This window comes from Cupriavidus sp. MPR-AND1C, from assembly GCF_058809705.1.
On record NZ_JBXASU010000038.1, the window covers coordinates 1 to 56,967 of the forward strand.

Annotated in this window: 51 protein-coding genes; 18 read left to right on the forward strand and 33 right to left on the reverse strand. The window is 66.1% G+C overall.

The annotated features are described in order from the left end of the window. The first annotated feature begins 220 nt into the window (after window positions 1–220). Together AC1RWI_RS20350 and AC1RWI_RS20355 are read left to right on the forward strand one after the other, a co-directional pair. Window positions 221–928 (forward strand): response regulator, encoded by a 708-nt coding sequence (locus AC1RWI_RS20350; RefSeq protein ID WP_492868310.1) that lies wholly within the window; start codon window positions 221–223, stop codon window positions 926–928. An 11-nt stretch (window positions 929–939) separates the two neighbouring features. Next, the gene (locus tag AC1RWI_RS20355) at window positions 940–2,841 is read left to right on the forward strand and encodes a sensor histidine kinase (RefSeq protein WP_492868312.1); all 1,902 of its coding nucleotides are present in this window, start codon (window positions 940–942) and stop codon (window positions 2,839–2,841) included. 22 nt (window positions 2,842–2,863) lie between these two features. Here the strand turns inward: AC1RWI_RS20355 and AC1RWI_RS20360 are convergent, their stop codons facing one another. The 4 genes from AC1RWI_RS20360 to AC1RWI_RS20375 all read right to left on the reverse strand — a co-directional run bounded on the left by AC1RWI_RS20360 (window position 2,864) and on the right by AC1RWI_RS20375 (window position 7,306). Beyond that, entirely contained in the window at window positions 2,864–3,160 is a 297-nt protein-coding gene (locus tag AC1RWI_RS20360; RefSeq protein ID WP_043356716.1) for a helix-turn-helix transcriptional regulator, read from the reverse strand. 205 nt (window positions 3,161–3,365) lie between these two features. Then, window positions 3,366–4,868, reverse strand: a complete 1,503-nt coding sequence (locus tag AC1RWI_RS20365; RefSeq protein ID WP_043356719.1) for a tripartite tricarboxylate transporter permease — start codon at window positions 4,866–4,868, stop codon at window positions 3,366–3,368. 12 nt (window positions 4,869–4,880) lie between these two features. Continuing rightward, window positions 4,881–5,342 (reverse strand): tripartite tricarboxylate transporter TctB family protein, encoded by a 462-nt coding sequence (locus AC1RWI_RS20370; protein WP_043356722.1) that lies wholly within the window; start codon window positions 5,340–5,342, stop codon window positions 4,881–4,883. A 443-nt stretch (window positions 5,343–5,785) separates the two neighbouring features. Then, a complete protein-coding gene (locus AC1RWI_RS20375; protein ID WP_492868315.1) occupies window positions 5,786–7,306 on the reverse strand; it encodes an MATE family efflux transporter in 1,521 nt (506 codons plus the stop codon). A gap of 320 nt (window positions 7,307–7,626) precedes the next feature. Between AC1RWI_RS20375 and AC1RWI_RS20380 the strand changes: the two genes are divergently transcribed. The 4 genes from AC1RWI_RS20380 (at window position 7,627) to AC1RWI_RS20395 (ending at window position 12,442) form a co-directional block, all read left to right on the forward strand. Further along, window positions 7,627–7,977, forward strand: coding sequence for a hypothetical protein (locus AC1RWI_RS20380; RefSeq protein WP_492868317.1), 351 nt, complete (start codon window positions 7,627–7,629; stop codon window positions 7,975–7,977). A gap of 237 nt (window positions 7,978–8,214) precedes the next feature. Then, a complete protein-coding gene (locus AC1RWI_RS20385; RefSeq protein ID WP_492868319.1) occupies window positions 8,215–10,548 on the forward strand; it encodes a coiled-coil domain-containing protein in 2,334 nt (777 codons plus the stop codon). Beyond that, on the forward strand, window positions 10,545–11,780 hold the full coding sequence (locus tag AC1RWI_RS20390; protein WP_201777377.1) for a hypothetical protein: 1,236 nt from the start codon (window positions 10,545–10,547) through the stop codon (window positions 11,778–11,780). Before AC1RWI_RS20385 ends, AC1RWI_RS20390 begins: the two co-directional genes overlap by 4 nt. Beyond that, window positions 11,777–12,442, forward strand: a complete 666-nt coding sequence (locus AC1RWI_RS20395; protein ID WP_492868321.1) for a DUF1266 domain-containing protein — start codon at window positions 11,777–11,779, stop codon at window positions 12,440–12,442. Before AC1RWI_RS20390 ends, AC1RWI_RS20395 begins: the two co-directional genes overlap by 4 nt. Window position 12,443: 1 nt before the next feature. Here AC1RWI_RS20395 and AC1RWI_RS20400 read toward each other — a convergent pair whose 3' ends face one another. From AC1RWI_RS20400 to AC1RWI_RS20410, 3 genes are read right to left on the reverse strand one after another with little or no spacing between them, the layout of a single operon-like run. Continuing rightward, complete coding sequence (locus tag AC1RWI_RS20400) at window positions 12,444–13,193, reverse strand: enoyl-CoA hydratase/isomerase family protein (RefSeq protein WP_492868323.1); 750 nt, start codon at window positions 13,191–13,193, stop codon at window positions 12,444–12,446. Between the two features lie 2 nt (window positions 13,194–13,195). Beyond that, window positions 13,196–13,828 (reverse strand): cysteine dioxygenase family protein, encoded by a 633-nt coding sequence (locus AC1RWI_RS20405; protein ID WP_492868325.1) that lies wholly within the window; start codon window positions 13,826–13,828, stop codon window positions 13,196–13,198. 26 nt (window positions 13,829–13,854) lie between these two features. After that, window positions 13,855–15,042 (reverse strand): CaiB/BaiF CoA transferase family protein, encoded by a 1,188-nt coding sequence (locus AC1RWI_RS20410; RefSeq protein WP_043356733.1) that lies wholly within the window; start codon window positions 15,040–15,042, stop codon window positions 13,855–13,857. A gap of 177 nt (window positions 15,043–15,219) precedes the next feature. Between AC1RWI_RS20410 and AC1RWI_RS20415 the strand changes: the two genes are divergently transcribed. Next, window positions 15,220–16,026 (forward strand): IclR family transcriptional regulator, encoded by an 807-nt coding sequence (locus tag AC1RWI_RS20415; RefSeq protein WP_492868327.1) that lies wholly within the window; start codon window positions 15,220–15,222, stop codon window positions 16,024–16,026. Window positions 16,027–16,247: 221 nt separating this feature from the next. Next, a complete protein-coding gene (locus tag AC1RWI_RS20420; RefSeq protein WP_174424238.1) occupies window positions 16,248–17,675 on the forward strand; it encodes an NAD-dependent succinate-semialdehyde dehydrogenase in 1,428 nt (475 codons plus the stop codon). Between the two features lie 87 nt (window positions 17,676–17,762). Here AC1RWI_RS20420 and AC1RWI_RS20425 read toward each other — a convergent pair whose 3' ends face one another. The 17 genes from AC1RWI_RS20425 to AC1RWI_RS20505 all read right to left on the reverse strand — a co-directional run bounded on the left by AC1RWI_RS20425 (window position 17,763) and on the right by AC1RWI_RS20505 (window position 36,312). Next, a complete protein-coding gene (locus AC1RWI_RS20425; RefSeq protein ID WP_492868329.1) occupies window positions 17,763–18,968 on the reverse strand; it encodes a DUF2252 family protein in 1,206 nt (401 codons plus the stop codon). 70 nt (window positions 18,969–19,038) lie between these two features. Continuing rightward, entirely contained in the window at window positions 19,039–19,440 is a 402-nt protein-coding gene (locus AC1RWI_RS20430) for a cytochrome C oxidase subunit IV family protein (protein WP_082055217.1), read from the reverse strand. Between the two features lie 8 nt (window positions 19,441–19,448). Further along, complete coding sequence (locus tag AC1RWI_RS20435; protein WP_043356740.1) at window positions 19,449–20,132, reverse strand: heme-copper oxidase subunit III family protein; 684 nt, start codon at window positions 20,130–20,132, stop codon at window positions 19,449–19,451. Window positions 20,133–20,165: 33 nt separating this feature from the next. Next, window positions 20,166–20,804, reverse strand: a complete 639-nt coding sequence (locus tag AC1RWI_RS20440) for a cytochrome c oxidase subunit 3 family protein (protein ID WP_492868332.1) — start codon at window positions 20,802–20,804, stop codon at window positions 20,166–20,168. Further along, window positions 20,801–22,558, reverse strand: a complete 1,758-nt coding sequence (gene ctaD, locus AC1RWI_RS20445) for a cytochrome c oxidase subunit I (RefSeq protein ID WP_492868334.1) — start codon at window positions 22,556–22,558, stop codon at window positions 20,801–20,803. The genes AC1RWI_RS20440 and ctaD overlap by 4 nt, the downstream gene beginning before the upstream one ends. Before the next feature lie 41 nt (window positions 22,559–22,599). Next, a complete protein-coding gene (locus tag AC1RWI_RS20450) occupies window positions 22,600–23,778 on the reverse strand; it encodes a c-type cytochrome (protein WP_492868336.1) in 1,179 nt (392 codons plus the stop codon). 360 nt (window positions 23,779–24,138) lie between these two features. Further along, a complete protein-coding gene (locus AC1RWI_RS20455) occupies window positions 24,139–24,642 on the reverse strand; it encodes a membrane protein (protein WP_043356744.1) in 504 nt (167 codons plus the stop codon). Between the two features lie 246 nt (window positions 24,643–24,888). Continuing rightward, a complete protein-coding gene (locus AC1RWI_RS20460; protein ID WP_492868338.1) occupies window positions 24,889–26,424 on the reverse strand; it encodes a mannitol dehydrogenase family protein in 1,536 nt (511 codons plus the stop codon). 91 nt (window positions 26,425–26,515) lie between these two features. Further along, the gene (gene manD, locus AC1RWI_RS20465; protein WP_492868340.1) at window positions 26,516–27,727 is read right to left on the reverse strand and encodes a D-mannonate dehydratase ManD; all 1,212 of its coding nucleotides are present in this window, start codon (window positions 27,725–27,727) and stop codon (window positions 26,516–26,518) included. A 49-nt stretch (window positions 27,728–27,776) separates the two neighbouring features. Next, window positions 27,777–29,324 carry a UxaA family hydrolase gene (locus AC1RWI_RS20470; protein ID WP_492868342.1) on the reverse strand — a complete coding sequence of 516 codons (1,548 nt, stop codon included), beginning with the start codon at window positions 29,322–29,324 and terminating at the stop codon, window positions 27,777–27,779. Window positions 29,325–29,372: 48 nt separating this feature from the next. Beyond that, window positions 29,373–30,128 (reverse strand): SDR family oxidoreductase, encoded by a 756-nt coding sequence (locus AC1RWI_RS20475; RefSeq protein ID WP_492868344.1) that lies wholly within the window; start codon window positions 30,126–30,128, stop codon window positions 29,373–29,375. Window positions 30,129–30,180: 52 nt separating this feature from the next. After that, complete coding sequence (locus tag AC1RWI_RS20480) at window positions 30,181–31,287, reverse strand: mandelate racemase/muconate lactonizing enzyme family protein (RefSeq protein ID WP_492868346.1); 1,107 nt, start codon at window positions 31,285–31,287, stop codon at window positions 30,181–30,183. Beyond that, window positions 31,284–32,687, reverse strand: coding sequence for a TRAP transporter large permease (locus AC1RWI_RS20485; RefSeq protein WP_043356757.1), 1,404 nt, complete (start codon window positions 32,685–32,687; stop codon window positions 31,284–31,286). The genes AC1RWI_RS20480 and AC1RWI_RS20485 overlap by 4 nt, the downstream gene beginning before the upstream one ends. A 55-nt stretch (window positions 32,688–32,742) precedes the next feature. Further along, the gene (locus AC1RWI_RS20490) at window positions 32,743–33,375 is read right to left on the reverse strand and encodes a TRAP transporter small permease (protein WP_144410042.1); all 633 of its coding nucleotides are present in this window, start codon (window positions 33,373–33,375) and stop codon (window positions 32,743–32,745) included. 74 nt (window positions 33,376–33,449) lie between these two features. Continuing rightward, window positions 33,450–34,451 carry a sialic acid TRAP transporter substrate-binding protein SiaP gene (locus AC1RWI_RS20495; protein ID WP_052495183.1) on the reverse strand — a complete coding sequence of 334 codons (1,002 nt, stop codon included), beginning with the start codon at window positions 34,449–34,451 and terminating at the stop codon, window positions 33,450–33,452. An 83-nt stretch (window positions 34,452–34,534) separates the two neighbouring features. Then, on the reverse strand, window positions 34,535–35,563 hold the full coding sequence (locus tag AC1RWI_RS20500; protein WP_492868378.1) for an L-idonate 5-dehydrogenase: 1,029 nt from the start codon (window positions 35,561–35,563) through the stop codon (window positions 34,535–34,537). Further along, complete coding sequence (locus tag AC1RWI_RS20505) at window positions 35,563–36,312, reverse strand: FadR/GntR family transcriptional regulator (protein WP_492868349.1); 750 nt, start codon at window positions 36,310–36,312, stop codon at window positions 35,563–35,565. Before AC1RWI_RS20505 ends, AC1RWI_RS20500 begins: the two co-directional genes overlap by 1 nt. Window positions 36,313–36,626: 314 nt before the next feature. Here AC1RWI_RS20505 and AC1RWI_RS20510 point away from each other — a divergent pair, with 314 nt between their 5' ends. Beyond that, window positions 36,627–36,809: a hypothetical protein gene (locus AC1RWI_RS20510; protein ID WP_043356764.1), complete on the forward strand. Its 183-nt coding sequence runs from the start codon at window positions 36,627–36,629 to the stop codon at window positions 36,807–36,809. A 44-nt stretch (window positions 36,810–36,853) separates the two neighbouring features. Further along, window positions 36,854–37,012 carry a hypothetical protein gene (locus tag AC1RWI_RS20515; RefSeq protein WP_173430743.1) on the forward strand — a complete coding sequence of 53 codons (159 nt, stop codon included), beginning with the start codon at window positions 36,854–36,856 and terminating at the stop codon, window positions 37,010–37,012. Between the two features lie 85 nt (window positions 37,013–37,097). Here the strand turns inward: AC1RWI_RS20515 and AC1RWI_RS20520 are convergent, their stop codons facing one another. Further along, window positions 37,098–37,283, reverse strand: a complete 186-nt coding sequence (locus tag AC1RWI_RS20520) for a rubredoxin (RefSeq protein WP_043356767.1) — start codon at window positions 37,281–37,283, stop codon at window positions 37,098–37,100. 134 nt (window positions 37,284–37,417) lie between these two features. Further along, window positions 37,418–41,410 carry a DUF748 domain-containing protein gene (locus tag AC1RWI_RS20525; protein ID WP_492868352.1) on the reverse strand — a complete coding sequence of 1,331 codons (3,993 nt, stop codon included), beginning with the start codon at window positions 41,408–41,410 and terminating at the stop codon, window positions 37,418–37,420. A 409-nt stretch (window positions 41,411–41,819) separates the two neighbouring features. Between AC1RWI_RS20525 and AC1RWI_RS20530 the strand changes: the two genes are divergently transcribed. Further along, window positions 41,820–43,130, forward strand: coding sequence for an MFS transporter (locus AC1RWI_RS20530; protein WP_043356776.1), 1,311 nt, complete (start codon window positions 41,820–41,822; stop codon window positions 43,128–43,130). Window positions 43,131–43,236: 106 nt separating this feature from the next. Here AC1RWI_RS20530 and AC1RWI_RS20535 read toward each other — a convergent pair whose 3' ends face one another. Further along, window positions 43,237–44,400: an extracellular catalytic domain type 1 short-chain-length polyhydroxyalkanoate depolymerase gene (locus AC1RWI_RS20535; protein WP_043356780.1), complete on the reverse strand. Its 1,164-nt coding sequence runs from the start codon at window positions 44,398–44,400 to the stop codon at window positions 43,237–43,239. Between the two features lie 269 nt (window positions 44,401–44,669). On the opposite strand from AC1RWI_RS20535, the gene AC1RWI_RS20540 reads away from it, so the two are divergent. Beyond that, window positions 44,670–45,497: a Crp/Fnr family transcriptional regulator gene (locus AC1RWI_RS20540; protein WP_492868354.1), complete on the forward strand. Its 828-nt coding sequence runs from the start codon at window positions 44,670–44,672 to the stop codon at window positions 45,495–45,497. 145 nt (window positions 45,498–45,642) lie between these two features. After that, the gene (locus AC1RWI_RS20545) at window positions 45,643–46,173 is read left to right on the forward strand and encodes a hypothetical protein (protein WP_043356787.1); all 531 of its coding nucleotides are present in this window, start codon (window positions 45,643–45,645) and stop codon (window positions 46,171–46,173) included. A 3-nt stretch (window positions 46,174–46,176) separates the two neighbouring features. On the opposite strand, the gene AC1RWI_RS20550 is transcribed toward AC1RWI_RS20545, so the two are convergent. Continuing rightward, window positions 46,177–46,545: a hypothetical protein gene (locus AC1RWI_RS20550; protein WP_043356790.1), complete on the reverse strand. Its 369-nt coding sequence runs from the start codon at window positions 46,543–46,545 to the stop codon at window positions 46,177–46,179. 168 nt (window positions 46,546–46,713) lie between these two features. Beyond that, complete coding sequence (locus AC1RWI_RS20555; protein WP_043356792.1) at window positions 46,714–47,004, reverse strand: transposase; 291 nt, start codon at window positions 47,002–47,004, stop codon at window positions 46,714–46,716. Window positions 47,005–47,183: 179 nt separating this feature from the next. Between AC1RWI_RS20555 and AC1RWI_RS20560 the strand changes: the two genes are divergently transcribed. From AC1RWI_RS20560 to AC1RWI_RS20575, 4 genes are all read left to right on the forward strand, one after another. Further along, complete coding sequence (locus tag AC1RWI_RS20560) at window positions 47,184–47,435, forward strand: hypothetical protein (protein ID WP_144410043.1); 252 nt, start codon at window positions 47,184–47,186, stop codon at window positions 47,433–47,435. Between the two features lie 523 nt (window positions 47,436–47,958). After that, on the forward strand, window positions 47,959–48,912 hold the full coding sequence (locus AC1RWI_RS20565) for a LysR substrate-binding domain-containing protein (protein WP_492868357.1): 954 nt from the start codon (window positions 47,959–47,961) through the stop codon (window positions 48,910–48,912). Between the two features lie 403 nt (window positions 48,913–49,315). Next, a complete protein-coding gene (locus AC1RWI_RS20570; protein WP_492868359.1) occupies window positions 49,316–50,017 on the forward strand; it encodes a response regulator in 702 nt (233 codons plus the stop codon). A 70-nt stretch (window positions 50,018–50,087) separates the two neighbouring features. Then, complete coding sequence (locus AC1RWI_RS20575) at window positions 50,088–51,446, forward strand: cobyrinic acid a,c-diamide synthase CobB (protein ID WP_492868361.1); 1,359 nt, start codon at window positions 50,088–50,090, stop codon at window positions 51,444–51,446. A gap of 9 nt (window positions 51,447–51,455) precedes the next feature. Here the strand turns inward: AC1RWI_RS20575 and AC1RWI_RS20580 are convergent, their stop codons facing one another. After that, window positions 51,456–52,250 (reverse strand): AraC family transcriptional regulator, encoded by a 795-nt coding sequence (locus tag AC1RWI_RS20580; RefSeq protein WP_043356802.1) that lies wholly within the window; start codon window positions 52,248–52,250, stop codon window positions 51,456–51,458. A gap of 148 nt (window positions 52,251–52,398) precedes the next feature. Between AC1RWI_RS20580 and AC1RWI_RS20585 the strand changes: the two genes are divergently transcribed. Continuing rightward, the gene (locus AC1RWI_RS20585; protein ID WP_043356804.1) at window positions 52,399–53,292 is read left to right on the forward strand and encodes a DMT family transporter; all 894 of its coding nucleotides are present in this window, start codon (window positions 52,399–52,401) and stop codon (window positions 53,290–53,292) included. A 53-nt stretch (window positions 53,293–53,345) separates the two neighbouring features. On the opposite strand, the gene AC1RWI_RS20590 is transcribed toward AC1RWI_RS20585, so the two are convergent. The 3 genes from AC1RWI_RS20590 to AC1RWI_RS20600 form a co-directional block, all read right to left on the reverse strand. Beyond that, window positions 53,346–53,810: a MarR family winged helix-turn-helix transcriptional regulator gene (locus tag AC1RWI_RS20590; RefSeq protein WP_043356807.1), complete on the reverse strand. Its 465-nt coding sequence runs from the start codon at window positions 53,808–53,810 to the stop codon at window positions 53,346–53,348. Window positions 53,811–53,866: 56 nt separating this feature from the next. Continuing rightward, complete coding sequence (locus AC1RWI_RS20595) at window positions 53,867–55,480, reverse strand: MFS transporter (protein WP_043356808.1); 1,614 nt, start codon at window positions 55,478–55,480, stop codon at window positions 53,867–53,869. A gap of 291 nt (window positions 55,481–55,771) precedes the next feature. Further along, a complete protein-coding gene (locus tag AC1RWI_RS20600; RefSeq protein ID WP_492868364.1) occupies window positions 55,772–56,947 on the reverse strand; it encodes a YncE family protein in 1,176 nt (391 codons plus the stop codon). Window positions 56,948–56,967 lie beyond the last annotated feature (20 nt).

Sequence of the window (56,967 nt, forward strand, 5' to 3'; positions counted from 1 at the left end):
CCCGCCCCCTGGGGTTAACCACGGCCGAACCGAGGTGGCGGCGGCGATGCCAAGAGCACCGGCACCTCCCTCGCCGCATTTCGTCCGCGCGCTTGCCCCGCTGCCGGTTTGACCGTATCCGGTGCCGGCGCTACGATTAGCCGCCGGACGCCATCCCATGAATATGGAGTACCGTCCCCCGCCAATGCGCGCCATAGTCGAGACTAGCTCAGGCCAAACCATGCGCTCACAGAACCTGTCTGCGGCCCCGGAAGCCGATATCCGTGTCCTGCTGGTCGAGGATGACCCCGCCACCAGCGCGCGCCTGCAAAGCGCGCTGGCCAGCTTGCCGGGCATCCAGGTGATGGCGGCCTGCGCGCAGCGCGCCAGCGCCTGCGAGTGGCTGGGCGCGCACGAGCCCGACGTGCTGCTGTGCGACCTCGGGCTGCCGGACGGCTCCGGCATCGATGTCATCCGCCATGCGCGCCGGCTGTACCCGCGTTGCGACTGCATGGTGATCACCATGTTCGGCGACGAGGCCAATGTGCTGGCCAGCATCGCCGCGGGCGCCACCGGCTACCTGCTCAAGGACGAATCGGACGATAACCTGCGCGCCTCCGTGCTGGCGCTGCGCGCCGGTGGCTCGCCGATGAGCCCGGTGATTGCGCGCAAGGTCATCACGCGGCTACGCAGTGCCAGCGTGTCTGGCATCCCGGCGCCGGACGCGCCGGGCGCCACTGGCATGGACGTGACGCTATCCGCCCGCGAGACCGAGGTGCTCGACCTGATCTCGCGCGGGTACACCTATGCGGAAACCGCCGGGCACCTGGCGATCAGCGTGCACACCGTGCAGGCGCACATCAAGAACATCTACGGCAAGCTAGCGGTCAACTCCCGCACCGAGGCCGTATTCGAAGCCCACAAGCTTGGCCTGTTGAAGACCTTGTGAGGCCAAAGCCGATGGCCCTGCTGCCCATCCTGCGGCTGGTGTGCCTGAGTGCCTTGTGGCTCGCCATCGGCTGTGGGGTCACCGCCTGCGGCGCAGAGCGCCAGGATTCGTCGGGGCCATCCGCGCCGGACCCGGCAAACCAGGTGCAGGTGCTGCAGCAAGCGCTGGCCGTCGTCCGCCCCGACGGCGCCGGGCAAGGCCAGGCGCCGCAGCCGGCCGAGATCGCACTGCCCCACGACTGGGACCGCATCTACCCCGGCCGCGACGGCACGGCGACCTACCGCCTGGATTTTCCCTACCACGGCGGCGGGCAGGACATCCCCGCGCTGTACCTGGCGCGCGCGGCCAACAGCTTCGAGATGCGTCTCAACGGCAAGCTGCTGGCCGCCTCCGGCGCCATGGATGCGCCTGCCCTCTATGGCGGCCAGCGCCCCTTGTACATCCCCGTGCCCGAGGCCATGCTGCAGCCGGAGAACGCGCTGACGATCACGATCGCTGCACGCGCCAATGCCAAAGCCGGCCTGTCGCGCGTCGAGTTCGGGCCGGGCCAGCTGGTGCATTCGCACTACCTGGGCGCGCTTTGGTTCCGCGTGATCGGGCCGTTGGTGATCACCGCGCTGAGCCTGTTGCTGACTGCGATCTCGCTGCTGATCTGGTGGCGCCAGCGCGATCCGTTGTTCGGCCTCTATGCGCTGGCCGAGATCGCATGGTCGGTCAGCGTGGTCGAGCGCCTGCTGGACAGCGCCCCGTTGCCGCTGCACGCGTGGCTGGTGCTGGTGCTGGCCAGCCGGACCCTGTTTATCGTGGCCACCGCCCGGTTCGCGCTGATCATCATCGATGTTCGCTCGCCGTGGCCGGCATGGCTGGTCACCGCGTTCCTGTGGATCAAGCTGCCGCTGATCGTGGTGATGACATTCCTGTTCAACACCCCCAGCCTCAAGCTGTTCGACTGGGCCATCAACATGCTGCTGGCGTGCGGCATCGCCACAGCGCTGGCGTGGGCGGCGCTGCGGCGCCCCAGCCGCGAGCGCCTGGTGCTGGCTGCCACGGTAGCGCTGGCCAGCGCGCTGAGCACCGCCGACGTGATCCGCATCCAGTTCAGCAATGATTATTACTGGGACACCTCGCTGACCAAGTACGTCTCGCAGCTGTTCAGCCTCAGCATGGCCTGGTTGCTGGTGGACCGCTATACGCGCACCACCAGCACGCTGGCTGAGCTCAACCGCAACCTGGACCGCAAGGTTGCGCAAAAAGAAGAAGAGTTGCATCTGCTCTATGCGCACTCACGCGAGATCGAGCGCGAGCAGGCCGCCTTGCGAGAGCGCGGGCGCATCATGCGCGACATGCACGATGGCCTGGGCAGCACGCTGGTCGGAGCACTCAGCCTGCTGCGCTCGGGCCATGGCTCGCCCATGGTGCTGCAGCAACATCTGCAGCAAGCGCTGGATGCCTTGAAGCTCTCGGTCGATGCCATGCAAGACACCGGCGGCGACCTCGCCGTGGTGCTGGGCAACCTGCGCTACCGGCTGCGGGCGCGGCTGGAAGCGGCCAGGTTGCGGGTGGACTGGCAAGTGGAGCGGCTGCCGCCCGTGGCCGGCCTGACGCCGCAGATCGTGCGCGAGCTACAGTACCTGCTGCTGGAAGCCTTCTCCAACGTCATGCAGCATGCCGGCGGCGCCACGGTGCAAGTGGTGGCGCGCAGCGTCGCGGGCGCCGAGGCCATCCTGATCGAGATCCGCGACGACGGGCGCGGCTTCGATGCGCAGTCCGGCGCGCAGGGCCACGGCCTGGCCAATATGCGCAGCCGCGCGGCCGCCATTGGCGGCGAATTGTCGATTGCGTCTTCGGATCGGGGTACAACCGTCAGCCTGCTGCTCTACCCGGCGCGGTGGGCCGAGGGCGAGGCTGCCTGAGCGATGGCCAGTTACGGCAGTCCTAGCGCGTCTGCTCGATGTCGCTTTGCAGGACGTCGAGGTGCGACAGGTATTTGTGCAGTTCTTCGCGTCCGCTATCGGTGATGCAATAGACGCGGCCGCTGCCTTCCACCAGCTCCGCCGTGATCGCGCGCGCGATCATCAAGCTGCGCAGGATGGGCCTGAGCGAACGGATGTTCTTCTCCACCCCATGCTCGCGCAGGCGGTCGACCAGCGTCATGACCGTGGACGGGCTCGACTGGACAAGCTTGAGGATATACAGCTTCGAAACGAAGCCGTCTAGCGTTGGCGCTCTCATGCGGCTCCTGTGACACACCAGCCAGCGGTGCGATAGAGCAGATCTACATAGGCAGCCCTGGCGCTGCGAGCGCACCCGGGCGTGCTACCAGCAAGCGGCCCGGTCGGCACCAGGCGCGCCAATTAAAAAAAAAGGGGTGCACGAGGCACCCCATTTCTTGCATTGCGCGCGCCAGCACAAGGCCGGCGCGGATGGGGCTTGACGACTACTCTTCCTGGAACGCCTCTTCGCGCTTTGCCTTGATGGAAGGCAGGGCAACGATGGCAACCAGCGAAGCCGCTGCGATCAGCAGGCCCAGCGACAGCGGACGGGTCACGAACACCGTGAACTCGCCACGCGACAGCAGCAGGGAGCGGCGGAAGTTCTCTTCCATCATCGGCCCCAGCACGAAGCCCAGCAGCAACGGCGCCGGCTCGCACTTGAGCTTCAGGAACAGGTAGCCGATGATGCCGAAGCCAGCCGCCATGAACACGTCGAAGGTCTGGTTGTTGACCGAGTACACGCCGATACCGCAGAACACCAGAATGGCCGGGTACAGGTAGCGGTAAGGCACGGTCAGCAGCTTCACCCACACGCCAATCATCGGCAGGTTCAGGATGATGAGCATCAGGTTGCCGATCCACATCGAGGCGATCAGGCCCCAGAACAGCGCGGGGTTGCTGGTCATGACCTGCGGGCCCGGCTGGATGTTGTGGATGGTCATCGCGCCCACCATCAGCGCCATCACGGCGTTGGGCGGAATGCCCAGCGTCAGCAGCGGGATGAAAGAGGTCTGCGCCGCGGCGTTGTTGGCCGATTCCGGACCCGCCACGCCTTCGATGGCGCCCTTGCCAAACTCATGTGCGTACTTGGAGGTCTTCTTTTCCAGCGAGTAGGCTGCAAACGAAGCCAGCGCCGCACCGCCGCCCGGCAGGATGCCCAGCGCGGAGCCCAGGAACGTGCCGCGAAGCACTGCCGGGATCATGCGACGGAAGTCTTCCCTGGTCGGCCAGAGGTTGGTGACGCTGTCGGTGAAGGTCTCGCGGGCTTCCTTCTGCTCCAGGTTCGCGATGATTTCCGCGAAGCCGAACATACCCATGGCCAGCGCGACGAAGTCGATGCCATCGGTCAGCTCGGGGATATCGAAGGAGAAGCGTGCGGCGCCCGAGTTCACGTCGGTACCGATCAGGCCCAGCAGCAGGCCCAGCACGATCATCGCCACGGCCTTGGGCAGCGAGCCCGATGCCAGCACCACGGCGCCGATCAGGCCCAGGCACATCAGCGAGAAGTACTCGGCAGGACCGAACTTGAACGCCAGTTCCGACAGCGGCGTAGCAAACGCGGCCAGGATCAGGGTAGCGACGCAGCCGGCAAAGAAGGAACCCAGGCCGGCGGTGGCCAGTGCCACGCCCGCTCGTCCCCGCCGTGCCATCTGGTAGCCGTCGATGGTGGTCACCACCGATGACGATTCACCCGGCAGGTTGACCAGGATGGCGGTGGTGGAGCCACCGTACTGTGCGCCGTAGTAAATACCGGCCAGCATGATCAGCGCGGCCACCGGGGGCAGCGTGTAAGTCACCGGCAGCAGCATGGCGATGGTGGCCAGAGGCCCCAGGCCCGGCAGCACGCCGATCAGCGTACCCAGCACACAGCCCAGGAAGGCGTATGCCAGGTTCTGCAACGAAAGCGCCGTGGAAAAGCCCAAGGCAAGATGGTCAATCAATTCCATATGGCCGACTCCTTAACCAGTAATGAAAGCAGGCCACACCGGCATCTGCAGGTTGATGCCGTACACGAAGGCGCCCATGCTGATCAGCACCAGGACGATCGCGTTCAAGACCGCGCCCTTCCAGCTGAACTCATGGCTGGCCATCGACGACACCAGCACCAGCACGAACACCGACAACACCATGCCGAGCGGCTTGAGCAGCAGGCCGAACAGCACCACCGAACCCAGAATCCACAACAGGGTCTTCAAGTCCCAGCGGGCGAGCTGGTCGGCTTCACCCTTTTTCGATACCGCGCCGATCAGCACGAATGCACCGAGCACGGCGAGTACCAGGCCGAGTAGAAACGGAAAGTATCCGGGGCCCATCTTGGCGGCTGTTCCCATGGAATAGCCGCGGGCGACCCAGGAAAAGCACAATCCGACCAGAATGAACATCAGGCCGGAGGCAAAGTCCTTTTGGCTGCGTATGCGCAAAACGATTCTCCTCAAAGTACGTGAAAGCAGTGCCCCTCCGCTCGCAGGCTCTTTGCATGCGGAGGTGGTCCGTTCGGCAGGAAGAAAACAGTGTCCCTGCAGGATGGAACGAACATTAGAGAGGCGATCTTTCAGCTTGCTTTCATTTGTCTTGGTTTAGGGGTATTCACCGATGCGCCGGTAAATCCCGCCAAAATACATACATCACGCTGTGATGTAATACCGAAAGACGAATGAAAGGAAGCCGAAGGGAAATTGAAGGGAGCCGAAAGGAAAACGTAAGGAAAACACGAGGATCAGCCTGGTGCGGACACGTGCCGGCAGACGCGAAGGCCGCTTACATCACCTTTCCGGCACGCCGGATATGCGCTGTCGCGCCCCCCCCTCACCCTGAGGGGGCAAGGGAGAGACAGCCGTCGTCATGGCGCGCGGTTTTGGCCTGTTCAGTGGGCTTCTGCTGGCGCCGGTGACTTGCCCGCCAGCGCCTGCTCGCCGGCGGCGCCGGCCGTGCTCAGGGCTTCCTCGCACGCTGTGCCCATGCTGGTATCGGGTGCCTGGGGCGCGAACTCCGGCTCCGGGGCCGGCCCGGGCGCGACCGGCAGGATATGGGCCGCGCGCCAGTTGCCAAAGCGGTAATACGCCACGGCCAGCGTGACCGAGACCACCGAGCCCAGCGGAAAGCTCCACCAGATCGCATCGGCGCCGACGGTGCGCTCGAGCACCCAGGCAAATGGCAGGCGCACCACCCACATCGACAGGAACAGGATCACCAGCGGGGCCATCACCGCGCCGGTGGCGCGCACGGTGCCGAACAGCACGATGGTGAAGCCGAACAGGATGAAGGACCACAGCACGATGGCATTGATATGCTGCGCAATACCGATGGCCGTGCCGTCATCGGGCAGGAACAAGCCTAGCGAGTGACGGTTGAACAGGTAGATCAGGGCAACCAGCGCACCGGTCATCAGCAGGTTGAACAGCAGCCCTACGCGTGTGATGCGCGTCACGCGATCCCACAGCCCGGCGCCCACGTTCTGCGCCACCATCGACGACACGCTGGCGCCAACCGCCAGCGCGGGCATCTGCACGTACGTCCACAACTGCGAGGCCACGCCATAGGCGGCGGTGGTCTGCGAGCCGTAGCGATTGACCAGCGACATCATCACGATCGCCGACGACGAGATCACCACCATCTGCAGCCCCATCGGCAAGCCCTTGGCCACCAGCGCGCGCAGGATCGCGGTATCGGGCCTCAGGTAGGCGAGTTGGTGGCGCCGCAGCGCCAGGAAGTGGTGGCGGCGGTAGAGTACGATCAGCATCGCGGCCAGGCTCGCCAACTGCGCGATCAGCGTGGACAGCGCCGAGCCCGCGATGCCGAGCTCCGGGAACGGGCCGATGCCAAAGATCAGCAGCGGATTGAGCACCACGTCCAGCCCCACCGACAACAGCATGAAATAGAACGGCGTGCGTGAGTCTCCCGCGCCGCGCAGCGTCATCATCACGAAGTTGTAGAAATACATGAAGGGCAGCGCCAGGAAAATGATGCGCAGGTAGCTGATGGCAAGCGCCCTGGCATCGGCCGGCGTGCCCATCGCGGCAAGGATGTCGGGCGTGAAGGCGTAGCCCAGCGCCGCCGCCAGCACCGACAGCAGGATGAAGAATGTGGTGCTGGTGCCGACCACGCGGCGCGCCTCGACCAGGTCGCGCGCGCCCACGGCCTGCCCGATCATGATGGTGTTGGCCATGCTGATGCCGAACACCACGCCAAGCAGGAAGAACAGGATGATGTTGGCATTTGAGGTGGCCGTCAGCGCCGCCTCGCCGAGGAAATGCCCCACCCACACGGAATTGATCGAGGCGTTGAGTGACTGCAGGATATTGCTGCCCAGTACCGGCAGCGAAAACAGCAGCAGCGTGCGGCCGATCGGGCCCGTGGTCAGCTGGGCTTTGGATTTTGTTGGCATGTTCGAGGGAGGTCTCGTGTTCTTATCGTGTTCTTGTTGCGCCTGGGATCGCCGGGAAACACGGGGCAATGCCATGTACGGCACCCACGTTCGCCACTATGTCACACCTTGCTGACAACCCTTGTCGGTAGTTGTCTGTCAGACAGAAAGCCAATTGTAAGGAGTTGTTTGGATCAGGGCACGGCCTCTGCGCGCGAGCAGTCAAACATTGGCGAAACGCAATGCACAAGTGGCCCTTGGTGTCTCGCAGAGCGGCCATGGGGGTATCCCCCGCCATGGCGTCCAAGCGCCGTTTCCATCCATGAACCGTGAGGTCCAATATGACGAAGAACACGCCGATTCGCTTTTTGCAAGCTGCCACCGCCATGGCTGCCGGCCTGCTATGTGCGGCTGCCTTTGCCCAGACGCCCGCCGTTCCTGCCGATAGCGGCAATGCCGCGGTGCCGGCTGGCATGACACAGATCGAGCCACCTAAGGATCCGCTCGTCCAGCGCCGCGATGCCAACAAGCAGGCCTCGGACGAATACAAGGCCAAGAAAAAGGCCGCCAAGACGGAGTACAAGCAGGATGTGAAGTCCGCCAAGCAGCAAAAGAGCGCCGAGAAGAAGGCCAACAACGACACCATGAAGCAGGGCATGTCGGCCGCGCCCGTCGACGCGCAGAAGAACTAAGCGCGTACGACCGCGTTCTTGCCGCCTACCCCTTACCCCTTACGGGCAACCACGAAAAACGCCCCGCCTCCCTCAAGGAGGCGGGGCGTTTTATCGTGATGATCGCTTGAACCGCGGCGCCGTTGGGTGAACCATCGGACGCCATTTCCGGGTCTGTTGCATCTGCGGGTAGAATCGCGCGGTAGGTGCAAATTAGATCACATTATGGGAAGAACCGTGGATAGCAATGGCAACGCATTGACAGGTGCTCAGCTGGAACAGTTACTGGATCGCCTCGAAGCCGATCTCGAGGAAGGCAACGCAAGCGAAGCCGCCGATTTGCTGGCCAGATTGCGCGCCAGGCCGCTGCGGGCCGATTCCCTTGAGTCCATCGACCGGCTGCATACGCTATGGATGCGCGCGGGGGATCCGCAGGCTGCGCTGGCGGTGGTCGACGCAGACGGCGCCGGCACGCTGGAAGCCACGCCGCGCGAAGCGCAGGCCGAGCTGCGCATGCACCTGGCGCTCTATCGGCTCCAGATAGCCAACCACGTCAACGAGGAAGAGCGCATCCAGCGTGCCCTCGCTGAGATGCGCGCCATCGTGGCGGGGACGGCGGAGCTGAATGCGGACCGATATCGGCAGCTTCGCGTGTTCGATAGCCTGGAGCTGCGCAAGCTGGACATTGCGCTGGAGACGATTGACCTGCGCCATGCCTTGAACGGGGCCATCGCGGGACGCGCGCCGTTCCGTGCATGGGACCTCGCCGACCATCAGCGGCGGCGCGCCTGGGCGCTGTCGCGCCATGACCGCAACGACGAGGCCCGCGCAGCGGCTGGCGCTGCCACCCTGGCGCTGCAGACGGCCGGCGCGGAACAGGACATCGACGAGAACGACTGGCTGCGCCTGGGCAGCGCCCTGATCGGCATCGCGCCCGAGCGCCTTGCCGACTTCCAGCAGGCCGCGAGGGCCCTGACAGCGCAATGGTCCTTGCCGCAGCGCCGTGAGCTGGAAGTCCGGCTGTCCCGGCTCGCGGCGCGCGCCTTGCACGCGCAAGGCGATTTGCCCGGCGCGCTGGACGCCTGCTCCGCCGCGCGCCATAGCCTGTCGTCGAACGGCAGCGATGACTTCATCGAATACGAGCTGCCGTGGCTGATGGAAGCCCGGCGCGTTGACGAGGCCGGCCGCCGGGCGTTCCTGCACATCTATCAGGTCGAGGACGAGATGTGGGACGGCGCCGCGCAGCTGGTTCACGCGCGGCTGGCCGATGCGGCCGACGACTCGGCCTGGTGGCCATTGTGCGCCATGCGGGCCTGCAACACGGCAGAGACGCTGGCGGCCTTCCTGTCAAAAGCGCAAGAGGGAGAGCAGGATCCGCGGACCCTCTCCCCGACCCACGAAGCGCTCTTTGGCGCCGTGGGTGAGCAAGTGGATGCGCAGGCCTTGCAGGCGGTGTTCGACGCGGCACGCGCACTGGCCGAGCAGCGTTCGCCGGGCCATCCATGGATCGCCAGACTGGCGGCAGTCAACGACGGCGCGGCGGGCCGCATCGATGCCACTACGCAAGCGGCGCGACTGTATGCGGCGGCGCAGGAAGGCGGCATGCAGGACAACCGCACGGCCTATGCCCTGTTCGAGGCACGGGTGCAATCGCTGGGGGTGATCCAGACGCTGAAGCTGCCGGCCTGCTCGCTGCCAAGCGGGCTGTGGGCGTACAACTTCGGCGTCGCGCTTGGCGATTTGCTCGAGGAACACCTTGACCGCGTCCCCGCCGAGTCGCGCAACGAAACCTACAGCGATTTCATCAAGCTGCAGATTGCCGCCTACGAACAAGGGCAAGCATGCCTGGAGCGCTATTTCGAGAGCGGCGCCGGCCATCCGTACGATGCCTGCGCGCACCTCTACTCCATGCTGTGCAACAACCTGGCCATCATCTACCGGTACGACGAGCGGCGCTACGAGGATGCCGTCGAGCTGCACAGGCGCGGCATCGCCGCCAGCCCGTTTGCCGAACACTACGCAGGCCTGCTGAGCGTGCGGATCGCGATGCAGGATGCCGAGGGGATCATCGGCGCCGCCGAGCAGCTCTGGCACTACGCCGCCGAGTTTGGCTACAGCCGGCATGACCCCAACGAATACCTGAGCGAGGTGTCGCAGGCCCTGTACAAGCTCGATCGCGACCGCGAGATTCCCATCTGGCTGGAGCGCCTGGTGAAATGGGAGCGGGAAGAAGGCCGGGACGGTAGCAACGGTAGCAACCTGTCGAGCAGGGACTTGGGCGTGCGCCTGCAAATGGCCTTCAACCTGGCGCATCACTGCCCGGAAGAAGCCACGGCCCTGTGGAGCCGCATTGCACGTCAGGTCGATGACTGCCCGGAATCCTGGCTGGTCAGCCTGGCGGCCGACACGCTCAGCGGGCTGCAGCGCCACGCCGAGGCCACTGCGCTCTTCGAGCGTGCCATCGCAATCAATCCACGCAGCAACGAATACGAGCTAGCCGATGTCAAGGCGATGGAGGAGAAAGTGGCGCTCTACCGCGCGCAAGCCAACCCCGCCGGCAAGAGCAAGAGCTGGTGGCAAGTCTGGAAATGAGTACCGCCAGGCGGACGACGGGCTACGCGCCGCGCAACGCCCTCAATGCCGGCGCCCTGAAGTCCGGCATCGCCGCGCGCAGCCAGGCGCGCGGCGACGATGCGGCGGTGCGCGCCTGGCTGCTCAACCACTTCTATCGGCATCTCGTCGCCAACTTCGAGCCTGCCGTCAAGATCGATTCGCTCGACGGTGCGCGCCAGGCCCTGAGATCCGAGGCGATGCCGGAGTGGGTTGCGGCTCGCCTTGGCGCGCCGGCCAAGGCGAGCGTCGGTGAAGCCGCGGCGCCACCGGCCCCGGTCGTCTGGGTGGATCCTGTCGAGCCGCGCCTGCTGGCGCTGGAAGTGCGGCTCGTCGAGTTCCTGACCTCGCGCAAGGGCACCGCGCTTGACGGCAAGCTCGACCGCATCACCTGCCCGCAAGCGCTGGCGCTGTGGGATAACGAACATGCTGAAATGGCCACGCGCATCGAGCGCGGCTGGCGCCATAGCCAGCCCGAAGCGCTGCGCACCATGCTGCCGACGTCGCATGGCGTGTTCGTGGAGTTGCTGCCGGACAGCGCGCTGCTGCGCGCGGAAATGGCCTTTGAAAGCTATGTCATGCGGCATTGCCTGGGGCAGTTTTCCGACCGGCGCGCGCTGTCCGGCGGCTACGGCGAGCGCTATGCCGAAGCGGTGGCGCAGCGGCGCCTGCGCCTGCTGAGTTTGCGCGATGCCAGCGGGCAACCGCATATCACCATCAGCGTGCACGTGCTGGCCAATGGCGCGCTCACCGTCGACCAGGTCAAGGGCAAGCAGAACAAGCCGCCCATCGCGCGCTACGTGGAAGATGTGCTGGCCTGCCTGAACGCCCTGGGTACCGGCGAGGAAACCCCGGACGATTGCATCGCCATCGGCGTGGTACGCACGCCAGCCGGCTGGACTCGCATTGAAGACGTGGCCGACGCCACGACGCAGACCCGATTGGTCGCCCGCTACCCACAACTCTTTGCCAGGCTCAGCGCGCCGACGCCAATGGTGGAGTGGCTGGTCGCCGCGCGCCAGCCTGGCTTGCTGGCGGAGCGCTCGCCAATGGCGGCATCGGTCCGGTATGCCACTCGGCAAATGCCGGCCCCGGGTGACGCCGAGGCGGTAGTCGCCACGGAAGGGGTGCCATGGCCGGACATCTCGCCGTCGCACGCGGCGCAGATCCAGGCTTCGCCCTCGCGAGGCATAGCGGAGCGCCAGACCGGATGAATGGGATCAATGTCTTCTACCTGCTCCTCGGGGCCTTTGTGCTATGGCGGGTCTACCGCTTCCTGCGCCCCAAGCGTCCGGCTGTGTTCACCCGGCGCAAGCAATGGGCATTGACGTTGGCGCAGCCCATGGTCGATGCCAGCAGCATGACGGGCTTTTTCAACCCCGCCTCGGACCACATGACCGACGCCGCGCGCGCGTTGTTCCGCGTGCAGTTGCTGCATCAGATGGAGTTCCGCGCCAATGCCACGGATGACGAAGTGCGCCAGCACCTCGCCCATGTGTTCGAATCACGGTGGTTTCGCGCCGACCTGCATGCGCTGCTGCCGACCGACGATCCGCGCGCCGCGCTGGCTTTTGCCTGCGTCCGGATGGCCTTTTTTGCGCGCAACGTCATGTTGATGGGCTGGGTGGAGCCGATGGCCGCGTGGCGCGTGCTCCTGCTCAACGCGCAGCGCGCGCAGGACTGCTTTGCCAGCTGGGAAGATTTCGGCCACGCCTTTATCGCCGGGCGCCAGCAATGGCTTGCCGCATTCCGCGCCGACCCTCTGGGCAAGTCCTTCGATGCAGCCAGCTTGCGCCAGCTGCTGGCGCCGCCCAAGGGCGCCTGGGCGGCGCTCGCATGGCCGGACCTGCCGGCGTTCAGCCCCGAGCCGCGCTGAGTCAGCGCCCGGACGCCGCCCGGTAGGCGGCGATGCGCGCCTTGAGTCCCGGCCGGGCGGCGGAACGCACCAGCTCGGCCAGCTGCGCCGCGCGTGCCGCTTCGGCCATGGCATGGCCGCCCTGCGTGGCGGCCTGGATAGCGGCATGGGTTGGCGCATCCAGCCGGCGTGCACGCTGCGCCAACGTGGCAAGCGCGCCGGCGCGCGCCTGCGGCGCCACCAGATCGCCGGCCATGTCGCAAGCCGCCGCTTCCTCGGCCCGGACCGCCCGTCCGCTCGCGATCCAGTCCCGCGCCGTCGCCACACCCACCAGCTGCGCCAGCCGGGCGCTGCCCAGCACCAGGCCGAAGGCCGCGCCGGGGAAAGCCAGCGTGCTGCCCGGTGCGATCCAATGCTGCTCGCAGGCCACCATCAGGTCGGCGCCCGCGCCCATGGCGCGGCCCTGGACCAGCGCTACGGTGGTGAAGGGCGCGCCCTGCACGCTTTGCAGCAGCAGCTCGACGCGCACGAAACGCGCCAGCAGCGAATCGTCGCTCTCGCTATCGAGCTCACCCAGGTCGAACCCCGTGCAGAAATGCGTGCCGGCGCCGTCAATGGCGAGCAGGCGGGTGCCATCGTGGTAGCACGCCAGCACCGCCGCCGCGAGCGCCTCCACCAGCCTGGCCGACAGCGCATTGCCGCGCTCTGGCCGGTTCAGCGTCAATCGGGTGACGTCACCTTGCTTGTCAATCAGCAGACCGGCTTGTTCCACGTTCACCCCTGCGCCGGTGGTGCCACCGGCGCCCACAGGTTGGGCACCAGCGCATTGGAGTAGCCGGATACAAACGGCTTGGTGGCGCCGCTGGCAGCGTCATACACGTGGCGCTGTATGCGGCCGATGTTGCCGCCATAGAGATGCACGCTGATCGACACCCGGTCGTCATGCGCATTGCGCACGCGGTGCACATCGCCCAGCGTGGGCGAGACCGCGGCCACCTGGCCGGCGCTCAGCACCACGCCATCGCCGTCTTCCACCAGCCGGCCGCCTTCCACGCGGTAGTGCTGGTCCACCTCGGCGCCGCGCAGCATGCCGATCAGGCCCCACACCGTGTGGTCGTGCACGGGCGTTTGCTGGCCCGGCCCCCAGACGAAGCTGACCAGCGAAAAACGATCGAGCGGATCACCATAGAGCAAATGCTGCTGGTAGTAGACAGGATGCGGGCGCGCCATGGCCTCAGGCAGCCAGTCGTCGTGCGCCACCAGTTCGCTCAGCGCGGCGCTGGCTTGCGCGAGGATGTCCGGCTCGCTGCTGCCCTCACGTTCCGCCTGCGTGACCACGCGGCTGATGGTGGCAACGAACGCGCGCAGCCGATCGATGTTGCCGGTGTTGCCAGTGTTGTCGCTCATGATGATTCCTCCATCTGCCTTTGACTTTACGTAGGGTCTTGTTCCGTGGCTGCCCTGCCCGCCTGGTAGCGGGCGCGCACGGCGGCGTTGTGCTCGCCCAGCGCCGGCGGGTCGCGGCGGATCGGCAAGCCCAGCCCATCGAAACGCAGCGGCGAGGCGAAGGTGCGGGTCTGGTGGCCGCCAGGCAGCGTCAGCGGGCGCACCCAATCCATATGCGCCACCTGCGGATCGTCCAGCGCGGCGGCATAGTCGTTGATACGCGCATGCGGCACGCCAGCGGCATTGAAGGCGGCAATCCAGTGCGCCACGCCAGCGGTGGCAAAGCGCTCTTCGAGCAGGATCTTCAGTGCGGCCTGGTTGGCCGCGCGGTCGCGCGTGGTGGCAAAGCGCGCGTCCTGCGCCAGCGCGGGCAGTGCCACCACGCGCACCACTTCGAGCCAGAGCTTCTGGTTGCCCGCGGCGATGGCAAAGTAGCCATCGGCGGCCTGGAATGCCTGGTAGGGCGCATTGCGCGGATGCGCGGAGCCCAGCTTGGCCGGGCTCCGGCCGGTGCCGAAGTACTCGCTGGTCTGCAGTGCGGCGATGCCGAGCGTGCAGCCGTACATCGGCACATCGATATGCGCGCCCGCGCCGCCGGCCCGCACACGCGTGAGCGCGCTGGCAATGGCAAAGGCGCCGTACAGGCCCGAAGCAAAGTCGGCCAGCGGCACGCCGCACTTCACCGGCGCGCCATCGGGCTCGCCGGTCACGCTCATCACGCCGGCGGCAGCCTGGATGGTCAGGTCGAACCCGCCCTCGCCCGCGCGCGGGCCGCTCTGGCCGTAGGCGGACACAGAGCAATACACCAGCCCCGGCTTTTGCTCGCGAAAGCTGGCGTAACCCAGCCCGAGCCGGTCCATCACCCCGGGGCGGTTGTTCTCGATCACCACGTCGGCATCCAGGATCAGCGCACGCGCCAGCGCCACGTCGGCGGCATCCTTCAGGTTGAGCGCCACCGACTCCTTGTTGCGGTTGAGCGAAGCGAAATTCTCGGAGAAGCCATCGGACAGCGGTGGCCACTGCCGCAAGGTGTCGCCCTCGGGCGCTTCCACCTTGATCACCTCGGCGCCCATATCGGCCAGCAACATGCCGCAAAAAGGCCCGGCGGCAACGGTACAGAATTCCACAACCCGCACGCCTTGCAGCGGCAGGTCCTGTTGGTCGAGATCACGCATGGGAAGCATCCACAGGGAAGGAGAGAGAGGCGGCGCAGTGCATCAGCCGTCCTCATCGGCAGGCTGCCGGCCGCGTTGCGACGATTATAGGGAGTTGCAAAATACGATACTATCGTTCCACATTTGAGAACAGCGCGCGCCATCCGCATAGGATGCCCGCATGGAGCATAAGCATCGATGAACAACACCTTGATCAAGGGCCTCGGCGTGATCGAGTTGCTGGCGCACAGCGACCGGCCGCTGGGCCTCACCGAGATCGCCACCCACCTGGGCCTGGCCAAGAGCAATGTGCATCGGCTGCTGCAAGCGCTGACCGAGCTCAACTATGTGATCCGCGACGCCTCCGGCACCGGCACCGGCTACAGCGCGTCGATCAAGCTCTGGGAGCTGGGCTCGGCGGTGCTCTCGCGGCTGGACCTGCGCCGCCATGCCCAGGCGTGGATGGACAAGCTGATGCACGCCAGCGGCGAGAGCGTGCACCTGTCCGTGCTGGACCGCGCCGAGGTGGTCTACGTGCACAAGATCGACAGCCCCAACCCCGTGCGCGCCTATACCCAGATCGGCGGGCGGGCGCTGGCGCACTGCGTGGCCACCGGCAAGGCGATGCTGGCCTTCCAGCCGGACACCGCGTTGCAGCGCATGTTCGCCACGCTGGCGCCGTCCACCCCCAACAGCATCGTCGAGCCCGAGCGTTTCCTGCGGGAGATGGCCAAGGTGCGCAAAGAGGGCTATGCGGTCAACCGCGGCGAGTGGCGCGAGACCGTCTACGGCGTGGCCGCGCCGATCTGCGACGGCAACGGGCACGTCATCGCCGCCATCGGGCTGTCGGGGCCGGCTGAGCGGTTCAAGCCGCACAAGATCAAGGGCTTTGCCGCGCTGGTGCTGAACGCGGCCACGGAGATCTCCGATGACCTGGGCGGCGGCAACCGGCACAATGCCCTGGCGCTGGCCACCCGCAGCATGGTGGCGATGCGGCGCGGCTGAGCCCGGGGCATCAGCCATGCTTCCCGAACCCGCGAGAGGGCGCGAATGGTGGCCTTTGCCGCACCTGGCCCCGCCCCCCTCGGCAACGCCGGCGCCTGCCGGTGCACAAAACCGGCCGACGGGTTAAGCTTGCGGTTTGGCCGCCGCGCCCAGGCGCGGCATCCCCCACCGCGGCGGCACCGGCTGCGCTTGTCGCACGCAACCTTCTTCAGGAGAAAGGCATGTACCAGGATCTCGCCCTCTACATCGACGGGGAATTCGTCAAGGGAGGGGACCGACGCGAGCAAGACGTCATCAACCCCGCCACCCAGGAACTGCTGGGCAAGCTGCCGCATGCCAACCGCGGCGATCTGGACCGCGCCCTGGCCGCCGCGCAGCGCGCCTTTGAAAGCTGGAAGAAGACCTCGCCGCTGGAGCGCTCCAAGATCCTGCGCCGCGTGGCGGAACTGACCCGCGAGCGCGCCAAGGACATCGGCCGCAACATCACGCTGGACCAGGGCAAGCCGCTGGCCGAAGCCATCGGCGAAGTCATGATCTGCGCCGAGCATGCCGAATGGCACGCCGAGGAATGCCGGCGCATCTACGGCCGCGTGATCCCGCCGCGCCAGCCCAACGTGCGCCAGATCGTGGTGCGCGAGCCGATCGGCGTGTGCGCTGCCTTTACGCCGTGGAACTTCCCCTTCAACCAGGCGATCCGCAAGATGGTCTCGGCCATCGGCGCCGGCTGCACGCTGATCCTCAAGGGACCGGAAGACTCGCCCAGCGCGGTGGTCGCGCTGGCCCAGCTGTTCCACGATGCAGGCCTGCCCCCGGGCGTGCTGAACATCGTCTGGGGCGTGCCGGGCGAAATCTCCACCTACCTGATCGAGTCGCCGATCGTGCGCAAGATCTCCTTCACCGGTTCGGTGCCGGTGGGCAAGCAGCTGGCCGCGCTGGCCGGCGCCCACATGAAGCGCGTGACCATGGAGCTGGGCGGGCACTCGCCGGTGCTGGTGTTTGACGACGCCGACATCGAGCCGGCAGCGGAAATGCTGGCGCGCTTCAAGCTGCGCAACGCCGGCCAGGTGTGCGTGTCGCCCACGCGCTTCTACGTGCAGGAAAAAGCCTACGACAAGTTCCTGGCGCGCTTTACCGAGGTGATCGGCTCGATCAAGGTTGGCGACGGCCTGGACGACGGCACGCAGATGGGGCCGCTTGCGCACGAGCGCCGCATCGCCTCGATGGAGCAGTTCCTGGACGACGCCAATCACCGCGGCGGCAAGGTGGTGGCGGGCGGCAAGCGCATCGGCGACAAGGGCTTCTTCTTCGCCCCGACCGTGGTCACAGACCTGCCCGACGACGCCAAGCTGATGGTCGACGAGCCCTTCGGCCCGGTGGCGCCGGTGACGCGCTTCAAGGATGTGGAAGAAGTGCTGCGCCGCGCCAACAGCCTGCCGTTCGGCCTGGCCTCGTACGTCTTCACCAACTCGCTGAAGACCGCGACGTTGGTGTCCAACGGCCTGGAAGCCGGCATGGTCAACATCAACCACTTCGGCATGGCGCTGGCCGAGACGCCGTTTGGGGGCATCAAGGATTCCGGCATCGGCAGCGAAGGCGGCCAGGAAACCTTCGATGGCTACCTGGTGACCAAGTTCATCACGCAGGTCTGACGTACCGTGCTGGCCGGGCAACCGGCCAGCCAGGAAAAGATGGTTGGCGACGGCTGGCGAGCGCGCAAACCAGGCCTCAAACCAGGCTTATTTCCCCCGGGCCTTGTGGTAGTCCTCGGCAAAATCCTTCCACTGCGCCTGCGCCATCTCGCAGCCATGCCGCGCCAGCCGCAGCACCGGCGCGCGCCAGCGCGAACCGGCGGCGAATTCCTGCAACGCCTCGATCCGATCGGCGGCTTCATGGCCGCAGCCGCGCAGGTGCGCCCAGGCCGCCGAGCGCGCCATCGTGAGAAGCACTTCGCTCAGGCTGGCGCGATCGGTGTGAGGCCCAAGGTTCACGCGGTCGGCCGTGGGCTGCAGGCTCTTGACGATGTAGGACGGCGCTGCTGACCCGGCACCCATCGCAACCGCCGAGAGCAGCGCAGGCGAAGCCGCCTGCATGGCATGCTGGATATGCACCACGCGCGCTGCGTCGCTGCCCCATGCGGGTTGCGCGCCATACGGCAAGCCCTGCCACGCGCTGGGCGCGGCGCGCTTGATGTCGATCAGCCGCTGGGCGGTGGGCGTGCCGGGCGCATGCGCGAGCACCACATAGCGCTCCAGCCCCAGGCTGCCCACGCCCGCCACCCGCCGCGCGGCGTCGTCGGCCGCGAACTGGCCGTGATGGGCCTGCCGCGCGAACTCGCGCAGGATGGCCCCAGCGCGCTTGCGCTCGCCTTTGAGCGGAGCCAGCGCATGGCTGTTGTCGATCAGCAGGCGCCGTTTCCCGCCGCGCCGCACGGTGCGCGCCGCCAGGAGCTCGCCGCGGCGGCGGCGTTTGACGCGGCGCAGCAGCGTCGCCACCAGCCCGGTGGCGGTGGCGCGCTCCACCCAGCGCGGCTTGCCGCTGGCCAGCACCGCCGCGTAGGTCTCAAGCATGCGCTCGGCGCCCGCGCGCGCGTCGGCGTCCGACAGGCCGAGCTGCGGCGCCGCGATCATCAGGCTGGACAGCAGGCGCACAAGGTCCACCGTCAGCGGCGCGGCCATCGCGTCGTCGAAGTCGTTCAGATCAAAATAAACCAGGCCGTTGTCGCCCTTGAAGCTGCCCAGGTTCTCCAGATGGAGATCGCCGCAAACATAGGTGGTGGGGGCTTCCACCAGGGCGGCCTCGGTGCCCACCGAGGCCGCGTAGAGGTGGTTGGTGCCACGCAGGAAGGCGAACGGATCGGCGGCGATGGCGGCGAGCTTGCGGGTCAGCCGCTCGGGATCGCGGCCATGGTTATAGATCAGGATGGCTTCCGTAGCTGGGTGCATGGTTTCGTCATAGTGGCGGGCAACCGGGCAAGTGTACCCGGATGGCGCGCACGGAACATGCACCGCGCGCTCAGCGGAAGAAGACGCCGCGCAAGAGGAACGTGTAGTCCGCCTCGGCCGCCATCAGGCCCACCAGCACCAGCAGGCACAGCGGCGGCAGCAGGATGGCGCAGATCAGCGCCAGCCGCTCCCAGGCCATGTGCATGAACACGGCCACGATCAATCCGGCCTTCATCACCATGAAAAGCAGGATCAGGGTCCAGCGCAGATAGCCCTCGAAATGGAAGTAGTCCACCAGGTACGACAGCGTGGACAGCACGAACAACAGTGCCCAGATCTTCAGGTATAGGCCGATGGGATGCTGCTGCCCATGTTGCTGGCCAAGCGGTTGCCCGTGCGGCGAATCGCCGTGCGAGCCGGTAACGGCGGGGGCCTGCGCGGGCAATTCGGGAGATGGGGACGACGCAGCCATGAGGGGCCTCACCAAAGATAGAACAGCGCGAAGATAAAGACCCACACCAGGTCCACGAAGTGCCAGTAGAGCCCGGCAATCTCCACGATCTGGTAGTTGCCCGTGCGCTCGTAGCGGCCCCGCAGCACCTTGGTGGCGACGATCAGCAGGTAGATCACGCCGCAGCTCACATGCAGGCCATGGAAGCCGGTGATCATGAAGAAAGCCGAGCCGAACTGCGGCGCACCCATCGGGTTGCCCCACGGGCGCACGCCCTCGGTCACTATCAGCTTGGTCCACTCAAAAGCCTGCATGCTGACGAAGGCCACGCCGAACAGCGCCGTGGCAAACATGAGCAACGCGCATTTCACGCGATCGCGCCGGTAGGCAAAGTTGACGGCCATCGCCATCGTCCCGCTGCTGCTGATCAGCACGAAGGTCATGATGGCGATCAGCAGCAGCGGCACCTCGGTGCCGCCCACCTTGAGCCCGAACACGATGCTGGGGTTCGGCCAGGGCGCCGTGCTGGCGATCCTGACCGTCATGTACCCGGTCAGGAAACAGCTGAAGATGAAGGTATCGGACAGCAGGAAGATCCACATCATCGCCTTGCCCCACGACACCTTGAAGGCCCGCTGGTCCGAGGACCAGTCGGCCACCAGCCCGCGCAAGCCGGTCACCGCCGGTGCGGATGAAGTGGGTAGCGAAGACATGGGCGCGTCTCCTTCGAGAATCGGCCGGGCCGCCTAGCCGCGGCCGCAGATAAAGCGAACGAACTCCGGCGTCAGCCAGCCGAGCGCGGCCAGCAGCACCAGCCACACTGCCAGCAGGAAATGCCAGTAGCGCGCGCACAGGCGAATGCGCAGCGCGCTGCCCGGCCCGGCGCGCATGGCCATCATCCAGCCAACCAGGCCGCCCAGCACATGCAGGCCATGCATCGCGGTCAGCAGGTAGAAGAAGCTCCCGGACGGGTTGTTGGCAGGCACCACGTGGATGGCGAGCAGGGCCTGCCATGCCCACAACTGCGAAGCCACGAACGCCGCCGCGGCCAGCCCGCCGAGGCACAGCGCGCGGTGCGCCACCGAGACGCGTCCGGCGCGGGCCGCGCGCGCGGCCACCAGCATCACCCCGCTACCCGCCGCCAGCAAGGCCGTGGACAGCCAGACCTGCCACGGCAACGCCACGGCGTGCCAGTCCGGCGAATCCATGCGCATGGCGTACGCGGCGATAAACAAACCAAACAGCGAACTGACCACGCCCATGAACACCCACAGCCCGATGCTGGCCGGCGCGGGCCCCGCGCGCTGCCTGCCCACATCGCCGGGGCCGGGGCCCGGGCGCCGCTCGCCGTCGGCACCGGTGCGATAGACCAGGTTCGCGTTCATGCCACGGCTCCATGGCTGGTGTGCGGCTCGGGCTCGGCGCCCCCGGCCTCGGGCGGCGCGTTCTGCGCAATGAAATCCTCGCTCGCACCCGGCACGCTATAGGCATAGGCCCAGCGATGCACCACCGGCTGCTGCGCGCCCCAGTTGCCGTGCACGGGCGGCGTGTCCGGCGTCTGCCACTCCAGCGAGGCCGCGCGCCAGGGATTGGACCCCGCCGGCCTGCCGTGCCTGACGCTCCAGGCCAGGTTGAAGATGAACAGCAACTGCGCCGCCGCCACGATAAACGCCGCCACGGAGATATAGGCGTTCATGGTGTGGGCCGACTCGGGAATGAAGGCGTAGTTGTCGTAGGCGTAGTAGCGCCGCGGCATGCCAAGGATGCCCAGGTAGTGCATCGGGAAGAAGATGGCATAGGTGCCGACGAACGTCACCCAGAAATGGATGTGCCCCAGCTTGTCGTTGAGCATGCGGCCGGTGACCTTGGGGTACCAGTGATAGATCCCGCCAAACACCACCAGGATCGGCGAAACGCCCATCACCATATGGAAGTGCGCGACCACGAAATACGTGTTCGACAGCGGAATGTCCACGCTGACATTGCCCAGGAACAGCCCGGTCAGCCCGCCGATCACGAAGGTGCTGATAAAGGCGATGGCAAACAGCATCGGCACCGAGAAATGAATGTCGCCCCGCCATAGCGTGATGACCCAGTTATAGACCTTGATGGCGGTGGGAATGGCGATGATCAGCGTGGTGGTGGCAAAGAAGAAGCCGAAGTACGGGTTCATCCCGCTCACGAACATATGGTGCGCCCACACCACCACCGACAGCACGCCGATGGCCAGGATGGCCCACACCATGGTGCGATAGCCGAAGATGCTCTTGCGCGAATGCACGCTGACCAGGTCGGAGACGATGCCGAACGCCGGCAACGCGACGATGTACACCTCCGGATGGCCGAAGAACCAGAACAGGTGCTGGAACAGCAGCGGGCTGCCGCCCTTGTAGTTCAACTGCTGGCCCAGCGAAACGATCGCAGGCATGAAGAAGCTCGTGCCCAGCGTGCGGTCGAGCAGCATCATCACGCCCGACACGAACAGCGCCGGAAAGGCCAGCAACGCCAGGATGGTGGCCATGAAGATGCCCCACACGGACAGCGGCATGCGCATCAGCGTCATGCCCTCGGTGCGGGCCTGCAGCACGGTGGTGACGTAGTTGAGCCCGCCCATGGTGGCGGCCACGATGAAGATCACCAGCGACACCAGCATCAGGATGATGCCCCACTCATAGCCGGGCGTGCCCGGCAGGATGGCCTGCGGCGGATACAGCGTCCAGCCGGCGCCGGTGGGCCCGCCCGGCACGAAGAAGCTCGACAGCAGCACCAGCACCGAGAGGAAGTAGACCCAGAAGCTCAACATGTTGAGGTACGGGAACACCATGTCGCGCGCCCCCACCATCAGCGGGATCAGGAAATTGCCGAAGCCGCCGAGAAAGAGCGCCGTGAGCAGGTAGATCACCATGATCATCCCGTGCATGGTCACGAACTGGTAGTAGCGGTTGGCATTGATGAACGTGAAGTGCCCGGGAAAACCCAGCTGCAGGCGCATCAGGTTGGAAAGCACCACGCCCACCAGCCCCACGAAGATGGCAACCAGCGTGTACTGCACCGCGATCACCTTGTGATCCTGGCTCCAGATATAGCGGGTAAAGAAGCTCTGCGGTCCGTCGTGGGCGGCCTCGTCGGCGTATGCCATAGCACTCCCTCCTGTAGCCTTCTTTGCAACCTGCCTGCGATCTACCTGGCCGCGGCGCCGGACGCGGCGCCCGCCTGCGTTGCCGCGCCGGGCGCGCCGTTGGCGCGGATGTAGGCAATCAGCGCGCTCACCTCTTCGTCGCTCAGGGCCATCTTTGGCATGAGCGGGCCGAAGCCCTTGACCAGGCGCGCCTGCGGATCGGTGATCTCCGTCTTCAGGTAAGCGTCGTCGACCTTCGCGCTGCTGCCGTCGGCAAAGGTCCCGGTACTGCCATACAAGCCCTTCCAGCTTGGCCCCACGCCAACGGTGCCATCGATGCTGTGGCAACCCACGCAGCCCTTGCTCTGCGCCAGCGCGCGGCCCTGCCCGACGAGCGTATCGGCCGCCGGCGCGCCGGCAGGCGCTGCCCCTGTCACCGCAGCGGGCGTCTTCGCCATGGTCAGCGCGAACGTCGGCTGGCGCGCGAGCCATGCCTGGAACGCCGCCTCGTCCTCCACCACCACATGGCCGCGCATGTTGTAGTGGCCGACCCCGCACAGTTGCGCGCACAGGATCTCGTACGTGCCCGCCTTGGTCGGCGTGAACCAGAACGACGTGACGGTGCCTGGCACCATGTTCATGCGAGCGCGAAACGGCGGCACGTAGAAGTCGTGGAGCACGTCCTTGGAGCGCAGCAGCACCTTGACCGGGCGATTCAGCGGCAGATGGACCTCCTGGCCGGCGACGATGATGTCGTCCTGCCCGCGCGGGTCGTCCGGGTTCACGCCCAGCGGATTGGCGGGCGTGACAAAGCGCGGGTCCGAGGTGCCGAGCTGGCCGCCCCGGCCGGGAAAGCGAAAGCCCCACTGCCACTGCTGGCCCACCACCTCCAGGACCATGGCGTCGCCGGGTGGGCGCACGTACTCGGCATAGACGAACAGGCCCGGCGCCAGCAGCGCGATCACCCCAAGCGTGGTGCCCGCTGTCAGCCACAGCTCCAGCCTGGGGTTTTCCGGCTGATAGGCCGCGCGCGCGCCGTCGCGATGGCGGTAGCGCCAGACGATGTAGGCGACGAACAGGTTGATGATGACGAAGAAGATGCCGGTGATGACCAGCGTGATGGTCAGCGTGTCGTCCATCTGCTTCCAGTTGGAGGCAAGCGGCGTCGCCCACCACGGGCTCAAGAAATGGAAGAGCACCGAAGCAACGACGATGATCACGATTGCAATGGCTATCGCCATACCGACCCTCCCCGCTTGCGCACAGAAGGATGCGAACTACACGCAAGCTGAGATAAGACTAGTGCATCTGGTCCGCCACCGGCAAGGCGGCCTTGACAGCGCTTTGGGTGCGATGCCACACAAGATGGCCCGGCCATGCGCCACCAGCGGCAAAACAAAAAGCGGCGGAGAAAGCCGAAGCTTTCATCCGCCGCCGCCAGCCCGCACGGCCCGTGTAGTGGCAATGCGCGGGTCTAAACCGCTAAACCGCTAAATCGCTAAACAGCACGTAGACGCAGGGCAATGGAAACAGGGATGCGCCGCGGCACGCGCCGATGGATTTGCTGATGGATTGGCTGGCATTTCCTCCGGTTTGCGTGCTCAGTGAGATACATCCTTGTTTTCAAGCTTCCAGTAGGCAATGGCTGCGGTCATGCCGAAGATCATGTGGCCAACCAGCGTATGCCAGCCACGCGCATCGGCGAACCAGGTGAAAAAGCGCGTCATGCCGTAGAAGTTGAGCAGGTACACGGCAATGCCGAATACCGCGCCGGTAAGCAACGCCAGGCCCGTGCTCGAATCCAGGTGAAATGGCGCGATGATGGCCCCCAGGATCATGCCCAGCACCGCGCCGAGCACAAAGTGGATCATCAGCGCCGCGGCCACGGTACCCACGCTGAACAACGAAGTCTGGAGCACGTCCTGCCCCATCAGGATCGCCGCGATCATCCGCGTCGTGCCCCACGGGTTGATGCCCGCCACCATCGTCGACCAGAACAGCTCGATCACCATCAGCAGCGCCCCGGCCGCCAGCCCCGACACCGCTGCCGCGGTCCAGTCTGGCATGCGGCGCACGTAGTGGTGCGATTGCATGTGAAGTTCCATAGCCACCTCCGGATATGCTGTTTCACCGCCGCTTTTGCTGCGGTTGCGCTGCGGTTGCGCTTGCTATACGCAAGTTGCGACCTGATTGCCGATCTGGCCCGCGTATCTGCACAGCATAGGACACGCCGGCCTGATCGTTTGACCGCACACGCGCAAATAAGTGCTGGAGGTGGGCCGGCGCCACGTTGGCGCCGCAACGTGCCACGCGCGGGTGACAGGATCGGTACTTGGCGGGCGGCGATCCGTTCAGGCGGCGCTGGCCTGCGTGCCGGCGACCGCCGCGATTGTTGCCAGCACGCCGCGCTCGCGCAGCATGCGCGTCTGCGTGGCCAGCGTTTCGACGAACACGCGCGAAGCAGCCAGATCCCCGAACACCGGCGTGAACGACGCGATGGCCGCGATGCGATCCGCCTCCCGTGCATGCCGGGCCTCGGCCTCGGCCAGCAAGGCACGGAGCGAAGATGCCAGCGGGTCTTCGATACGGTACTCGGCGCCGTGCTCGTCCCGGCCGCGCAGGAAATGCAGCCAGCCGGCCACGCCCAGCGCCAGGCGCGGAAACGGGGCGCCGGCGCGCAAACGTTCGCGGATCGGCGCCAGCAGGCGCTGCGGGATCTTCTGCGAGCCGTCCATGGCGATCTGGCTGGTCTTATGCTGCAGCGCGGGATTAGCAAAGCGCGCCAGCAGGTCGCGCCGATAGGTCGCGGTGTCCAGCCCCGGCAGCGCGGGTAAGGTCGGCAGCATTTCCTGCTCCATCATGCCGGCCACCAGCGCGCGCACAGCCGGCACGGCGATGGCGCGGTCGGTGGTGGCCCACCCGGCCACCATGCCCAGGTAGGCCATGGTCGAATGGCTGCCGTTGACCAGGCGATGCTTGAGCGTCTCGAACGGATGCACGTGTTCGACGAACTGCGCGCCGCCCGCCTCCCAGCGTGGCCGGCCGGCCACGAAGCGGTCCTCCATCACCCACTGCAGGAAGGGCTCGCCCACCACGGGCCATGCGTCCTCAACGCCAAGCGCGGCGCTGATGCGCGCGGCATCGTCCACGGTGGTCTTGGGCACGATGCGGTCGACCATGGCATTGGGAAAAGCGCAGCGTTCGGCCACCCAATCGTGGAGCGCGCCGTCCACGCGCGCGCAGAAGGCCAGCAGCAAGCCGCGCAGCGTGTCGCCGTTGGCGGCGATGTTGTCGCAACTGAGCAAGGTCAGCGGCGGCAGGCCGCGCGCCATGCGTCGTTGCAGGCCGCGCGCCAGATAGCCGATGGCGGTGACCGGGGCGCCGGCATGCAGCAGGTCATGGGCGATGCCCGGGTCGCTGAAGTTCAATGTGCCGGTGGCAGGGTCATGGCAGTAACCCTTCTCCGTCACCGTCAGGCTGACGATGCGCGCGTCCTCATGCGCGATCCGCTCCAGCACGGCATCGGGATCATCCGCGGCCACCAGCACCGCCATCACCGCGCCAATCACCTGCAACTGCACAAAGCGGCTGCCGTCGTCCCGCACCCCGCGCAATGCAAGCGTGTACAGGCCTTGCTGCGGCGCCAGCGCGTCGCGCGTGTCTGGCCGGCGCAGCGAGACGCCGACGATGCCCCAGTCCAGCGAGTGCGCGTCGGCGGCATCTGCGTGCAGCGCGGCTTCCGTCACCGCCGCCTGGTGCGCGCGGTGAAAGGCGCCGATGCCCAGGTGGACGATGCCGCCACGCAGGCGTTCGCGCGCATAGCGCGGGCGCAGTACGTCATGCGGAAGCTGCGCGAGCGTGTCGGGATGCAGTCTTGGCGTCGTCATGGGGCGTGCCTGTGTTTGCCTGTGTTTGCCTGTGTTTGCCTGTGTTTGCCTGTGCTTTCCTGAATTTGCCTGTATCTGCCCGGCATTTGCGCTACCAGTGCCAGAGCGTGCCATCGTGGGCAAGGCGATTCACCGGCAGGTAGGCGCGTTGATAGGGAAACCTGGCCGCCAGCGTCTCATCGATATCCACGCCATGTCCCGGCGCATCGCCCGGATACAGCATGCCGTTGGCAAAGGTGTAGGCGTGCGGGAACACCGCATCGGTCTGCTCGCTGTGGCGCATGTATTCCTGGATGCCGAAGTTGGGCACCCACAGGTCAAAATGCAGCGCGGCGCCCATGCACACCGGCGAGAGGTCGGTCGCGCCATGCGAGCCGGTGCGGACCTGGTGCATCGCGGCGAAGTCAGCGATGCGGCGCAGGTGCGTAATGCCACCCGCATGGACCACGGTGGCGCGGATGTAGTCGATCAACTGCTCCTGGATCAGCGTCTTGCAGTCCCAGATGGTGTTGAAGACCTCGCCCACCGCCAGCGGCGTGGTGGTGTGCTGGCGGATCAGCCGGAAGCTCTCCTGGTGCTCCGCGGGCGTGGCGTCTTCCATCCAGAACAGGCGGAACGGCTCCAGCGACTTGCCCAGGCGAGCCGCCTCGATCGGCGTAAGCCGGTGGTGCACGTCGTGCAGCAGGTGCAGGTCCCAGCCAGCCGCGTCACGTACCTTCTCGAACAGGCGCGGCGTGTGATCCAGGTAGCGCTCCGTGCTCCAGTCGTGCTCCGACGGCAGAGAGGCATCGGCCGGCTCGTAGAACAAGCGGTCCGACGACACGCCATACACCTTGTTAAGCCCCGGCACGCCCGCTTGCGCGCGCACCGCGCGGTAGCCCAGTTCCTTGTAACGCAGCACTTCGTCCACCGTGGCCTCGATATCGCTGCCATTGGCGTGGCCGTACACCATCACGCCGGTGCGGCTCTTGCCGCCCAGCAACTGGTAAAGCGGCATGCCCGCCGCCTTGGCCTTGATGTCCCACAGCGCGGTATCCACCGCGGCGATCGCGCTCATGGTCACCGGCCCGCGCCGCCAGTACGCGCCGCGATACAGGTACTGCCAGATGTCCTCCACCTGGTGCGGGTCGCGCCCGATCAGGCAGGGCGCCACGTGGTCCTCCAGGTAGCTCGCCACGGCCAGCTCGCGGCCGTTGAGCGTGGCGTCGCCGATGCCGCTCAGGCCCTCGTCGGTCTCGATCTTCAGCGTCACGAAGTTGCGTCCCGGGGAACACACGATGACGCGCGCGGCGGTGATCTTCATGCTCTCTCCTGCTTGGTTTTTGTCGATGGTTCCCAGCGCCGGCATGCGCTTACATGACCGCGCCCAGCGACCACGGCACGAACTCGTTCTGCCCGTAGCCATGCAGCTCGCTTTTGGTCTTTCGCCCCGATGCGGTCTCCAGCATCCGCCGGAAAATCTGCTCGCCCTTGTGCGCAATGCTGGCGCCGCCATCGACGATGTCGCCGCAGTTGATGTCGATGTCGTCGGCCTGCCTTTGCCACAGCGCGCTGTTGGTCGCCAGCTTGAGCGAGGGCGATGGCGCGCAGCCGTAGGCCGAGCCGCGCCCGGTGGTGAAGCAGATCAGGTTGGCGCCGCCCGCCACCTGGCCGGTGGCAGAGACCGGATCGTAGCCAGGCGTGTCCATGAAGACCAGGCCGCGCGCACGCACCGGCTGCGCGAACTCGTAGACCTCCACCAGGTTGGTGGTGCCGCTCTTGGCCACCGCGCCTAGCGACTTCTCCAGGATGGTGGTGAGCCCGCCGGCCTTGTTGCCGGCCGAGGGGTTGTTGTCCATGCTGCCGTGGTTGCGCGCGCAATAGTCCTCCCACCAGCGGATCCGCGCCAGCAGGCGCGCGGCCACCGCCGGCGACGCCGCGCGGCGCGTGAGCAGATGCTCGGCGCCGTAGATCTCGGGCGTCTCGGACAAAATGGCGCTGCCGCCATGGCGCACCAGCAGATCCACGGCCGCGCCCAGCGCCGGGTTGGCAGTCAGCCCCGAGTAGCCATCCGAGCCGCCGCATTGCAGGCCCACCATGATGTGGCTCGCCGGCACGGCTTGCCGGTGCACGCGATTGGCGTCGGCAAGCAGGTCCTGCACGATGGCCACGCCGCGCGCCACCGCGCCGGCGGTGCCGCCGCTATCCTGGATGTTGAACGCATGCAGGCGCGGGCCGCCGGCCATGCCGGCGAGATCCTCCTCGGCCAGCAGGCCATCGATCTGGTTGGCCTCGCAGCCCAGCCCCACCACCAGCACCGCGGCAAAGTTCGGGTGGCGCGCGTAGCCCGCCAGCGTGCGGCGCAATACGCGCAGGTTCTCGCCCTCGCTATCGGTGGCGCAGCCCGCGCCATGCGTGAGCGCCACCACGCCATCCACATTGGGAAACGCGGCCAGCGCCTCCGGGCGAAGCTCACGCCGGAAATGATCGGCAATGGCACGCGCCACCGTGGCGGAGCAGTTCACCGAGGTAAGGATGCCGATGTAGTTGCGGGTGGCCACGCTGCCGTCGGCGCGTTTGATGCCATCGAAGCTGGCCGGTGCATCAACGTATTCGGTGGCGCGCGCATCCGCGCCGGCAGCGTATTCACGTGTGAACTCGCCCATGGCCAGGTTATGCGTATGCACGTGCTGGCCCGGCGCGATCGGCTGGCGCGCAAAGCCGATGATCTGGTTGTAGCGCCGCACCGGCGCGCCCGCGGCGATGGCGCGCACCGCCAGCTTGTGCCCGGGCGGCACCAGGCTGGCGACGCTCACGCCCTCGGCGGCGATGACGGTGCCCGGCACCAATTGGCGGCAGGCGATGACGATATCGTCGGCGGGGTGTATGCGGATGACATTGGGTGCTTTATCGGCTGGCATGCTGGCTCCGCGCGGATGGCTGAGTGGGGACGAACAGGATGTACCGCCTCAGTTGGACCAGCCACCGTCGATCACCTGCGCCGTGCCGGTGGTGAATGCCGATTCGTCCGAGCCGAGGTACACCGCCAGCGCGGCGATCTCCGAGGCGCTGCCGATGCGCCCCATCGGCTGGCGGGCGACAAAGGCGGCTTCCACCTCGGCCAGGCTCTTGCCGCCATCGCGCGCCTGGTCCGCGATGCGCTGGCGCAGCGAGGGCGACTCCACCGTGCCGGGGCAGATCGCATTGCAGCGGATGCCATGGCCGATGTAGTCCGCCGCCACCGACTTGGTCATACCGATCACCGCCGCCTTGGTGGCGCCGTAGACGAAGCGGTTGGGCGCGCCCTTGATGCTGCCTGCCACCGACGCCATGTTGACGATCGAGCCGCTACGGCGCGCCACCATGGCGGGCAGGAAGGCGCGCATCATGCTGTACATGGCGCGCACGTTCAGGTTCATCGAGAAATCGAAAGCGGCTTCGTCGCATTCCAGGATGGTGCCGTGGTGCACGAAGCCCGCGCCGTTGAACAGGATATCTAGCGCGCCGGCCTGCTTCGCCGCGGCCTGCACCGCGGCGCCGTCCGTCACGTCCAGCCGCAGCGTGGTGCAGCCGGGCTGGGCGGCCAGCGCCTCGAGCAAGCGCGCGTTGATATCGGCGGCGATCACGCGCGCGCCTTCACGCAGATAGGCTTCGGCGGTGGCGCGGCCAATGCCCTGCCCGGCCGCGGTGACGAGGGCCAGCTTGCCAGCGAGTCGTTGCGTCATCAGTCGTTCTCCATGAGCGGTTCCGGCCGCGTTTGCGTAGCCGGTGAAATCATCAGGAAACCAGCGCGCGCGCCACCGTGCGGCGCCCGATCGCGGCCCAGTCCCATTCGATGCCAAGGCCCGGTGCGTCCGGGGCGATGGCGTGGCCGGCCTCGATGCGCACGCTGCTGGCGGCAATCTCGTCGAGCTGCGGGATGTACTCCACCCAGGCTGCGTTGGGCACCGCGGCGCATAGCGACACATGCAGCTCCATCAGGAAGTGCGGGCAGATCGACAGGTTGTGGGCTTCGGCCAGGTGCGCCACCTTGAGCCAGGGCGTGATGCCGCCAATGCGCGCCACATCGGCCTGCACGATGCCGCAAGCGCCCTGGCGCACGTACTCGGCAAACTGGCCGGGCGAGTACAACGACTCGCCCACTGCGATGGGCACCGAGGTGGATGCGGCCAGCCGCACGTGCCCGCCGATATCGTCGGCCGGCAGCGGCTCCTCGAACCACGCGATGCCCAGCTCGGCGTAGCGCGGTGCGCGCCGGATGGCCTCGGCGGCGGTGAAGCACTGGTTGGCGTCCACCATCAGCTCGAAGCCGTCTCCGACCGCGTCTCGCACCGCTGCCAGGCGCGCCACGTCCTCGCTCGCCCGCGCGTGGCCCACCTTCAGCTTGGCACCGCGAAAACCCGCCTCGCGCGCCGCCACGGCCTCGCTCACCAGCGTATCGGCATCCAGGTGCAGCCAGCCGCCTTCGGTGGTGTAGACCGGCACGCGCGGTTGCGCCCCGCCGGCGGCAAGCCACAGGGGCTGGCCGTCGCGCCGGCAGCGCCAGTCCCACAGCGCGGTATCGATGGCGGCCAGCGCCAGGCTGGTGATGGCGCCGACCGAGGTGGCGTGGGTGGCGAACAGCAGCTCGCGCCAGATCGCCTCGATCTGGGCGGGATCGCGCCCGATCAGGCGCGGTGCCAGGTGATCGCGCAGCAGCGCCATCACCGATGAGCCGCCGGTGCCGATGGTATAGGCGTAGCCCGTGCCCTCAGCGCCATCGTCGCAGCGGATGCGCACCATGGGTGTTTCCTGCATGACGAAGGACTGGATGGCGTCGGAGCGCGGCACGCGCGGCGGCAAGTCCACCTGCAGCAGTTCGACCTGGACGATGGTGGCGCTCATTTGCTGCCCACCAGGTTCGGCAGCCACAGCGTGATCGCCGGGAAGTAAGTAATGGCGATCAGCGTCAGGAACAACGGCACCAGCCACGGCAGGATGGCCACGGTAGTGCGCTCCACCGACAGCTTGGCCACCCGCGCCAGCACGAACAGCACCATCCCCAGCGGCGGATGCAGCAGGCCGATCATCAGGTTGAGCGTCATCACCAGCCCGAAATGGATCGGGTCGATGCCGAGCTTGAGCACGATGGGCAGCAGGATCGGGACCAGGATGGTGATCGCCGCCGTGGTGTCGATAAAGCAGCCCACGATCAAGATCAGCACGTTGGCCAGCAGCAGGAACACCCATTTGTTGTGGGTGAATCCAAGGATGGCGTCGGACAGCATCTGCGCGGCCTGGCTGGTGGTGAGCAGCCAGGCGAAGATCGATGCCGCGGTGACGATGAACAGCACCGATGCGGTGGTCTCGATGGTGTCGAGCGTGGCCTTGGCCAGCGAGCGCAGCGTCATGGAGCGGTAGCGCACCAGCCCGAGAAACAGCGCCCAGATCACCGCCGCCACCGCGGCCTCGGTGGGCGTAAACCAGCCCAGCGTCATGCCGCCGATCAGGATCACCGGCGCCATCAGCGCCATCACCGCGGAAAAGTCGAAGTACCAGTCCAGCGCCAGCAGCACCACCAGCGCGATCAGCGCGGCCACGTTGGTGGACACGCCAAAGCGCGTCATCAGCCAGATCGCCAGCGGAAAGGCCAGCACCACCGCGATCTCGATGCTGGCGTTGCCCAGCAGCTTCCAGGAGAACGCGGTATCGCTGCCCCAGCCGCGGCGGTGGGCAAACCACGCCACCGTGCCCATCATGAACAAGGTCAGCACCAGGCCCGGCACGATGCCGGCCAGGAACAGCGAGCCGATCGACACATTGGCCATCATGCCGTAGATCACGAACGGCAGCGACGGCGGGATGATCGGCCCGAGCGTGGCCGAGGCCGCCGTCACGCCCACCGCGAACTCGGTCTCGTAGCCGTGGTCCTGCATGGCCTTGATCTCGATGGTGCCCAGGCCCGCCGCATCGGCAATGGCGGTGCCCGACATGCCGGAGAAGATCACCGAGCCGATGATGTTGACGTGGCCCAGCCCGCCGCGCATCCAGCCCACCAGCGCCACGGCGAAGTTATAGATGCGCCCGGTGATGCCGGCCACGTTCATCAGGTTGCCGGCGAGGATGAAGAAGGGCACGGCCAGGAGCGGAAAGCTCTCCACGCCGGCAATCATGCGCTGCGCCAGGATCACGTCCGGCACCGTGCCGGAGGCCCAGATATACAGCAGCGAAGCCACCGCCATCGCAATGGCGACCGGCAGGCCCACCAGCATCAGCAGCAGGAAGGAAACAATCAGGATCCACATGGCGGCGCGCGCTCCGGGTTGGTCGTCGGTCGTTGTCTGTCGCTGTCGGTCGTTGTCAGTCGTCGCTGGCCTCGAACGCTTCGGGGCGCTCCAGGATGGAAAAACCCTGCGTCCAGTTCAGCCAGCTCACCTGGCAGGAGCGCAGGCACATCAGGACGAATCCGGCCAGCACCAGGTAGTAGATCCAGCTCTTGTTCCACTCGATGGTGGTCATCGGCTCGTCGCCCACCACCAGGATGTAGCGCCAGGCCAGCCAACCGGCATAGCCAAGAAAGGCAGTGCGCACGATGTCCACCAGCGTGGACAGCGCGCGTGCCGGCGCGTGCGGCAGGTAGCGGTAGATCAGGTCCACCTGGATATGCCGGCTCTTGCGCACGCACATGGCCGCGCCGATGAACACCACGCCGATCAGGCAGTAGGTGGCCAGTTCCTCGGTCCAGGCCAGCGAGTCGTTCATCACGTAGCGGGTGAAGAACTGCAGGAAGACCAGCGCGGTCATGAGCCAGAACAGCCCCAGCGTGAACCAGTCCTCGGCGGCATAGCCTGCAAGGTCCGCCTGCTTGTCGTCGGCCTCCTCGAAGCTGTGCGCCAGCTCCGCGACGGTGGCCAGTTGCGGCGCACCGCCTGAGGTCTCGCCGGCAACGGCCTGCGCGGGCAGGTCGTCGGCAAGTCGGGAACGCATTTCCATGGTGTTGCTCCGCAAAGACTGTGATCTGCCTGATCTATGGTCTGTCATCTGCCATCTGGCGCCTGCTGCCGGGGTCACTGCACGGCCTGGATCTTGTCCCAGTCGGCCTTGCGATAACCCTGCGATTCAAAGCTCACGTTCTTCAGCACCGCGTCGCGGTACTCCGGCACATTGATGTCGGTAACCGTCAGGCCCTTTTGCTTGAACACCGCCACCAGTTCCTTCTCGCGCGCCACCACGTCGGCGGTGGCGCGCATGGCGGCTTCCTGCGCCACGTCGCTGAACATCTTGCGGTCGGCCTCGGAGAGTTTCTTCCACAGGCCGCCCGAGATCACCGTGTTGAGGTGGTCGACGATATGGCCCGTAAGCACGATGTACTTCTGCACCTCATAGAATTTCTTGGCTTCGATGGTGGGCAGCGGGTTCTCCTGCGCCTCCACGGTGCCGTTCTGCAATGCCAGGTACACCTCGGCAAAGGCAATCGGCGAGGTATTCACGCCGCAGGCGCGCGGCATGGCAAGGTAGGCTGGCACATCGGGCACGCGCATCTTCAGGCCCTTCATCTCGGCGCAGTGCGAGAAGGGCTTGTTGGAGGTGGACTGGCGCGTCCCGTAATAGGTCGTGGCGACGATATGGTTGCCCGATTTTTCCTCGTAGCCGCGCGTGAGTTCCTTGTAGATATCGCTCTTGGTATAGGCCAGCAGGTGGTTGGCGTCGCGGAAGGTGTAGGGGTAGTAGGTCACGCCGATACGCGGGAACGACTTGGCGGCAAAGCTGGAGCCCGAGATGATGATATCGACCGAGCCCATCGCCAGGCCCTGGTTGATGTCGTTCTCCTTGCCGAGCTGGGAGGCGGGAAACACATCGATCTGGTACCTGCCGTTGCTGCGCTTCCTGATCTCCTCGGCGGCCCACACCGACCACTTGTGAAACGGCTCCGAGGTCTCGTACACGTGCGCCCATTTGAGCTTGGTCTGGGCCAGCGCGCCGCCGCAGGCAAGGCTGGCCACGCAGGTTGCCAGCACGAGGGCGGCCGGCAGCAACGTTGACGGCAGGCGCAGGGGAAATGGCTTCATGCTTCGTCTCCTTTGGTGTGTGTGGTGGGCCTGGCGCTCTCTTGCGGATGCGCTTGCGGCAGTCAGGTGCTGCGTGGATGGATCTATGCAGCGGTGAGCTGTACCTTGGTGCTGCGCGTCTTGTCGGCGGCCAGCGTGAACGCCTCCACGGCCTGCGCCAGCGGCAGCTGCGCCGACAGCAGCGGGCGCACGTCGAGGCGGCCTTGCGTGAGGTAGCGCACGGCCCAGTCGAACTCGCGCCCGAAGCGGAACGCGCCGACATACTCCAGCTCGCGCGCCATGATGTTGTTGGCCGGAAAGTGCAGCCCCTCGGCCGGCAACGTGCCGATCTGCACGATGCGCGCGCCGCGCCGCGCGGCCAGCAGGCACGTGTCCAACGCCGCGCCGCTGCCGGCGGCTTCCAGGCAGACATCGGCGAGATCCTGCAGCGCCTGCGGCGGCTCCCGGTCGGTGCGGATCACCTGATCGGCGCCGACCCGCAATGCCACTTCGAGCGGGCGGTCAGCGATATCGCAGGCGATGATGTGCGCGGCGCCGGCCAGGCGCGCGGCCATCACCGCCAGGCTGCCGATGGTGCCGCCGCCGGTGACCAGCACGGTCTTGCCCAGCAGCTCGCCGGCGCGGTTCACACCATGCAGCGCCACCGAGAGCGGCTCGGCAAACGCCAGCTCACCCAGCGAGATATCGCTGTCCACCGGCGTCAGCTGGCGCTCGTGCATCAGGAAGTGCTCGCGGAACATGCCTTGCACATGCGGATAGATGCTGGCGCTGCCGAGAAAACGCATGTTCCGGCAAAGGTTGTCGCGCCCGGCACGACAGTAGTCGCATTGCCCGCACGCATGCGAGGGATTGATCGCCACCTTGTTGCCCGGGGCGACGCGCGTGACACCGCTGCCAACGCGGGAAACGATGCCGGCCGCTTCGTGGCCCGGCGTCAGCGGCTCGCGGATCACGAAGGCGCCGACCTTGCCGTGGAAGTAGTAGTGCAGGTCCGAGCCACAGATGCCGGCCGCGCCAAGGCGCACCTCGACCTCGAACGGCCCGGGAGCGGCCGGTTCCACCTGCGTGAAACGCAGGTCTTCGCTCGCATGGATATGGCAGACCAGGGACATCATGACTCCTCGGCAAGCTTGCGCGGCTTGCTCCGCGTTGGGGTTGGCTCGGTTGGCGCGCCTGCGGGCCACGCCGCGTAGAAGCGGCCGTGCGAGGCTTCCAGGTGCAGGCACATGGCGTCGCGCGCGGCATCCGGCGAGCCCGAGGCGATGGCCGCCACCACGGCGCGGTGCTCGGCAATGGCCGCGTGCCAGCTGGACGCGTTCTCGAAGTGGCTGCCGAAGCGGGCAAAGAGCGGGTTATGGCGCTCGTCGAACAACTCGGCTACCAGGCGCTGCAGCACGGCATTGCCGGAGACTTCGGTAATCCGCAAATGGAACAGGCGATCGCCCCTGACCGGAATCTGTCCGGCGCCGGCCTCCTCCTGCATGATGGCGATCGATTCTTCCAGCGCGTCCAGCAATGCCGGCGTGGCATGCCGCGCGGCGTTGGCCGCCATCTCGCCCTCGATGGTCTGTCGCGCGCGAATCACATCCAGCGGCGGCTCGGCCATCACGCTGGCGGCGCGCGCACGTTCCGGCGGACAGGCGTAGATGCCCGAGCCCATCCGCACCTCCACCAGCCCCTCCACCTCCAGCGCAATCAGTGCTTCGCGCACCGATGGCCGCGACACGCCCAGTTGCACCGCAAGGTCTCGCTCGGGCGGCAGGCGCGCGCCCACGGGAAACTCCCCGTTTTCGATCAGCCGGCGCAGCTGGTCGGCAATCTGGCGGTAAAGGCGGCGGGGTTCGATCTGCTGCAGGGGCATGTCGGCGCGCGATCCCGAAAATGATTTGGGCCAGGAGGTAAAGTGGCCTGACCAATTTTTAGGAAATTTTTACGCGCGCTACAAGGGGAATTTATGCAGCGCTGCAGCAGGCAGGCGCCGGTGGCTACCCTGGCGTCCGCGCCAGGGCGCCAATACGGCATGGGCGGCGGGTGCAGCAAAGGATCTGGCGACGAGACTTGCGCACGCGTTCCGACAAAAAATGCAGCTTACGGGACAACCCCAATGTCATCGTCCTTGGCCTGCCTGCGACACTTTCTATACTGGAAGCACAAGCAGAAAGTCAGGAGACGGCAATGCTGCACCTCACGTCACATGATCTTGTGTTCCTGATTCCGATGGCGCTGGTTGGCATGATTGCCTTCGGCGGGATCCCCTTCACAGCCCGGGCCTTGCGCATCAGTTGCCGCGCGGCGGGTGCGATCTTCGGGGCTCTGCTGGCGGTGGCCTTGCTGGAGGCGCTTCCGTTGCTTATCTGAACGCTTCGAGCGTTCCCGGCTTGCTTGTGAAAAAGGGGGCCGCTATGACACTGAGCCTGCTGGCTGTCTTGATGGCGGCGTTCCTGCTGGTCACCGTGGCCACGGCGATCTGGCGCTGCAGCCACCCCTACCGCATGCGCTACCGGCGCTGCGCCGAGCGGCGCAAGCGCGCCGGCATCTGCCGGCAAATGCAGCGGCACTAAGCCGCCTTTTGTGATGTATCGTCATCCGGGCCGGAAGCGCCCGGTAGCTGATCGTCTGCCTGGCTGCGTTTGACTGCCCGGCCGATCAGATCTCGATCATCGCGAATTCGCCCTTGCCCACGTCGCATTCAGGGCAACGCCAGTCTTCAGGAATGTCGTCCCAGCGCGTGCCGGGGGCGATGCCATCGTCCGGCCAGCCCTGCTCTTCGTCGTAGACCCAACCGCAAATCAAGCAAACCCAAGTCTTGTAAACAACGGCTTCCTGCTGCAAAACGCACTCCTGTATCGATTCCGGGCGAAATGATACAGCGTTTTTTGCTCGTACCCCGCCGATTGGACCGAGGGACAGGGCGCAGGGGACGGCAACGCCCCCCCTGCGCGGGCAAGGCCAGGTTTGCAGGCAATTCACTGCCGAATGGTGAAGTCGACCCGGTTGGGTGCGCCCTTGTCCTTGATGCCATCGGCGTTGAGCTTCGAGGCGGTCAGGAACAGACGGCTTTCCGGCACCTTCGCATCGCGCTCCAGCGCCTGCTTGACCGCCAGCGCCCGCTGCTCGGCCAAATGCCGGAGTTCCACATCGGTCACCGGCGCGTTCTCCAGCAGCAGCGTCTCCATCTCCTTGGTGGGCAGGGATTTCGACAGCCCGATCACATTGCGCGGCTTCTTGAAGGAGGCGCGCTTGTAGACCGCTTCCAGGTACTTCGGGTACTCCTGCGGCGACACCGTCACCTTGGCGCCTTGCTCGCCCTCTTCGTTCTCTTCGGCCACGGCGCCCGCCTTCGCGCTGGCGCGCATCTCGCGCGACTTTTGCTCGGCCACGCGCGCGTCCAGCCAGGCGCGCCTGGCGCCGGCGTTATCGGTGGCGGGATCGATGCGGCCGCTGATCTCCAGGCGCAGCGCCGGGCGGTCGGCCAGGGCCTTGCCCAGCGTCGCGATCTTCTGCGTGGCCGCCGGCGTGAGCGTGGAGGTGCCGGGCGCGAACTCCACGTAGCCCAGTTCGTCGCCACCGCCAAAGGCAGAGGCAATCAACGAGAACGGCGAGGTGATGGCCTTGGTGAGCAGATTGACGATCACCCGCACGATCACGCCACCGATGCTGAACTCCGGGTCCGACAAGGAGCCCGACACCGGCAGGTTGATGTCGATCACGCCATTACGGTCCTTCAGCAGCGAGACCGCCAGCAGCACCGGCAGCTTGGTTGCGCTCGGGCTGTCGACCTTGTCGCCGAAGGTGAGCTGGTCCAGGTAGAGGTGATTGCGCGCGTCCAGCTTGCCGTTCTCGATCTTGTACGCCACATCGACCGTGAGCTTGCCCTTGGTGATCGGGTAGCCGGCGTACTTGGCCGCGTACGGGGTCAGCCGGGTCAGCTCCACGCCCGCGGCCTTGGCAGCGATATCGAGGTAGAGCGTGTCGGCCAGCGGGTTGAGCTTGCCGTCGATCGTGACCGGCGCATCATCGTCGATGCGGCCTGCCAGCGTGAGGTCGGCGGGCGCCGGCTCCGTCGAGGACACCTTGGAGACCGAGCCCTTCATGTCGGTCAGGTTGGCGGTGTAGTTCGGCTTGACGAAGAAGTCCGAGAAATTGATGTTGCCTTTCTCCACCGTCACGCCGCCAATCCGGATCTGCGGCTTGGCCGCAGCGGAGGCTACGGGTGCGGGCGCCGGGGCCGGTGCGCTGGCGGCGCTCGCTGGTGCGGGATTGGCTTGCGTCAGGCTGGTGCTGGGCGCGGCCTCGCCCTTGGCGGCGCCGCCGGCCATCACATCCTGCAGGTTCAGGCGGCCGTTGGCATTCAGGATCACCCGCGCGTAGAAATCCGACAGCGCGACACCGGCCACGCCAACCTTCATCGGCCCCTTGGCCTCATCCATGGCGAAATCGATGCCGTTCACGGCGAGCGAGCGCCAGCGCAGGAAGTCGTCACCGGTTATCCGGTCGACGCTGCGCACATTGCCGAGCAGCGCGTTGCCGGTGAAGCGCGCGGCGATTGGCTTGCCGGCGGGCGCCTCCACGCCGAGGCGGCCCTTGACGGTAGCGGCGCCGCCACGCAACGCCGCGTTGAAGCGGTCAGCCAGGTAAGGCTGCAGCGGCGCGAGGTCCAGCTCTCGGACGTCGACCTGCAGTTGCGCCGCGGGCCCGGTGGGCAGCACGGTGCCATCGAGCGCCATCGCGCCGCGCCGGCCCACATCGGCCTTGAGCTTCACCGGGATGGCCCCGGCCGCCATCGGCCAGTTGAGCGCCCCCGTGCCGAGGCTGATATTGCGGAACTGATGGATCACGGGGCGATCGCGGTTGGCGGCCGCGGGCCCATAGTCGGTCACGCGCAGGCTGCCGCCATCGAGCGTGAACTTGCCGAGCTGCGCCTTCCAGGGCAATGGCTTGGCGGCAGCCGCGCTCTCGGGCTGGACGGCCTTGGCCTGGACGGCGGTGCTGCGTTGGGCGGACTTCTGCCCGGATTGCACGGCCCACAGGCGCGCGCTTTCGAGCAATTCGCCGCGCAAGTCACGCGTGATGGCGATCTGCGGCTTGGCGACCACCAACTGGCCGGCCTGGAAGGAATGCGCGCCAAGATCGAACGCGATGTCCTCCAGCGCCACGCGCTCGGCGAGCATCACCGGCAGGTTGGCGGTGTCGCTGTCGTCGCGCGCGCGCGCGCGGCGCGCGCCGCGCCGGCGGTCGCTATCGGCAGCGGCAGGTTGGCTTGCGCCCGTCGTGGCGGCTGCCACTTGCGCCACCGTCACCGGCTCGCGGGTGCTCAGGTAGAGCGGCGCCAGTTCGATGCGGGACTTTTCCAGCGAGAAAGCAAAAGCGGGGCCGCCCCATGCCATCTTGTAATGCAGCTCGGCATGGATGGCAGTGTCGCCAAGCCGGGTCTGGAGCGCCGCCGGCCACCATGCGGCAAACCCTTGGGGCTTCAAGCCGCTGGCTTGCAGCGTGCCGTCCATGGTGCCGCCACGCAGGGACAGCTCGCCCTCATGGCTGAGCGTCTGGCCGTCGCCGATCATCAGCTTGGCCTGCACCTTGGCCGGCTTGTCGCTGTCGCCGGACAGACCGGCCACGTCGGCGTCAAGCGGCCCGAGTGCGAGCGTGCCGGGCCCGGAAGGCGCCGAGTCGTCACGCAGGCCCAGGCGGGCCTCTTTGACGGTGATCTGGTCGATCGCATAGCGCCAGGGCTTTTCAGGCACCGGCGCAATACCGGCGGCGGCGGGTGCCGAAGCAGGGCCAGCCTTGGCCACGACAGGTGCGGAAGCCGGGCCAGCCTTGCCTGCGGCCGGCGCGGATGCGGGCGCAGCTGCGACTGCCGATGCGGCTGCAGCCGGCGCGTAGGCCGGCTTCTCGACCTTGGCGGCTTCCGGCAGGAATGCGTCGGCCAGGTCGAGCGAGCCATCGGCGCGCCGCACTGCCTGCACGGCCAGGCCCTCCACGGAGAGGCTGCGCAGGTGGGCCATCCGCCCCAACGGTTCAATGCGCGCGATGTCCACCGCTACCCGCCCGGCCTTCACCAGGGGCGATCCGTCATGCTTGCGGATATCGGCGTCGCGCAGCGCCGCGGTACCTGCCAGGAAGACGTCCTGCTTGTCCTTGTCCTGGATAAAGCCCAGCGTCAGCCGCGAATCCAGCAGCCCGCCCTTGATATCCGCATCCTTGAGCTTCGGCGCGAACGGCATGTAGCGCGCCAGCTCCAGGGCGTCGAGGTTGATGTTGAGGTGGGTCTCGCGCGATGCGGCGAACGGCAGCATGGTGCCATCCAGCGCCAGCGCGGAGCCGTTGATGTTCGCGCTCAGCGTGGGCCGGGTGACAATCTCCACGTCATGCGGCAGGTTGGACAGGAACGGCAGCGTGATGGTCAGGTTGTCCACGCGCTGCGTCTGGTTGAGCAGCTTGTCGTCGAACACCAGGCTGCCGCCGGTCAGCGCGATATTGTTGACCGAGAAGCGCGCCGGCTCGGATTTTGGCGCGGGCGGCTTGGCCGCGAAGCGCTCCACGATGTCGGCGTAGTTCATGCGGCCGTTGGCGTCGCGCGCAAGATGCAGCGCGGGCCGGTCGATATGCACGGCATCCACCACCGGGGCGAAGTGCCACAGTGACGCGATGGCGCCATCGATCCTGGCTTCGCCCACGGTCAGCATGGGCGTGGTGCCATCGGGCTCGTAGATGGTAATGTCGGAAACGTCGACGGCCAGCGAGAACGGATGCACCTCGGCACCCCCAAACGTGACCTTGCGCCCCAGCGCTTCGCTGGCCTGTTTGGCTGCAAAGGATTTGATCAGCGGTGGCCCGCCAAAATACCCGGCCAGGCCAAATACCGCCAGCGCGGCCAAAATGCCGCCGGCCACCCGCATGCCGGCCCGGCGACGTGGCGTTGCGGTTGCTGCCTGCATGGAGAACTTGATTGCCATGTGATCCCAGAAGATTCGACCCCCAACTACCCGCGTGCGCTATGCGAACCCACTGGAGAGCACGATGGAGCAAGTATTCCACACGGTGTCGCCAGACGGATCGGCCACTTTGTGGCCCGGATTTCACTTTTTAGCGACATTATCGCAACGCTTGGGGGCAAAGCAAAGGCATTCAAAGGGATTTAAAAAGGATTTCAGGACGATCCCGGAAGGAATTCAAGCGCGCCGTCCGGAGCCGCTTCAACGCCGATCTGGTATTGTCACGCCTTTGCGAAGCGTCTTGTCGCATGCCAGCGGCTTATCCGCCACTTAGTGCCTGCTTCTCCCGCGCTGTACCCTCCGGCCAGAACCCTCCACGTCAACCGTGTTGCGCGCTTCGCATGCGAACAATTTCCATGCGAGTCTCCTCATGTCTACCATCAGCAGTACTGCCGGAGCAGATAGCGCGCACAGCCAGCAAGCGCGCCCGCTGACCGGACAGGATTACAAGACGCTTGCCCTTGCCGCCCTCGGGGGCGCGCTCGAGTTCTACGACTTCATCATCTTTGTCTTCTTCGCCACCGTTATCGGGCAGCTGTTCTTCCCGCCGTCGGTGCCGGACTGGCTGCGCCAGCTGCAAACCTTCGGCATCTTTGCCGCCGGCTACCTGGCGCGCCCGCTGGGCGGCATCATCATGGCCCACTTCGGCGACCTGCTGGGCCGCAAGAAGATGTTCACGCTGTCGATCCTGCTGATGTCGGTGCCGACGCTGCTGATGGGCCTGCTGCCGACCTACCATGCGATCGGCCTGCTGGCGCCCGTGGCGTTGCTGCTGCTGCGCGTGATGCAAGGCGCGGCGGTTGGCGGCGAAGTGCCCGGCGCCTGGGTGTTCGTCTCCGAGCACGTGCCCGCGCGCCGCACCGGCTATGCCTGCGGCACGCTGACCGCAGGCCTGACGGCCGGCATCCTGCTGGGTTCCCTGGTGGCCACCGGCGTCAACACCATCTTCACCCCGGCCGAGCTCGTCGACTGGGGCTGGCGCATGCCTTTCCTGCTGGGCGGTGTGTTCGGCATCGGCTCCATGTACCTGCGCCGCTGGCTGCACGAAACCCCGGTGTTCGCCGAACTGCAAAAGCGCAAGGCGCTGGCCGCGGAGATGCCGCTCAAGACAGTGGTGCGCGATCACCGCGGCGCGGTGGCGGTATCGATGCTGCTGACGTGGATGCTGTCGGCGGGTATCGTGGTGGTGATCCTGATGACGCCCACCTTCCTGCAAAAGATCTATGGCTTCGATGCGCGCACCGCGCTGGTAGCCAATAGCGTGGCCACGCTGTGCCTGACGGTCGGCTGCGTGGTGGCTGGCCTGATGGCCGACAAGGTGGGCCCGCGGGTCACCCTGTTCGCTGGCGGCCTGCTGCTGGCGATCAGCTCGTACGTGTTCTATAGCACCCTGCACACTCGCCCGGACCTGCTGATCCCGCTGTACGCGGTTGCAGGCTTCTTCGTGGGCACCATCGGCGCGGTGCCGTATGTGCTGGTCAAGGCGTTCCCGGCCCAGGTACGGTTTTCCGGGCTGTCGTTCTCTTACAACCTGTCGTACGCGATCTTCGGCGGGTTGACCCCGATGATCGTGACGCTGATGCTCAAGAACGATCCGCTGGCCCCCGCCTACTACGTGGTGGCGCTGTGCCTGCTGGGCATGGCGACGGCGTTGTTCGTCAAGGACCGCTCGCTCGCCTGAACCTGATGGCAACTGCTGCGCCTGCGTCAAGCCACACGCCGGCCATGAAAAAAAGGAGGGCCGCATCCGCGCCCTCCTTTTTTTTACGCCCATGCGCTGGCCAGCGCTAGCGGCGATGCTGCTTGAAAAATCCCCACATCAACGCGCTGGCATCGGGGCCGATCGGCGCATGGTAAGGGTAGTCGCCATCGCCGCCGCTCCAGGCGTGATCGAGGCCGGCAACCTCGCACAGCGCGACCAGTTCGCGGTTCCAGGTGCCAAAGCTGGCCTCCAGGTAGTCCCCGGCCGGCAGCAGGGCACTGGCTGGATGGCCGCTGGCGCCGTCAGCCTGTTCCGCATCTGTATCCGTCGAGGCGGCTTCCTGCCCGGCGCCGGCGAGGTGGCGCACCGCAGCGCCGTTCATCCGCTCCTCGACCCGGTCGTTCATGCCGTTGTAGGCCAGGAACTGGCGCGCAAGCAAGCGGGCGTTGACGGGATGCACCGCTGCGTCGTCCATGCCGTGCAGCACGATGGCCGGCATCTTCGGTCCGCCCGGCGTCACGCCGGCGGCATCGAGCAACATCGCCGGGTCGGCTTGCGTGCCGTGCTGCATGGCACGCAAGCCATCGCTGGCCGTGTGGCCCGCACCGATCACGACACCCGAATGCAGGCCCACCGCGGCAATCTTCCCGGGATAGCGCAAGGCCACTACCGCCGCCATGCTGGCGCCCGCGGACAAGCCCGCCAGATACACCTGGTCGGCACGGACGTCCCGCCTGGCCGCCAACGCATCGATCAATACCGCCAGCGCCTGCGCCTCGCGGCCGCCTTCCGTGGCACCCAGGTCGAACCACTGCCAGCAGCGCTGCATCTGGCGCCGCAGGGGCTGCTGGGGATAGGCCACCATGAAGCCTTCGCGCTCGGCAAGCGCATTCATCCGCGTGCCCGCCGCGAGATCTTCCGGCGTCTGCCGGCAACCATGCAGCATCACCACCAGTGGCATGGGCCGCTTGGGTGCGCCGGAAGGCACGTATAGCCAGTAGGGCAGGCGAGGCACCAGCTCGCCCGGCAGCGGCGCGAGGCGGTGATGATGGGGAGCCCATTCTCCGGGCAAGGGGTGGCGCGGCGGCAAAGGCAGCGGCGCCGGCGAACGCGCCCGAAGACGGGGCGCTGCGGGATTAAGGGTAGCGATACGGTTGAACCACGTTTTGAGATGGTGCGCGGACTGGGGCTGCGCCCGGCTGATCTGCCGGAGCTGCGCATGCCAGTCCGCCGAAAGGCTTTTGGTCATGAAGACTCCTGCCATCGATATTGTTGCGATGCAGCATAGCACACGGCAACCCGGCGCTTGCTGTCGCTTTTCCATCACATGTTATGAAAGCCAAACATTAGGTTCCTTCATCTAATCCGGTATGCGCCCGCAGAAGCACTTCCGCTCGCGCCCGCAATGACCAAAATACTGAATTCAGCCAACGAAAGAATGAAGATCACTAAGAGATAGCGGTAAAAGGCGCGCGGTTATACTGCGTTTGCGTGTATCGCAGGCAAACGGAGAATGTCATGACCACGCCCGATGCAGCGTTGCCAAGCTGCTCGCTGTGCTTGTTCCAGCCAATCTGCCGCAACTCGGAGGCGTCAGCGGCAAACGATCGGCGCCAGCGCAGCCTGGCCCCGGCCAGCATGCTATGGCGCGCCGGAGAAACGGTGCACCGCCAGGGCCGGCCCGTACTGGCCATGTTTCCCGTGCGCGACGGCAGCGCCAAATCCGTGTTCGAGTCCCCGCTTGGCTGGCGTCAGGTAACCGCCTTCGCGCATCGGGGCGACGTGCTCGGGCTGGAGGATCTCGATGGCCAGGCGCATTGCACAAGCGCAGTGGCCATGCAGGACACGCGCTGCTGCGTGGTGCCGGTGGAGACGGCACGCGCGCACCTGCTCAGCGCCGAGTACCGGGAGCCGATGCGCAGCACGTTGCGCCGCAATGCCGAGCGCGAGCGGACACTGCTGGTCGCGATCGGGTCCATGAAAGCCGCCCAGCGGCTGGCCATGCTGCTGCTCGACCTCGCTGGCGAGCAACGCCGCCGGGGCAATGCCGGAGCAGCGCTGATCCTGGCGATGTCGCGCAACGATATGGCCAGCTACCTGGGACTGACCCTGGAAACCGTATCCCGCCTGCTGGCGCGGTTTGCCACGGTCGGGCTGATCACCGTGCGGCAGCGGCAATTGCGCATCATCGATCCGGCGGGGCTGTGCTCCGTCTATGAAGACCCGGAGCGGGTGCCGCTACGCCCGCCCCAACCGGTGACGGATAGCCCGTCCGCCTGCGCTCCGGGCCCGGCCCGGCTAGACACCACCCAAGGCATCCACGCCGCGGGCACCTCGGTTGCGTAGGACAGACGCCGACAGCAAGGGCGTGCAAACGCGGCTATGTTCAGACTATTCCGCCGTGCGCGGGGTAGCCCTCAGGGAAGTCACCCTGCGGCCATGCCGCTGGTAGCCGACATCGCTTCCGGTACCTGTATCTACCTGTATCTCTATGCGGGACTTTCCTTTTGCCGTGCGCGCGGGCCTGGCGCCGCTTGGCCTCCTGATGGTGACCGGACTGACGCCGGCCGCCGCCGCGCAGGCCGCCGCACCGGCCTCGCTGTCAACGCTGGCCAGGCTGCTGCTAGGCACGGTAGATGGCAGGAGCACCGGCATGAGTGGCGTGACACGCCTGACCGGCGGTGTGGCCAGCTCAGACGCGGAACTCAATACGGCTTGCCAGGAACTGACTCGCGCCGGGCCATTCACGCTGGACGCCGCGACGCGGCTGGAGGGATGCAGCGTCTCGCCAGGCAAGCGCGTGCAGTTCCGCCTCAGCCTGGTTGGCGTGGATGCGACCCGCGAGGGCACTGTGGCGTTCATGGCGAGCGCCCGCCCCGTGCTCGAACGCGGCATCTGCCGCAACCCGGACGTGCCGGTACTAGGCCAGTTGGGTATCACGCTGAACTATCGCTACGCGGGAATCGGCAACCGCCCGCTGGGAGAAGTCACGATTACGCCAGACCGCTGCAGCGCGAAGTAGAGATTACTTTCTTTCCTGCGCGCATTCCTGGCGATACGCCTCATCGAGCTTCTTGCGTTCCGCTTGCCGCTCGATATTGGGATGGGTACTGCCATCGGCGCCGGTCACCGTGGCTTTGCCGGTGGTCCATTGCGCTCCCGCGGGCAGTGCATTGATCTTGTCGAGCAAGCCCTGGCAACGGGTGCGCTGGGATGGCGTGAGGGTGCCGTCCGCCGCCGGCCCGGCATTGTCGGTGGCGGTATCCAGCAAGAGCCGCGGCGGCGGCGGCGCGACCATCGGCGCGGGCACTTCCAGCTCGGCGGCAGTCGCAGCCTGGCCCGCAAGCAGCCCCAGGCCTAGTGCGGCGGCCATGATGATCGAAGCCCGTTTCATGTTCAGTTCTCCACAGCGGGGACGCATTGCGCCTTCCTTGACGATGTTCCAGGGGTCGCCCTGCCGGCTGATACCGAGATACCGCATGTTTCCGATGTCCCTCCCGAGAAACCAAACTGAAGGCGGCTAGGTTCAGGCGGCCGCCGGCAATGCAGGCACGAACCAGGCTTAGCTTCGTTCCTTGCCGTTGCCAGCGCGACCCGTGCGATTGCGCAGTCGCTCAAGCTTGAGCAGCGCATCTGCAAGCATACTCTTGAGGCGGGTGTTTTCCTCCTGCAGGTCACGCAGCTTGCGGCTGTCGCGCGCTTCGCTGCCTGCGCCCTGGCCATACTTGATGCGCCAGCCATAAAAGGAAGCATCGCTAAAACCATAGCGCGCGCATAGCTCGCGGACCGGCACGCCGGCCGCGGCTTCCGCCAGGTAGCCGCGGATCTGCTCCTCCGAGAAACGTCTGTTCACTGACTGCCTCCGCTAGCCAAGGCCGCTCGTGCCAATGCCCGAGCGTGACCACTTCTACCCCTGCCGCAAAGTTACCATCCGCACCGCAAAAGGCAATTCAGTGTGTTCAAGCCGCGAGTTAAGCAAATTGGAGAGGTAACCCGCCGCGAGGCGCCCCCCCGCCTGGCTGGCACTTTAGCTTGGCTCAAGCCAACCCTAAAGTTTATCACCCATCACCGGAAAAACAATTAAAAGTTTCAATTCCGCGAGATAAACAATTTTTAAATCTAGCACTAACGAATACCAATCTGGAAAACCAGCATCAAGAAAACGGAACGAATTGGCAGAATTTTATATTCCGTTTCCTGATTTTCCGGATTCGCTTTTTACTGTCACTCAACCGCAAGAAAAGCCTGACAAGCGAACATAAAAACCTAATTTGCGCCGCATGAGTCACACAGCAGCGCGGAGTTATGCATCGGATGACACAAATATTTTTAATGTCTTTATGTACTAACAAATGGTATTTTTTGAGCTGGTTTACGAAATGACTTTCAGAAGACCACTGGCAAGTTTCAAAGCTATGCATTAATCTTGTCTAGCATTAACTAAATTTCGATCTCCAGCAACCGGGCCTCGCGCCCCGGCGCGGACTGGCGACGATAAGCGCAACGCGTAGCCGGTCGGCTGGTCGTTTCTTCGGCGTTGCTTCTCTATAGCGGGCCACTTGCAAGCAGCGCTGCGTCGTGGTTTTCCCAGTTGGTCGGGAGATTTTGAAGACCGTCATGCCTTGCGGATGCAATGGCGCTGCGAGGGGCCCTGCGTTGACGGCCAGGCATGGCAGTCCTGGCACGGCAATGGACCAGATACACCAGCCACCCGGCACGGCAGGTGCGGTTTGCCCTAAGGCCTGGGGGCCTTGGCGCAGAGACAAAGAAGAAAACAAAAACAAGCTTCAAATCGGGAGAAGTCACCATGCGGCATGTCAGCACCAAGCTCTTGCACGTCTTTGTTTTGCTGATGGAGTATCGTGACCTCAGCGCCGTTGCCGCCTGCACGCAAGGCCGGGTCCCGACCATTGCCTACAGCCTCGCGCGTCTGCGCGAAATCACCGGCGACCCCCTTTTCATCAAGCGCAATGGCACGCTGGAACCTACCGCGCATGCCTTGCGGCTGGAGCTGACCGCCCGCCAGATCTTGTCAAAATGGGCGCACCTGGTACGCCCGCCTGCCCCCGTCGCCGAGGAGGCAAGCCCGCACCGCCGCATCTCCATCGGGTTTTCGCCGTTGATCGGCGATCCGGTCATCACCGAGATCCTCACGACCTTGTGCGAGCAGTTCCCGGATGACCGCTTCATGACGCGGCCGGTCTTTGCCGACGCCGCGCTGGCCGCCCAGCTTGGCAGCGGCGAGCTGGACTGTGCCTTCGTGGTCGATAGCCATTTTGTGCCAGAGGACGTTGCACTGCACAACATCATGGCCACGCCGCGCCGCCTGGTCAGCGTGGCGCGGCCAGGCGGCGTCGGGGATGTGGAAGGCCGGCACGAGTGGATACTGCTGCAGGAAGACACCGAGCCCGGCAGCCCGCTGCAGGGCTTCCTGAACCGGCTCGCGCATGATCCCGCCTATCGGGAAACCGTGGTGCCGTCGTGGCACACGCAAGTTGCGCTGCTGCTTGCCGCGGGCGGCACCTGCCCGCTGCTGGACTTCAATGTGCCACTAGTGACACGCAAACACAAAACACGCCTGCTGGCGCCGCCCAGCAGCTTCCCGGAATGGGCAGCCCTGCATTTCTGGGCGCCGGTCCGCGCCGGCAATGCACTGCGCGGCATCATGGAGATCGGCAGCGCCGTGCTGCATGATCCCGTCAGCGCCATCGACCGCCGTCATCGGTCGCACGAGACGCGCACCGCTGCCTACGCAGCCTGACCCTGCTGCCACTGAAGCACGCCGCGCCGAGGCGTGCCGGCTTGCGGCTAGCGACGCCCGCTGGCCGTGAGGGCTTCCGCGCTGCGCTCTCAAAATTGAGAATAGTCGCAGTCCTGACGCCGAAGCCAGCGCTTATGCTTCATGGGCACCTCCTGCTTCCTGTTCGTCCGAGCAAAGCATGCGCCTGGAGGTGCTTTGTTCCTGTGCTGTTCGCGCCGCCGGCGAAAAGCCGAGCGGCGCGTTTTTTCAATGGCGCGATCCACATGCGGCGAGCGCCGCCCAGCGCGAATCGCAGCACTCGCTTTTCATGTTCGCGGCATCCGTGCCGCAAGCCCTTCCAGCTCGCGCCAGGCATGTGCGGCCCGGACACCGTGCATGCCTGCGCTTGCGCAGGAGCATTGCCATGCCTTTGAAAATCTTGATTGCCGATGACCATCCCGCCATTACGCTCGCAGTCAGGAGCCAGTTGCGGAGCCAAACCGGCTGGGAGGTCTGCGCGGATGTCCACAGCTCCGCCGAGCTGCTGCGGGCCGTGCGCGCATTCCGGCCTGATATCGTCGTCACCGATTACCACATGCCCTGCAGCAACGCGAGCGATGGCATCCGCCTGCTGGCCAGCCTGCGGCGGCACTTTCCGGCGCTAGGCGTGGTGGTGCTCACCATGATCACCAACCCGCTGGTCCTGCGCGCCATCCTGAACGCAGGCGCCCATGGCCTCCTGCTCAAGGACTCGCAACTGGACGAACTGGTCACCGCCATCATCCGCGTCGAGCGCGGGCTGCGCTTTATCGGCGACTCCGCCGCGCGCGTGCTGGCCCAGTCCGGCGCCCACTACGCGCCCGGCCGCGCCGGCGCCCTCTGCCTGTCGGTACGCGAGTCTGAAGTCATGCGGCTCTACCTCAGTGGCAACTCGATCACCGGCATTGCCGGGCAACTGAGCCGCAGCGTCAAAACCATCAGCCGCCAGAAAAACAGCGCCATGCGCAAGCTTGGGGCGAGCAATGAGCGCGAGCTGTTCGACTTCGCGGCGCAACAGGGACTGGTGCTGCCGAACCCGGATAGCCCGCAGGAGAGCCCGCCGGCCAGCCAGTCCGACTGGTTATAATCGTTGCGCCGCACTGGCGCAGGCAGCCGCTTGCGCCAACCCAGCTACTTAACCAGCCAACGTCATCGCCATGCCCAACCTTGCCGCAACCGTCGCGCCCGCCGTTCCAGGCACCCGAACCGACGCGGCAAGCTCCCTGCGCGTGCCCGCCATGCTGGTGGCCGCGCCTGCCTCGGGCCAGGGCAAGACCACCGTGACGGCCGCGCTGGCATGGCTGCACCGCCGGGCCGGCCGCACCGTCCGCGTCTTCAAGAGCGGCCCCGACTACCTGGATCCCTCCATTCTCGCGGCGGCCAGCGGCGCGCCGGTCCACTCGCTCGACTTGTGGATGACCGGCGCCGAAGACGCCGCGGCACGCCTTGCCAAGGCAGCGGCCGAAGCCGACCTGATCCTGGTGGAAGGCGTCATGGGCCTGCATGACGGCACCCCCAGCAGCGCCGACCTGGCACGCCATTTTGGCCTGCCGGTGCTTAGCGTGATCCAGGCCGGCGCAATGGCGCAGACGTTCGGCGCGCTGGCCTTCGGCCTCGCTGGCTACGGCCAGCCGCTGGCCTCCATGCAAGTGCTTGCCAACGGGGTGGCCTCCCCACGGCATGCCGACATGCTGCAGGAGAGCCTGCCGGCACATATTGGCTGGGCCGGCGCGCTGGCGCGCGACAACGCGGCATCGCTGCCCGAGCGGCACCTGGGCCTGCTGGCGGCGGATGAACTGCCCGACCTCAACACGCGGCTGGACCGCCTCGCTGATGCACTCGCCGGGCAACCCATCGGCGCCCTGCCCGCAGCCGTTGAGATCGCCGCGGCGCCGCCGCTGCCCGTGCTGCCGCCGCTGCTGGCCGGCAAGACCATCGCCATCGCCCGAGACGCCGCCTTCCGCTTCCTCTACCCTGCCAACCTGGATACGCTCCAGGCGCTCGGCGCCCGGCTGGCCTTCTTCTCCCCGCTCGACGACGCTGCCTTGCCGGACTGCGATGCGCTCTGGCTGCCCGGCGGCTACCCCGAGCTGCACGCCGCGCGCCTGTCAGCCAACACAGGCATGCTGGCCGCCCTGCGCCAAGCCCATGCCGACAGCCTGCCGATCCTCGCCGAATGCGGCGGCATGATGGCGTTGTTCGAGACGCTGGTCGACAAGGCCGGGGATAGTCACGCCGTGGCGGGCCTGCTGCCTGGCACGGTGACAATGCAACGCCGCCTTGCCGCGCTCGGCCATCAACAACTGGCGTTGCCCGAAGGCACCTTGCGCGGCCACACCTTCCATTACTCCAGCGCGCAGACCCCGCTGGCACCCTACTGCCACGCCACTGTGCCGCGCGACGGGTCGCGGGGCGAGGCGGTGTTCCGGCAGGGCGCGCTGACGGCGTCGTACACGCATCTGTATTTCCCGTCCAACCCGTTAGCCATCGCGGCGCTGCTCAGCGGCGTGCGGTAAGCGCAAACATCACGCAATGCCACAAAACTCGCGCCGGTACTGCTCCGGCGTGGCGCCAGCCTCGCGCTGGAACATCGCGATAAACGCGGATGCCGTGCTGTAGCCGAGTTCGAACGCGATCTCCTGCACGCTGCGGCCCGCCTCCAGGGCATCGATAGCACGCAGGAAACGCAGGCGCTGGCGCCAGTCGCCGAAGGACATGGCCAACTCGTGCTGGCAACGGCGCGCAAGGGTGCGCTCGGTCATGTGCACGCTGGCGGCCCATTCGGCCAGCGTGCGATGGTCGCCAGGATCAGCCTGCAGGGCCTCCAGCACGGCGGCCAGGGCGGGCGTGGTTGCCGCCGGGAGGTAGCAGCGCTGCACCGGCGCCACGGCAAGCTGGTCGACCACCACATGCGCCAGCCGAAGATCGGCCGGCGTGCGTGGCACATGCAGGTTGCGCGCGGCAAAGTCCGCCAGCACGCTCTTGATGATCGGGCTGATCCGCACCGTGCAGGGCTCCGCCGGCAGTTGCGCGCACAGGCCGGGCTCGATATAGATCGAGCGGTAAACGATCGCGTGGCGCAACGTGCAGCTGTGCATCACCTTTGGCGGAATCCATATCGCGTACTGCGGCGGGGAAAGCAGCCGCATGCCTACGGTTTCCATCTGCATCGAGCCGTGCGCGGCATAGTTCAGGTGACCCCAGCTATGGCTGTGCGCCTGTGCCAGGGTATCGGCGCCGAACTCGTCGTAACGCAGGTAGAAAGGACCTTCCATCCCTTCGACATCCAGGATCGGCAGGAAACGCCACTTGTCAGCCATAGCCATGGTTGTTGGGTCTGTTGCGATACGGAATCCGGAAATAGTCCGGAATTAGTCCGGAATTCCGGTCGGTATGTCCTGATTGAGCTATATAGATCAACACAGACGCGCTCATGATAGCGTTCCATACACATCAGAGAAAGCGCTCATGTGGCAATACGCCTTTCCGCTCCTGGCCGTCGTGATCTGGTCGGGCAACACCGTCGTCAGCAAAATGGCCGCCGGCACCATCGCGCCGGCCGAGATCAGCTTCTACCGCTGGTTGCTGGCAGCCGTGCTCTTCACGCCGCTGGCACTGCGTCCCGTGCTGCGCAACTGGCCCGCGATCCGGCCCCGATTGGGGCGGATCGCCGTGCTGGGCCTGCTCGGCATGGTGGCCTATCAGTGCCTGGCCTACTATGCCGCCTACCTGACCACGGCGACCCACATGGGCATCATCGGCTCGCTCACGCCGATGATGGTGCTGGCATTGTCGATCTTGCTACTGGGGCAGGGCCTGAGCGCTGGCGCCGTGGCGGGGTCCGTGCTGTCGATCGCCGGCGTGCTGGTGGTCGTATCGTCCGGCGACCTGGGCAGCCTGCTGACCAGCGGCGCCAACCTCGGGGACGCACTGATGCTGCTGGCCATGCTGGCCTACGCGGTCTATGTGATCTTGCTCAAGCGCTGGAAGATGAAGGACGTGCCGGCATTGCAACTGCTTTACCTGCAGATCGTCGCAGCCGTCATCGCGTTGCTGCCGCTATACCTGCTCACGCCAAAGATGGGCCTCTCGGCTGCCAACCTCCCTCTGGTCGGGTTCGCCGGGCTCATGGCGTCGATGGTTGCACCGCTCGTTTGGATGCACGCCGTCGCCCGCATCGGGCCGAGCCGTGCGAGCATGTTCTTCAACCTGATCCCCCTGCTCACCGCGCTGATTGCGGCGGGCTTGCTGGGCGAATCGCTCGCGCCATATCACGCGGTCGGCGGGGTGCTCACGGTGTTGGGCGTGCTGCTGGCCGAGATATGGACGGCGCCGTTGCGGCTGCAACTGGCTCGGCCTTAGCAAGGATTGCGGTAGTCAGGACGGTTGAGGCAGAGTCCTCGTGGATGCCGCGCTCACAGGGCGTCCGCCTTGTCCTGCTGTGTGCGCAGCACCGCTTCGGCAATGCCGCCCTCAAGCTCTTCCAGGCCCTTGGACAGATTGCGCATGGTGGTCTCGGAGACGTTTTCCAGCACGTCCTGCAGAAACGCCGAGCGCAGCGGCAATGCCTGCTCCACAACGCCATGGCCGAGCGCCGACAGGGTGACGTTGGTCACGCGGTTGTCGCGCTCGCTGGTATTGCGCTCTACCCAGCCGAGCTCCTGCAGCGCCTTGAGCTGGCGCGTGAGCGCGCCCGGGTCCATGCCGACGCGCTCGGCAAGGGGCTTCTGCGCGATGGGCCCAGCATGGGTGTACAGCGCGGACAGAATGCGCCAGCGCGGCAAGGGATGGCCGATGCGCTGCTCGAAAGCCGCGGCATAGGCCCGGTAAGTTCGCCCGAACTGCTGTAGCACAGCCAGGCTTTGACGCTCCAATTCCACTCCAATCTCCTGCTTGGGGCACCGTCACGCGACGGGCAACCGCCCCACATTATCGGCTAGCCCCGCGCCCCGCCCTGCTCCGTTGCCATGACCGGCTTGACGGCACGCTCCAGCTTGATCGGCGGCACCCGCCGTGAACGCCACAGGCCCAGCACCGCAATCACCGCGGCCAGCGCCAGCCCCATATGGATGGCCCCAACCAGCGACAGCCGGGCCTGCTCCAGCAACAGGGCGCCATTGTGCCCGGCCGCCTCCAGCTGCGACAGCAGGCGTGCCTGCGCCGCACGGTCGATCAGGATCTGCGGATCCGCCATGCGCGCCTGCCACTGCCCGGCACCAGCGCTCTGCAGCGCATCGTGCACGCCACTGAGGTAACTGCGCGTGACCAACGTGCCCACCACGGCGGTACCGATCATGCCGCCGACCATGCGCAGCGACTGCAGCATCGCCGTGGCAATGCCCAGATGCTCGCGGCCCGCGGTCTGCTGCGCGAACACCGTCAGGTTGGGCATGATGAAGCCGAGCCCGAAGCCACATAGCAGCATCATGCCCAGCAACAAATGGTGCGACATCCCGCGCGTCGCCTGGGACAGCCCAAGGCAAGCCAGCGCCAGCATGCCGAATCCCGCATACAGCATATTGTTAGGCTGGCGGATGCGGGTGATGATGCGCCCATTGATGATACTGCCCACCGTGATGCACACCACCAGCGGGGTCACCAGCACGCCCGCCTCCTTCGGCGAGTAGCCAAAGCCCCCCTGGAACAGCAGCGGCGCGTACAGCAGCAACGAGAACATCGCGAAGCCGACGAACACGGCCAGCAGGAACAATGGCGCCAGCCCGGGATTGCGGAACATCTCCAGCGGCAGGATCGGGTTCGGCGTGCGGCGCTCCCATTGCCATAACCCAACCAAGGCACACACCGACATCACCAGCAAGCCACCGGTGACCAGCCCGAACCCGCGCTCGGGCATCAGCTCCACGCACAACTGCAAGCCACCCAGCCCAACGCCGATCAACGCTGCGCCGAGCCAATCCACCTTGATCGCGCCGGTATTGGCCTGCTGGCGCAAGTGCGGCAGGTAACGCCAGGCAAACCACAATCCCAGCAAGCCCACCGGCAAGTTCACATAGAACACCGAGCGCCAGCCATAGGCCTCGGTCAGCACGCCGCCAAGCGACGGCCCCACCGCGTTGGCAATGCCGAACGCCGCGCTCATCATCACCTGCCAGCGCAAGCGCACATGCGAATCGGGGAACAGGTCAGGGATACAGGCAAAGGCAGTGCCCACCAACATGCCACCGCCAATGCCCTGCAAGCCGCGCGCAAGCACCAGGAACGGCATGCTCGTTGCCATGCCGCACAGCGCGGAAGCCAGCGTGAACACGACGATGGACACCATCACGAAGGGCTTTCGCCCGTAGTAATCGCCAAGCCGCCCGAAGATCGGCACCGTGATCACCGACATCAGCAGATAGGCCGTCGCCACCCAGGCGTAGTACTCGAACCCCTGCAACTCCGCCACCACGGTCGGCAGCGCAGTGCCGACCACGGTCTGGTCAAGTGCGACCAACATCACCACGAACGCGATGCCCAGCATGGCCAGCAGGGACTCGCGGAATGGCAGCACCTGCCCGCTGCTATGCGCCTCGTGAGGATGCGAAATCATTTTGTTGTTCCATCAATGATTGTGGAGTCAATCATTATAGGACAGGGTTGGCGGGATGGAAGGGGGATGTGTGCGGTGACGAATGAGACCTGAGGTGCGACAAACAAGGTTGAGATGACGACCTAACGGGACCGCAGGCAGAGAACGCCCCGTCTCAGGCCCTAACGGATCGAAGGCGACCGGCGTGCCCGGCGACAACCCTTAACAGTAGCTGACGGTGACTCTCGCCAAGAAGGGGACGCTCGAGTGTCCCCTTCACCTTGGCAAACGCGGCGCCCTATTGCACGGGCATCACCTCTGCGGCCTGCCGACCCTGCCGTTGCACCATTGATCGCCAACGGCGACAAGCTTTCCATTCGCGAACTTGACTTCCAGGAGCTTCTCGGTCTCGAGCGCCCGCCCGCTTTCGTCAGTCAGGCGAGCGACGATTTGCTTGCTGGCGATATCGATTACGTCGCCGCTTGACGGGTACATTCGTTTTCCGTCGATACTGCAACTGAGCCAACCGACGGAGGTCCTCGTGGCGATGGACCTCTCGTATCTGGGTGGCATGCTCTTCGCGTCGAAGACATGCACGAAGGGGTTCACGTCGGCGACCCATACCTCCCGTTCGTCTGGCGTGAGCGCCACGCCATGCGTGCATGCGCCCTTGTGATCGTGATGATCTGTAAGACATGGGAACTGGCTCGGAGCCCTCACTTCTGCAATGACCTTACCGGTTCTGAGATCGCCGACCGCGACGCCGAGCAGGCCGTTCACGCTGGCGAAAACGAGGGTCTCCGCGCCATTGACCACGATCGGTCGGACGCGCGCGCTGAACGGGCCGATCTCGCTGACAATTTGAGCGCGTCTCGCGTCGGCGACGTAGATGATCGGGCTCTCCGGCACCAGATAGACGCGATCGCCTCGCGGGGAGAAAACCGTATTGTGGCTGCGCGCCGCGGCTGGAATCACAGCGATCAGTTGACCGTTTAGCGCGCTGACGACATTCCAGGCGGGATGATCCAGAGCGGGCACATAGAGAATCTGGCTGTCTGGAGAAATGTCTGGTCGGTCGCAACACCAGCCGTCATATGCCTGCATCCACAACAGCTTGTCGGTTTCAAGATCAAGTGCGACCAACCGGTTGGTCTGGGCGACATAGAGCATCCGCGTTGCCGCGCTTGCGACAATGCCCTTGGCGAGCTCCGGCGGCCGGTTTCGCAGGGTCGGCAGCGAGATGCGCTTGACGAACTTAAATCCATGGTCAACATCGAACACGACTATCCCGTCGCCACCCTTCTCGAAATGGTTGCCGACGCCCGGCACTGCCGCATAAAGGTATGTTCCGTCCATGACGGGCGGAGGATTCTCCTGGGCATCGGTTCCAGGTGCACCCACGGCGAAAGCCAAGGCCGCAGTTACCGATGCCAGCCGGCTCGCATGTTGGGCCCACGAGTGCAGGATGGCGCCAAATGGATTGCGCAAGTGGATCCTCCTTCACGAGG

Excerpts from the sequence above, each read along its gene's own strand:
- AC1RWI_RS20350 (WP_492868310.1), top strand. The coding sequence starts at position 221 with ATGCGCTCACAGAACCTGTCTGCGGCCCCGGAAGCCGATATCCGTGTC.
- AC1RWI_RS20355 (WP_492868312.1), top strand. The coding sequence starts at position 940 with ATGGCCCTGCTGCCCATCCTGCGGCTGGTGTGCCTGAGTGCCTTGTGG.
- AC1RWI_RS20360 (WP_043356716.1), bottom strand. The coding sequence starts at position 3,160 with ATGAGAGCGCCAACGCTAGACGGCTTCGTTTCGAAGCTGTATATCCTC.
- AC1RWI_RS20365 (WP_043356719.1), bottom strand. The coding sequence starts at position 4,868 with ATGGAATTGATTGACCATCTTGCCTTGGGCTTTTCCACGGCGCTTTCG.
- AC1RWI_RS20375 (WP_492868315.1), bottom strand. The coding sequence starts at position 7,306 with ATGCCAACAAAATCCAAAGCCCAGCTGACCACGGGCCCGATCGGCCGC.
- AC1RWI_RS20380 (WP_492868317.1), top strand. The coding sequence starts at position 7,627 with ATGACGAAGAACACGCCGATTCGCTTTTTGCAAGCTGCCACCGCCATG.
- AC1RWI_RS20390 (WP_201777377.1), top strand. The coding sequence starts at position 10,545 with ATGAGTACCGCCAGGCGGACGACGGGCTACGCGCCGCGCAACGCCCTC.
- AC1RWI_RS20395 (WP_492868321.1), top strand. The coding sequence starts at position 11,777 with ATGAATGGGATCAATGTCTTCTACCTGCTCCTCGGGGCCTTTGTGCTA.
- AC1RWI_RS20405 (WP_492868325.1), bottom strand. The coding sequence starts at position 13,828 with ATGAGCGACAACACTGGCAACACCGGCAACATCGATCGGCTGCGCGCG.
- AC1RWI_RS20410 (WP_043356733.1), bottom strand. The coding sequence starts at position 15,042 with ATGCGTGATCTCGACCAACAGGACCTGCCGCTGCAAGGCGTGCGGGTT.
- AC1RWI_RS20415 (WP_492868327.1), top strand. The coding sequence starts at position 15,220 with ATGAACAACACCTTGATCAAGGGCCTCGGCGTGATCGAGTTGCTGGCG.
- AC1RWI_RS20420 (WP_174424238.1), top strand. The coding sequence starts at position 16,248 with ATGTACCAGGATCTCGCCCTCTACATCGACGGGGAATTCGTCAAGGGA.
- AC1RWI_RS20425 (WP_492868329.1), bottom strand. The coding sequence starts at position 18,968 with ATGCACCCAGCTACGGAAGCCATCCTGATCTATAACCATGGCCGCGAT.
- AC1RWI_RS20430 (WP_082055217.1), bottom strand. The coding sequence starts at position 19,440 with ATGGCTGCGTCGTCCCCATCTCCCGAATTGCCCGCGCAGGCCCCCGCC.
- AC1RWI_RS20435 (WP_043356740.1), bottom strand. The coding sequence starts at position 20,132 with ATGTCTTCGCTACCCACTTCATCCGCACCGGCGGTGACCGGCTTGCGC.
- AC1RWI_RS20440 (WP_492868332.1), bottom strand. The coding sequence starts at position 20,804 with ATGAACGCGAACCTGGTCTATCGCACCGGTGCCGACGGCGAGCGGCGC.
- ctaD (WP_492868334.1), bottom strand. The coding sequence starts at position 22,558 with ATGGCATACGCCGACGAGGCCGCCCACGACGGACCGCAGAGCTTCTTT.
- AC1RWI_RS20450 (WP_492868336.1), bottom strand. The coding sequence starts at position 23,778 with ATGGCGATAGCCATTGCAATCGTGATCATCGTCGTTGCTTCGGTGCTC.
- AC1RWI_RS20455 (WP_043356744.1), bottom strand. The coding sequence starts at position 24,642 with ATGGAACTTCACATGCAATCGCACCACTACGTGCGCCGCATGCCAGAC.
- AC1RWI_RS20460 (WP_492868338.1), bottom strand. The coding sequence starts at position 26,424 with ATGACGACGCCAAGACTGCATCCCGACACGCTCGCGCAGCTTCCGCAT.
- manD (WP_492868340.1), bottom strand. The coding sequence starts at position 27,727 with ATGAAGATCACCGCCGCGCGCGTCATCGTGTGTTCCCCGGGACGCAAC.
- AC1RWI_RS20470 (WP_492868342.1), bottom strand. The coding sequence starts at position 29,324 with ATGCCAGCCGATAAAGCACCCAATGTCATCCGCATACACCCCGCCGAC.
- AC1RWI_RS20475 (WP_492868344.1), bottom strand. The coding sequence starts at position 30,128 with ATGACGCAACGACTCGCTGGCAAGCTGGCCCTCGTCACCGCGGCCGGG.
- AC1RWI_RS20480 (WP_492868346.1), bottom strand. The coding sequence starts at position 31,287 with ATGAGCGCCACCATCGTCCAGGTCGAACTGCTGCAGGTGGACTTGCCG.
- AC1RWI_RS20485 (WP_043356757.1), bottom strand. The coding sequence starts at position 32,687 with ATGTGGATCCTGATTGTTTCCTTCCTGCTGCTGATGCTGGTGGGCCTG.
- AC1RWI_RS20490 (WP_144410042.1), bottom strand. The coding sequence starts at position 33,375 with ATGGAAATGCGTTCCCGACTTGCCGACGACCTGCCCGCGCAGGCCGTT.
- AC1RWI_RS20495 (WP_052495183.1), bottom strand. The coding sequence starts at position 34,451 with ATGAAGCCATTTCCCCTGCGCCTGCCGTCAACGTTGCTGCCGGCCGCC.
- AC1RWI_RS20500 (WP_492868378.1), bottom strand. The coding sequence starts at position 35,563 with ATGTCCCTGGTCTGCCATATCCATGCGAGCGAAGACCTGCGTTTCACG.
- AC1RWI_RS20505 (WP_492868349.1), bottom strand. The coding sequence starts at position 36,312 with ATGCCCCTGCAGCAGATCGAACCCCGCCGCCTTTACCGCCAGATTGCC.
- AC1RWI_RS20510 (WP_043356764.1), top strand. The coding sequence starts at position 36,627 with ATGCTGCACCTCACGTCACATGATCTTGTGTTCCTGATTCCGATGGCG.
- AC1RWI_RS20515 (WP_173430743.1), top strand. The coding sequence starts at position 36,854 with ATGACACTGAGCCTGCTGGCTGTCTTGATGGCGGCGTTCCTGCTGGTC.
- AC1RWI_RS20525 (WP_492868352.1), bottom strand. The coding sequence starts at position 41,410 with ATGGCAATCAAGTTCTCCATGCAGGCAGCAACCGCAACGCCACGTCGC.
- AC1RWI_RS20530 (WP_043356776.1), top strand. The coding sequence starts at position 41,820 with ATGTCTACCATCAGCAGTACTGCCGGAGCAGATAGCGCGCACAGCCAG.
- AC1RWI_RS20535 (WP_043356780.1), bottom strand. The coding sequence starts at position 44,400 with ATGACCAAAAGCCTTTCGGCGGACTGGCATGCGCAGCTCCGGCAGATC.
- AC1RWI_RS20540 (WP_492868354.1), top strand. The coding sequence starts at position 44,670 with ATGACCACGCCCGATGCAGCGTTGCCAAGCTGCTCGCTGTGCTTGTTC.
- AC1RWI_RS20545 (WP_043356787.1), top strand. The coding sequence starts at position 45,643 with ATGCGGGACTTTCCTTTTGCCGTGCGCGCGGGCCTGGCGCCGCTTGGC.
- AC1RWI_RS20550 (WP_043356790.1), bottom strand. The coding sequence starts at position 46,545 with ATGAAACGGGCTTCGATCATCATGGCCGCCGCACTAGGCCTGGGGCTG.
- AC1RWI_RS20565 (WP_492868357.1), top strand. The coding sequence starts at position 47,959 with ATGCGGCATGTCAGCACCAAGCTCTTGCACGTCTTTGTTTTGCTGATG.
- AC1RWI_RS20570 (WP_492868359.1), top strand. The coding sequence starts at position 49,316 with ATGCCTTTGAAAATCTTGATTGCCGATGACCATCCCGCCATTACGCTC.
- AC1RWI_RS20575 (WP_492868361.1), top strand. The coding sequence starts at position 50,088 with ATGCCCAACCTTGCCGCAACCGTCGCGCCCGCCGTTCCAGGCACCCGA.
- AC1RWI_RS20580 (WP_043356802.1), bottom strand. The coding sequence starts at position 52,250 with ATGGCTGACAAGTGGCGTTTCCTGCCGATCCTGGATGTCGAAGGGATG.
- AC1RWI_RS20585 (WP_043356804.1), top strand. The coding sequence starts at position 52,399 with ATGTGGCAATACGCCTTTCCGCTCCTGGCCGTCGTGATCTGGTCGGGC.
- AC1RWI_RS20595 (WP_043356808.1), bottom strand. The coding sequence starts at position 55,480 with ATGATTTCGCATCCTCACGAGGCGCATAGCAGCGGGCAGGTGCTGCCA.